Below are 55397 nucleotides of genomic sequence, written 5' to 3' on the forward strand. Positions count from 1 at the left end.
ACCGGGGGCGGTGGTGTCATACAGGCCGTCGAGCGGCGACCGAACCAGACCGTCACCCCGGCTCCCGCCGAGTCCCTTCACCAAGCACCGTAGTGGTGCCTGCGAGAAAGAGGGTGCCCTAGTGACCCCCACCGGCGTCACCCCGCAACGGACGCTGTCGATCGTGCCGATCGACACCCCGAGCCTGGGTGACCGCAGCTACCTGGTGCACGACGGATCGGTGGCGTTCGTGGTGGACCCGCAGCGCGACATCGACCGGGTGCTGGAGGTGCTGGACCGCGAGGGCCTGTCGCTGACGCACGTGTTCGAGACCCACGTCCACAACGACTACGTCACCGGCGGGCTCGCGCTGGCCAGGGAGACCGGCGCGGCGTACCTGCTCAACGGCAGCGACGAGGTCGCCTTCGAACGGGAGCCGCTCCACGACGGGCAGTCGCTCGGGATCGGGGACCGGATCCGGGTGGAGGTCGTGGCCACGCCGGGGCACACCTTCAACCACCTCTCCTACGCGCTGCACGACCGGCACTCGGGACAGGGGCTGGCGGTCTTCTCCGGAGGGTCGCTGCTCTACGGCTCGACCGGGCGGCCGGACCTGCTGGGCGAGGAGCACACCGACCGGCTGGCCCGGTTGCAGCACGGCTCGGCGCGGCGGCTGCGCGAGCTGCTGCCGGACGACGCGCTGCTCTACCCGACCCACGGGTTCGGCTCGTTCTGCTCGGCCACGCAGTCCGACGCCGCGGAGTCCACCATCGGCATGGAGCGTTCCACCAACCCTGTGCTGCTGCACGACGAGGACACCTACGTCCGGCAGCTGCTGGAAGGGCTGGGCGACTGGCCGGCGTACTACGTCCACATGGCGTCGCTGAACAGCGCCGGTCCTGAGCGGCCCGATCTGACGTTCCCGCGCGAGGCGACGCCGGAGGAGATCCGGCGCCGCGTCGACGCCGGCGAGTGGGTGGTCGACCTGCGGAACAGGACGGCCTTCGCGGCCGGCCACGTGCCGGGCAGCTTCAACTTCGGGCTGGACGGCTCGTTCGCGACCAACCTGGGCTGGTTGTTCGACTGGGGAACCCCGATCACCCTGCTGGGCGAGCTGCCCGAGCACGTCTCACAGGCGCAGCGCGAGCTGGCACGGATCGGCATCGACCGTCCGGCGGCCGCGGCCACCGGAGGCCCCGGGCAGTGGAGCGACCGGGAGCCGGCCACCTTCGGCCAGGCCGACTTCCGCCGCCTCGCCGAGGTGCTGCGGGAGCGGCCGGTCGTGGTCCTGGACGTACGGCGGACCGACGAGTTCGAGGCCGGGCACATCGAGGGCGCGGTGAACGCGCCGCTGCACGAGCTGCGGTCATCGGAGCTGCCCGGCGGGGAGCTGTGGATCCACTGCCAGAGCGGCTACCGCGCCTCGGTGGCGGCGTCGCTGCTGGCCGCGGCGGGCCGGGACGTGGTGGCGGTCGACGACCACTTCGGTGAGGCGGCGGGCGCCGGCCTCACGGTGACGAGCGGAGGGGCATGACCCTCGCCGTCGTGCTGGCGCTCTCGTTACTGGTCGGCGTCGCGCTCGGCGCTCTGGGGGGTGGTGGCTCGATCCTGACGGTGCCGATCCTGGTCTACGCCGCGGGGCTGGAGCCGAAGCAGGCGATCGCCACCTCCCTGCTGGTCGTGGCCGCGACCTCGGTCGCCGGGGCGGTCACCCACGCCCGTGCGGGCCGGATCCGGTGGCGCACGGGGTTGCTCTTCGGCGCCGGCGGGATGGCCGGCGCCTTCGGCGGCGGCATACTCGGCGGCTACGTGCCCGGGCGGCTCCTGCTGATCGGCTTCGCGCTGATGATGGTCGCCACCTCCGTCGCGATGCTCCGCGCCCGGCGCACGGACCCGGCACACGCCCGCGGCGACGTGGCCGTGGTCCGCGCCCTGATCGACGGCGTGGTGGTCGGCCTGGTGACCGGACTGGTCGGCGCCGGGGGAGGGTTCCTCGTCGTCCCCGCCCTCGCGCTGCTCGGCGGGCTGCCGATGGCCGCCGCGGTCGGCACCTCGCTGATCGTGATCGCGATGAAGTCCTTCGCCGGCCTCGCCGGCTACCTGACCAGCGTCTCCATCGCCTGGGACCTCGCCATCGGCGTCACCGCGGCCGCCATCCTCGGCAGCGTGCTCGGCGGCTGGCTCGCCGGACGGATCCCCGAAGCCCGGCTGCGGAGCGTCTTCGGCTGGTTCGTGCTGGTGATGGGGGCCTTTGTGCTGCTGGAGCAGGCGGCGCCGCCCGGCGGGCTGCTCCCTGGCATGGTGATACTGGCCGCGGTGGGACTCGTGGCCGGTGCGTGGCGCGTGTGGACGGTGCGTGCCCGCAGCACGTCGGTGTCATAGGTGGAGTTGCGATGGCTGTGATCTATCTCGTCAGGCACGGGCAGGCGTCGTTCGGCGCGGCGGACTACGACGCCCTGAGCGAGCTCGGCCGTCACCAGGCCCGGCTCGTCGGTCAGGAGCTCTTGGGCCGGGCGCGCGAGCCGCTGCTCGTTTCCGGGACGCTGCGGCGGCAGAAGGACACCGCCGCGCTGCTCGGCCTGCCGGCCGCCGTCCCCGTCGAGGACCCGCGCTGGAACGAGTACGACCACCTCGGGCTCGTCCGCCGGTACCTGGACGATGGCACCTCGCGGACCACCGGCGACAGCCGCCAGTTCCAGACCCACCTCGACCAGGCACTCAAGCAGTGGATCGAGCAAGGCCACCCGGGAGGATGGGACACCTTCGCCGGCTCCGCGGTCGAGGCGCTGCACGCCATCCCCGATCGTCTCGCGCCTGGTCAGGACGCTGTCGTGGTGACCTCCGCCGGCGTCATCGCCGCCACGGCAGGCTCGCTCCTGGAGGTCCCGGCCACCGGCGTCGTCGCACTCAACCGCGTCATGGTGAACGCGTCCATCACAGCCGTGCTGGCGGGCTCCTCAGGGCTGAGCCTGCTGTCGTACAACGAGCACGCGCACCTGGGGGCATCGCGGACCTACCGCTGAGCCGTCCCGCCTCCCGCACCTCCGCCACGTGCGCCGGACGCTCATCCAACCACCGCAGCAGCATGTCACCCGACCCGTCGCCCTCGTGGCCAAGGACGCTCTCGTACAGGGAACGCCAGTGATGACCCGAGTGGACATCGTCGTTCATGTCCACAGATTCGCGTACAGCGGCTTTTCCGGCATTGGATTTTTGACCTTGAGCTGAGCTGTTGTACAGGACGGTCGGTGGACCTTCAGCGCCTGTTCAGTCCGGGCAGCACCGGTGCCCCGTGCCGGTGCTCGCCCCCCTTCGACGGCGAACATTCAGGCGGGCACCCGGATCGTGCCGCGGCTGGTCTCCAGCGGGATGTCGGCCCCGGTGGCTACTCTCCAGCGCATGGCGGTCCCCGAGGTCATCCCCATCCTCTACGTCCCCGACCACCACACCGGCACGGTCGGTCATTGGGAGGGCGGCCACGGTCTCGTCATCGAGACCTTCGAAGGCGTGGAGAACTTGCTTGTTCGTGATCGAACGGTGACGAATTCCGGATCTTGACCTCACCTTCGCTTCTCTGGCTTGATCGTGACGTCCTCATTCGTCCTCGGCTCTTAGCTTGGAGTGAAGTACACGTGCGCTCCGCACTCGCGAAATGGTTGGACATCGTCCGGCCCATCCACCGATTAGTCGCCATCCTCGGCACCATGATCATGACGGTCGCCCTCGTTGTCGTGGCGCCTGCGGCTTCGGCCGCCGACTCGATAACAGACCTCGGTGTGTCCGTCGACCTCTCTTCGCACAGTGATGTGGCAGCGGGCGGAGGAAAGGTCTTCGTGTCCGCCGGGGATCGCATCGTGGTCACGGACGCCGATGGTGTGCTGGTCGGTGCCATCACCGATCTCGTGGATGTGGCAGGCCTCGCTGCGGCACCGGATGGCATGCATGTGTACGCGGCATTGCATGACTCTCATGAAGTCATCGAGATCGACAGCGCCACCCTCGCAATCATCCGGCGAATCGACTTTGCGGCGTACCCCTGCCCTACCCGCCTGGTGATGTCTGACGGGTTGCTGTGGGCAGCTTATGGGTGCGAACGGGACACCGGCGGTCTAGCCCGGCTCGATGTGTCGGCCTCGGCCTCGCAACCGATCCCGGTCGTGACCAGACAGCCTGCCGCGCCTCTCTTCGATGTCGCGGGGAACACGTTGGTGCTCGCTGAACCTCGAGAGGTTCTGACGGACATCCTGGTGTACGACGTGAGCGCCAGTTCTTTCGCACTCCGCGGTGAGATCGACCATGAGTCCCACGGTCGGCACGACCTGCGAGACCTCGTCGTCACACCAGACGGTTCGGCGGCCGTGCTGGCGTTCTCAAGTGGATACGAGACCTGGGACACGACGAGCCTTACCAAGATCCAAGAGTACGGTCGCAGTTCATCGGCACTGGAGCAGGCGGTAGGCGTAGCGGTCAGCTCGGATGGCGCCCACATCGCGGGCGGGTGGTGGTCGGACGATCGAGGCATCGAGCTCTACGACGCGGCCACCGGGGCGACCACGTACGCGAAGATGGTCCCCAGCGGGTGGCCGACTCCCAAGGTCCTCGGCGGAAGTCTCACCATCGTCGGTGACGACGTCTTCGCCGTACTGTGGACCTCCGGCACCGCCAACACGATTCGCCTGTGGCGGCTGGAAGACGTCACCCTGCTGCCCTCGACCATGACGCTGACGGGTCCGGAAGAGGCGACGGCGCTGGAGCCGTTGTCCCTGGCCGGTCGGGTCACCATGCCCGAAGGCGTGACCGCGGGGAGGCAACAGCTCGAAGTGACCCGCCGGCTGCCGGATGGGACCAGCGAGACACTCCGCAGCGCGCGAACAGCAGCAGACGGTACGTTCACCATCACCGACACCCCGCCAGTCGCCGGGACTGTCGGCTACGACGTGACCTGGGGCGGCTCAGCCGACGTTCGGGGCAGCACGGCATCAGTGTCCGTCCAGGTCGTCCATCAGTCCGCGTCGATTAGCCTGAAGGGTCCTGTGGACTGGGTCATCGGGAAGCGACTCCCCATCGCGGGCAAGTTGAAGTTCGGTGACAAGGCGCCCACCACACGACCGTCGCTGACGGTGATACGTGCGAGTCCGGACGGGGTGAGCACGGAACTCGGTACGGTTCGTGTCTCCAAGGGCGGGTCGTTCCGATTCCGCGATCGCCCCGATCAAGAGGGCATCTACATTTACAACTTCATCTGGTCGGGTGACGACGCCACCAGTTCGGCGCTGAACGCCCAGTTCGTCACCGTACGGAGCGGGGACAGCTAGCCACGCAGAAGAGCGCCGCATCCTCAGAGGCTGCGGCGCTCAGCACTGCCGCAGGAAGCGGCCCATGGCTCATCGGGCCGGGGATGCCGTTGTCCATCTCAGCCACGTTGGCGCTCGGTCGCGATGCCGGGTCCTGGAACGCGGGGCACTTGAGCTCAGTCTCCACCACCCGCTCTGACGCCCCGATCTCCCGGAGTCGATCGAGATAGGAGACGACCTGCGGCGGTGAGTTGCGCGATCTGCTTGCGGCCGGCCTCAAGCAGATCGATCTTTTCGCGCAGGTGGCTGTCGAACCGAGCAGGAGCCAGTGCGGCCAGGTCGTGACCGGGGCGTCGCCACGCGACCAGAACGTCAGGGCGAAGGTGGTGAGCCCGGCGCCCCGCCGACGCGAAGCCCTGGTGCGTCCAGTCGAACATCTTGCCGAGCCATGAACCTGTCGCCCAGGCGATCGTCAACGCGGCGGCGAGGACGAGGAACACGCCGACCGTCCCGCGGCCGTCGTTGGCAGGCGTGTCGCTCATGTCCGGTGCCGCTCCTCGCCGGCGGTCTCCACGCTGACCGGCCTGCAAGGAATGCAGGTCGGGGTGGCCGCCGTTCGATCACTGTACGGGCAGGAAAAGGCCATCCAGCCGGTCAGTGGTGGCCTTGGCGGCCGAGGGTGTCCACGGGGGTGGCGCCGGGGCGGGTCCACTGTGGTGCGGGGCGGCTGGTGGGGCCCCAGGTGGCGTTGCCGTCCGCGTCCGAGCGCCAGTACCAGCAGGCGTGGCGTCCCTCGGGCCAGCCCTCCGGCTTGTCCTCCCACGCCTCGCCGCGGCCGTAAGGCGTCATGTCGAGCAGGCCGAAGGACCCGTCGGCGGATTCGATGCCACGACCCGTCGTGGTGTAGGTGAGGAACACGCGGTCGCCGTCGCGCAGGTAGCAGGTGATGTGCCCCATTTCTCCACCCACCGGCTCGTCCACGTCGCGCACCGAGTACCAGGGCTGGGTGTAGCCCATGAAGTCGACGAAGGGGGCCACCTCGTCCCAGACGCCCGTGGTCAGGATGGCGAACGAGACGCCGCGGGCGTTGAGGTAGACGGCGTCCTTCAGGTGCCAGGCCGTGACGGTGCAGCCTTCGCACTGCCCCTGGTGCGGCGCGCCGTCGTGCCACATGTGCTTGTAGACCACGAGCTCGTCGCGGCCCTGGAACAGGTCCAGGAACGGGACCGGGCCGTCGGCTCCGACGACCTCGACCGTACCGTCGAACTCCACCATCGGCAGCCGGCGGCGGGCGGCGGCGATGGCGTCGCCCTCGTGGGTGTGGGCCTTCTCGCGGACCAGGAGCTTGTCACGGGCGGCCTGCCAGGTGGCGAGGTCGACGACGGGCGGGCGGCCGGGCAGTGTCATGGTGTCCTCCGTGGTCCTCGTGACGGGCGGCGTCGTACGACGCCATGGCGGTCATGAGAACAGACCCGCGACCCGGCCGGAACTCGTCGCGGCCGGGGCTTGGAAAGGTTTTATGAGTGGGTGGCGCGGATCTCCGTCACCGTGAACGCGTCGACGATGTGCCGGTTCTGCACCAGGAAGCCCACGACGCCCGCCACCGCCTCCGCGGCCAAGGTGGCTCTCACCTGCGCGGTCAGGAGGTAGACGAGGGGGGTCGACGGCTGGGTGAGGGTGAGGGCGCGGTCGTGGCGGTGCACGTCCTGCAGTGCCCTGATCGGGATCGGCCGCTCGGTGGTGAACCAGGCCGCGACCTCCCACAGCGGCAGGGCCGGGTCGGCGTCGGCCGAGGCGTGGTAGCAGGTGACGCAGCCGTGCCCGGCGTGCCGGTCGTGCGGGCAGGTCCACTGGGCGACGTCGGCCCGGCTCTGGTCACGAGTGCTCAGGATCGCCGCTTCTGTGACGCGGCGGCGCGCCGGCCTCGGCCGGTCCTCCCACGGAGAGAAAGCGTCGCTGCCGATGATGGCATCCCTTCGGTCAGATGCGTCGAAACCTGGTCAAACTACCCGGTCGGCACCCGCCCAAGCAGCGGGACACGATCTCGGACTGGGGAAGATACGTTCTGACCTATGGAACCACCCTCTGCCGGGGATGTTCGAGACCTGTTACGGCGCGCGCGGCGACTGCTGGGCGACGCGCGAGACCTGGTGGTCGAGCACGAACGAGCGGTCGCCGAGGTCCGCGATGCTCTCGGACCGCTCCGCGACCGGCAGGCCGAGGCGGAACTCGACGCCATGCCGGTGTCCCGGCTGAAGGACGTCACCAGCGGCCGGCTGCGGATCGGGGCGCTGGAGGAAGCCGGCTACACCACCGTACGGAGCGTTCTGCGAGCGATGCCGTACGAGCTGCAGAAGCTGCCGGGAGTCGGGCCGCAGACCCGCAAGCAGGCGCAGAAGGCGGCCGAGGGCATCGCGCTCGCCACGAGGCGGTCCCGCACCGTCCACATCGACGTCGACGACCGGGACGCCGAGACCACCCGGCTGCTCCTGGCGCTGCACCGGCTGGTCGCCGTCGGTCCCGAGCTGCCCCGAGCCCGTCGTACGGCCGAGGCGGTCGGGGGAAGGCTGAGAGAGCTGATTCCCCAGGCTCGCCCCATCGGCAACTGGCTGCGCAGGCTGCTGTCGGGAAGCCGCCGCCGCGCCCGCGCCGAGCGGGCCGTGGAGCGGATCGCCGCGCTGCTGGCCGACGAGACCGAGACCAGGCTGCTCATCGCCCAGGCGACCACGGACCTGCTGCGCCCGCCGCCGGACGGGGCCCTGGCGTGGATCGACTTCGAGATCCACGCGGCCGACTACTACAACCTGCTGGCGGAGCTCTCCGCCCTGGCGCCGTCGGACCGGGCCGCCGCCGAGGGCTTCCTGCCCGGCGATCTGGCCGAGCGGGTCAGGGAGCAGGAGCTCGACGACACCCTGCGGCGGGTCTCGCTCCGCGGCTATCAGGCGTTCGGCGCCCGGTTCGCGCTCGCCCAGCGCCGGGTGATCCTCGGTGACGACATGGGGCTGGGCAAGACGATCCAGGCGATCGCCGTCATGGCGCACCTGCACGCGCGGGGCACGACGCATTCCCTGGTGGTCTGCCCGGCGAGCGTGCTGGTCAACTGGCTGCGCGAGATCGAGACCCGCAGTTCGCTCAAGGCCTATCGGCTCCATGGCGACGATCGCCGCCTGGCTCACGCCGCGTGGCTCGAACGCGGCGGGGTCGCGGTCACGACGTACGCCGGGCTGCACACCTTGGAGATCGAGCCGCGGGTGGGGGTGCTCGTCGTCGACGAGGCGCACTACGTGAAGAATCGGCAGGCCCGCCGTTCCAAGGCCGTGGCCGGGTGGTGCGACCGGGTGGGCAGGGTCCTGTTCATGACCGGCACGCCGATGGAGAACCGGATCGAGGAGTTCCGCTCCCTCGTGGACTACCTCCAGCCGGGGTTGTTCGGCACGGTCGAGGCGAATGACAGCGCGCAGGCGTTCCGCCGCGCCGTCGCGCCCGTCTACCTGCGCCGCAACCAGCAGGACGTGGTCACGGAGCTGCCCGATCTGGTGCACATGGACGAGTGGGAGGAGTTCAGCGCGGCCGACGCCGAGGCTTACCGGGACGCGGTGGCGTCGGGCAGGTTCATGACGATGCGCCGCGCGGCCTACGCGGTGCCGGAGAAGTCCGCCAAGCTGGAACGGCTGCGCGAACTGGTCGACGAGGCGGCCGAGGCGGAGCTCAAGGTCGTGGTGTTCTCCTACTTCCGCGACGTGCTCGCCGCCGTCGGCCAGGCCCTCGGCTCCCCGGTCCACGGGCCGCTCAGCGGCGAGCTGGCGCCGGAACGCCGTCAGGGGGTGATCGACGCCTTCACCGCGGCCCGGGGCCACGCGGTGCTGCTCGCGCAGATCCAGACGGGCGGGGTGGGGCTCAACCTCCAGGCGGCATCCGTCGTGATCATTTGCGAGCCCCAGGTCAAACCGACCATGGAGAGCCAGGCCGTGGCCCGCGCGTACCGCATGGGCCAGGTGCGGCGCGTGCAGGTGCACCGCCTTCTCACGCCCGACAGCATGGACGAGCGGCTGCTGGAGATCATGAACGCCAAGGCCACGCTGTTCGACGCCTACGCCAGGCGCAGCCATCTCGCCGAGTCGACGCCGGACGCCATCGACATCTCGGAGGAGACGCTGGCCGAGCAGATCGTCAGGGAGGAACGGCGACGCCTGGCCGCAGGGTGACACCGGTCCTATTCGGCGGTCTTCTTCTTGGCGTAGTGGCGCGCGGCTCGGGCCCGGTTGCCGCAGCCGGCCGAGCACCATTCGCGCCGGGGGGTGTCGCGGAGGAAGTAGAGCACGCAGCCGGGGCCGTGGCAGGCGTGCACCTCGTGGCGGGCCGGCCCGGCGAAGAGGACGACGGCCTCCTCGGCCAGGGCGGCGAGAGCCGCCGTGACCGGGCGGCCGGTGCTGCGGACCGTCGTGTGCGGCTCGGGGGCGGTGCGCAGCTCCCGCCATCGCGGGGCCAGGCCGGCATGACGGTTGAGGGTCGTGACGGTGTCCGGATCGGGGTCGTGGTCCGCCACGGCGGCGGCCGCCAGGGCCCGGATGACGTCCCGGAGCTCCCTGGCGAGGTGGAGGTCGCCTTCGCCCACGTCCTGGAGGTCGGCGTCCGTGACGGGGACGGTGAGGCGCGGGCGCAGGTCGCGCAGCCACGCGGTCAGGTGCTCGACGGTCAGCAGGCCGTCCTGGAGGCGGCCGCGGACCGCGTAGGCGGTGTTGGCGAGTTCGAGCGGAGGTGGCTCGCCGAGAAGGGGAGCACCGCCGCCGGGGAGCTGTGCCACGTCCACTTTCTAATGCTTCCTTCCGCTTGACACCGTAAGAAACCTCCGCAACCATTCTAATGGATGATGATTGATACGGCCGTTAGATCGGTCGCCTGCAAGGGAGGTCCAGCATGAACGCTCCGGTCCTGAAGACCGGGCACGTCGGCCTGAACGTGACTGATCTCACCCGTTCCATCGCCTTCTACCGCCAGGTCTTCGGCTTCGACGTCCTCGGCGAGCAGGCCGAGGGGGATCGCAGGTTCGCGTTCCTCGGCCGGGACGGCGGGCTGATGGTGACGCTGTGGCAGCAGAGCGACGGCGGCTTCGCCGCCGACCGGCCCGGGCTGCACCATCTGGCGTTCCAGGTGCCCGACATCGAGGCGGTGCGCCGTGCCGAGGCCACTTTGCGCGACCTCGGCGTGCCGCTCGTGTACGACGGCGTGGTGCCGCACGGGGAGGGCGCCTCCTCTGGCGGCGTGTTCTTCACCGACCCGGACGGCATCCGCCTGGAGATCTACGCGCCGACCGGCGCCGACACCGCGCCCGCGCCGACGCAGGGCGCGCCGACCTGCGGTTTCTTCTGATACCGCGCGGAAGGAACTGACCATGCTCCACCAAGGCGAACACACGGTGCAGCGCCGCGCCGGTCTGACCCGCGACAGATGGGGGTCGGCCCGCGTCGGCGCGACCGTCCCGCCGGTGGCCGCGGACTTCGCCGGCCGGCAGCGGCTGGTGGTGATCGCGGCCGCCGACGACGCCGGCGCGGCCTGGACCGGCGTGATCACCGGTCCGCCCGGGTTCATCGCCGCGCCCGACGACCGCACGCTCGTCGTCGGGCGGCTCCCCGCTGCCGGGGATCCGCTCGCGGGCCTGTTCGACGCCGAGCGGGACATCGGCATGCTCATGATCGAGCCCGGCAGCCGCAAACGGATGCGCGTCAACGGGCGAGCCGGCAGAGATGGCGACCGGCTGCTGGTGCGTACAGCACAGGTGTATTCCAACTGCCCCAAATACATCCAGACTCGTACGTACGCCAACGAGACGGTACGGGGGGACGCGGTCGCCGGTGGCGAGCTGACCGCCGGGCAGCAGCGGTGGATCGCCACAGCCGACACGTTCTTCGTCGGCACCTACGCGCCCGGTCAGGGCGCGGACGCGTCGCATCGGGGCGGCAACCCCGGCTTCGTCACCGTGACCGGAGACCGGCGGCTGACCTGGCCCGACTACACGGGCAACGCCATGTACATGACGTTGGGCAACCTCGAACTCGAACCCCGCTGCGGGCTCCTGTTCCTCGACTGGGAGAACGGGGCCACGCTGCACCTGACCGGCCGCGCCCGCGTCGACTGGGACCCTGACAGGGCCGCGACGGTCCCCGGCGCCAAGCGGCTCGTCGACTTCTCCGTCGAGCGGGTGGTCCAGATTTCCGGCGGTATGGGGCAGCGCTGGGCTTTCGGCGAATACTCCCGCTTCAACCCGGAAGGAATGGAAGAGGCGTCGTCCGCCACCGCACATTGATCACCAAGGAGTACGCATGACCCCGCCACCCGTCCCGCCTTTCACGGCCGAGACCGCCCGGGCCAAGGTCCAGGCGGCCGAGAACGCCTGGAACACCCGCGACCCGCGCCGCGTGGCCCTCGCCTACACTCCCGACTCGGTCTGGCGCAACCGAGACGAGTTCATCACCGGCCGGGACGAGATCATCGCCTTCCTGACCCGTAAGTGGGAGAAGGAGCTCGACTACGTGCTCCGCAAGGAGCTCTGGGCCTTCACCGACGATCGGATCGCTGTCCGGTTCCAGTACGAATGGCATGACGCCGACGGACAGTGGTGGCGCAGCTACGGCAACGAGCTCTGGGAGTTCGACGCGGAAGGGCTGATGCGGCGGCGGGAGGCCAGCATCAACGACGTGGCCATCACCGAGGAGCAACGGCGCATCTCCGGCTCGCGCCCGGCCGACGAGCTGGGCCGGTCCATCCCGCTCAGGTGACACGCCCGCTTCAGGAGTTCTTGTCGTCCTCGGGGATGTGCGCGTTCTGCTCGCGGACGTACTCCAGCAGGTCACGCTCGTCGATGACCTCATCGGCGGGCGGGGCGGTGACCACGACGCGGGACCCCCAGCCGGTGTAGCGCGTGTCGGTCCGCTTGACCGGCGGCTTCTTCCCCGCTCCTGCGGTGTCGGTGGTGGTCAGGCGCTTGAGGAGGCCGTCACGGCCGGTCCAGAGGCGCCAGGCGATCTTCCCCTTGTTCGTCCCGCTGATCGGCCGCCCGGAGGTCCAGCTGATGGCGGCGCCCTTGGAGACCTTGCGCAGGTCCTTGTAGCTCATGGCGCCCCAGTACAGGAATCCGCCGGAGACGGGCTTGCACGCCGAGCGCTTCAGCACGGCCTTCAGCGTGGACGGGTCGTACACGCTGATCGGCTGTAGGCTCACGTCCCGATCCATGTCCCGGCCCATGCTCCCCCGGTGCTTCGCGGGATACCGGATCCACTCCTTGCCCTCCGGGGTCGGCCCGGGATACTGGCCGGCGTCGACGTACACGTCCGCACCGACGCGGATCACGCGGTGGAGCTCCGGCTTCTTCTTCGTCTTCGCCGAGGGCAGGTCCCACCAGGTGTAGTCCGCGGCCGCCGGGCCCGACGGGGCGAGCCGGAGGCGGCCCTTGATCCGGGTCCCGTTCCCGGAGACCGTCGACTTCCCGCCGTAGAAGTAGCGGCTGGTCTCGGAGATCCGGACGCCCTGCTTGTTCACGAGCTGCCGCTTGAGAGCGCGCGCCGGATCCGGCGCGCCTGTCCGGGCGGCGGCGGGACTTGTGGCGAACGGTGCCGACGCGATCAGTACGGCGGTCGCCAAGGCGGTCCATCGTCTCACCGGCATATGTCCTCGCTACGGCAATGCTTCCAAGGCGATCGTAACGGGGCCGTCATCGTCACGGCAGTGCCTGCTACTCAGGGCGGATTGGGTACGCGTACTCAGGCGGGCGGCCGGTCCGTGCCGGACGCTTGGTGGCATGAGCAAACCAGTCCAGCCCACCATGACCGCCGCTTACTACGCGCAATGTGTCATCTCCTTCGCGGTCGCACTCGGCAGCGTGGGGATCGGCATCGTCTTCCTGCCGGTCAACCCCTGGGTCCGCGCGTTCCTCGCGGTCGCCGTGCTCTACACGGTGACGTCGGCGTTCGGCCTGGCCAAGTGCGTGCGCGATCGGCAGGAGGCGGCGAACACGGCCAGCCGGGTCGACCAGGCGCGCCTGGACAAGCTGCTCTCCGAGCACGACCCGTTCAAGGTCGACAATCTCTGAGCCGGTCTACGCCCCGTCGAGTCCGCGTTCGATCGCGTATCGGACGAGTTCGACGCGGTTGTGGAGCTGGAGCTTGTTCAAGGTGTTCTGCACGTGGTTCTGCACGGTCCGGTGGCTGAGGACGAGCCGTTCGGCTATCTGCCTGTACGACAGGCCCTTGGCGACCAGGCGGAGCACCTCCGTCTCGCGGTCGGTGAGGCGGGGGCCGTCGTCGGAAGGTAGCTGGGTGGCGAGGCGGCGATACTCGCCGAGCACCAGGCCGGCCAGGCCCGGGGTGAAGACCGGCTCCCCTTCGGCCGTGCGCTTGACGGCGTCGAGGAACTCCTCCCGGCTCGCCGACTTGACCAGGTAGCCGGAGGCGCCGGCCTTGACGGCTTCGAGCACGTCCTCGTGCTCGCCGCTCGCCGACAGCATCAGGACGCGGGGCGGATGCTCGGACGCCGCCAGCCCTCTGGCCACCTCCGCGCCGGGCAGGTCGGGCAGCCTCAGGTCGAGGACGACCACCTCGGGGCGTACGGCGCCGGCGACGCGGAGCGCCTGGCGGCCCTCGCCCGTGGTCGCCACCACCTGATATCCGGCGTGCTCCAGGTCGCGGGCGACCGCGTCCCGCCACATCGGATGGTCGTCCACCACCATCACCCGCAGTGCGCTGGTCATGCCGTAACTGTAGACCCGGGTTCACGTGCGGACGGGGATGACGAATTCGACCTCGGTCCCCTGGCCGGGCACGGACGTGAAGCCGACGGTGCCGCCGACGCCGGCGATCCGGCCCTTGATGGACTGCGCGATGCCGAGCCTGCCCTCCGTCTCGGCCTCCTCCAGCCGTCCGGCGGGGATGCCGGGGCCCTCGTCGCGCACGGTGATGGTCACCGTGTCGCCGTCGTGCTCGGCGAAGACCCAGGCCCTGGCGTCCTCGCCGCAGTGCCGCCTGACGTTGTCGAGCGCCGCGCCGACGGCGGCGACCACCTCGTCGGCCTGACGGGCGGGGAGCGGCACGGGGGTGGCCGGCGCCGAGACGGTGACCGCCGGTGTGGTGAGCCGGCGTAAGCGGGCGCCCACGTCGATCAGGCCCGCGCTGTCCTGTGCCGCCGGGGCCGGGCCGCTGCGGATCAGCTCCCGTACCGCCGCTTCCTGCTCTCCGGCGAGCCGTCCCAGTTCGGCGGCCTCCCCGCCGATCTCCTGTCCACGGCGCTGCATCAGCGCCAGGACCTGAAGGACCGAGTCGTGGATCCCGCGGGCCAGCCGCTCGCGTTCCCGGTTGGCCGCCTCCAGCTCGGCGGCCCGCTGAAGACGCTCTTCCGCCTGCTTGGTCAGCCGCGCCACGTGCCCGACGACGGCCCCGGCGAGGATGAGCAGGACGGCTCCGTTGACCGGGACGGAGAGGTTGAACTCGTGCAGCCCGCGCAGCCACAGGTCGGCGAGCGACAGGACGACGGCCGCGACCGCGCCCGCCCGCCGCCCGCCGTAGACGGCCCAGGCGAGCACGGGCGCGCCGACCCAGGTCGCCGTGACCGGCATCAGACCCGCCTGCCCGGCCTGGGATCCCTGGACGTAGGGCGAGGCCAGCAGACAGCCGAGGGTGACGAGGACGTCCACCGTGAGGAGCCTGCGGCTTCTCACGGTCGAGTACGCGACGGTGGTGACCACCGTCCAGACCGCCATCACACCGAGGACGAGCCAGCCCGCGAGCGGACGCTGGTAGCCGCCGGCGGTAGCCAGCAGCAGCGCGGCGTAGACCAGGGAGGCGACGCGGTAGACCGCGATCGCCCGCCAGAACGACCCCTCGATCTCCATACGACCCCATCACGCTCGATCGGCGTCCGACTATATGGTGACTCGCCCCGGGTGCCGCCTAAGGAGCGGCCAGTTTGGCGGTTTCGTCAGGGGCTTCGACGGCCGCCGACAGGTCGGTGCGGAGTGCGTAGCGGATGAAGGTCGCCATCACCACCAGGGCGAGCACCGTGGCGAGGACGAACGCCGCGCGCACCCCCCACAGCTCCGCTATCACTCCGGCCAGGGCCGCGCCCGGGGGAAGGACGCCCCAGCTGAGGACGCGTGAGGCCGCGTACACCCGGCCCAGCAGCTCGGGCGGGGAGAGGTTCTGGCGGATGGTGGCCACGAGGATGCGCCAGATGCTCGACCCGGCGCCCGCCACCACCGCGCCGGCGGCGACCGCCCAGGCGGGGGCGTCCACGGCGACGGGCAGGACCAGGAGCACGGTGCCGGCGGCGTCGGCGATGAGCAGGGTGGTCACGCCGAAGCGGCGGCGCAGCGGCTCCACCACGGCCGACGCGACCAGGCCGCCGACCGCCATGGCGGTGAGCAGGAGCCCGTACTGGGTGGTGGTGAGGCCGAGCGGGCCGGGTGCGACCGCGTGCACGACGAGCAGGGCGGTGGCGGCGGCCCAGACGACGTTCATCACGGCGGTGTAGAGGGTGAGGGTGCGCACGACCGGCTGGCGCCACAGGTAGCGCAGGCCCGCGACCAGGCCGTCACGGGGCCGGTCGGGGTGGGGCGTGCCGGCGCCGGCCGGTACGGGGGAGAGCGTCATGACGAGGATGCCCGCGACCGCCAGGACGTAGAGGACGGCGCTGGCGCCGGTGGCCAGGGCGAGGGTGGTCGCGGCCAAAAGGCCGGCGAGGGGCGGGCCGGCGAGCTGGTTCGTGACGTTGATGGTGGCTTCGACACGGGCGTTGGCGCGACCGCGCGCGGTGGGGGGCACGACTCGCGGGATGGTCGAGGTCAGCGCCGTGTCGACGAGGGTTTCCGCGACGCCGAGCAGGACGGCCGCGGCGATGATCAGCGGGAGTGAGAGGACTCCCGCGAGGTGGGCGGCGGTCAGGCCGGCCAGGAGGGCGGCACGGGCCAGATTGACCCCGGTGAGGAGGGCGCGCCGGTCGACGCGGTCGACGATCCAGCCCGCGTGCAGCCCGAACAGCGGCCAGGCCAGGGTGAGCGCGGTCGTCACGGCCGCCACCCCGCCGGGCGAGGCGCCGACGGCGAGGGCCAGCAGGGGCAGCGCGAACAGGGCCATGCCGTCACCGAGGTTCGCGGCGCCGGTGCCGAACCACAGGCCGTTGAACGACCGGCCGAGCGACGCGGGAAGGATGCGCATAGATCTCACCTACTAAATTAGATTGAACGGTAAGACTGCGCGGTCTCACCTGTCAATCGGGATTGATTGGTGAGATACTGGAGGCATGACCGCAGTGGAACTGGTCGGGAACGCGCTCTGTCTGGACTTCGCCAACACCGTCAACGCCCGCCCCGTCGCCGAGCGGGACTGGCTGGCGACGCCCGAGGAGGCCCTGACCTGGGCAGGCGCCGTCGGCCTGGCCGTCGAGGACCCGGCCGGGCTGGCGGAGGCTCTGCCCGAGGCGCGGGAGCTGCGGGAGGCCGTCTTCCGGGTGTTCTGGGCGCTCGCCCACGGCGGGCAGCCGCCCCGGGAGGACCTCGCCGCGCTGATGGCCGCCTACGCCGAGGGATCCGGCCACGCCCGGCTCGACGAGGACGGCGACACCTACCGGCTGCGGTGGGAGGCCCCCCGTACGGTGCGCGTGCTGCTGTGGGAGGTCGCCGAATCGGCGGTCGAGCTGCTCACCCACGGGCCGTTGGACCGGCTCGGCGCCTGCCCGTCATGCGTGTGGCTGTTCCTGGACACGAGCAGAAACCGGCGCCGCCGCTGGTGCAGCATGACGACGTGCGGCAGCCGCGACAAGTCCCGCCGCTACTACGCCACCCACTCGACGTAGCGGCCCGCGGCGTGGGAGCGGATTCTCGTGGCGGCGGTGACGAGCAGGGCGACCGCCGCGACCGCGAAGACGAGGTTCCCGATGAGGTCGGCCATCGGATCGGTGGGGACGGCCGGAGGCTGCGGGAACCCGTGCCAGGCGTAGGTGAGCACACCGCCCGCCGCCAGCCCGAACCGCTGCCACACACCCCACCCCGGCTGCCCGGACCAGCGCACGACCAGCACGCAGACGGTGGCGTACAGAGCCAGGTGGATGGCCGTGACCAGCCAGGCGCCGAGCGCGTCCACGTTCATCACCGGCAGCCAGAACGCGGCGCCGGCCGCCAGCGAGAACGCGAGCACCGCCCAGCCCCCGGGCCCCCGTCCGGACCGGATGGTGCCCGGCGCGGCGGGGGTGCGGCGGCGCAGGGCGAGGAACACCAGCAGGCCCGCCAGCAGGGCCACGCCCGCGAGCCGCCCGAACCCGGGATCGTACGAGTCCGTCGCGAACACCGCCGAGGCCGCCGCCCCCAGGACGAGCAGCACCCCCGCCACCACCAGGCCCGGCCGGCGCAGCCACGGCTCCGAGGCCCGGGCGGGCACCAGCGACTCCATGACGGCGATCGGCACGCAGATGCTGCCCACCACGTGGACGCCCAGCACGAACACCGTCCACCAGGCGCTCACCTCCACGCCGGGGATCCAGGCGTACGACCGCAGGTCCATCCCCGCGAAGCCGGGGTTGAACAGGGATCGGGTGACCAGCCCTTCCTCGATCAGGCCGTACGCGACGGCGAGCAGCACGATGCCCGGCCAGCCCACGCCCCGGCGCCTGGCCAGCTCGCGGACGAGCAGCGCGCCGCCCCCGTACAGCGGGGCCAGGGTGATCAGCGCGACCAGCATGGTGACGGGCAGGTTGCCCAGCAGGAACTCGCCGATGAGCGGCGACAGGAAGAAGAGCCCGAGCGCGGGCGCGACGCGTTTCCTCATGTCATCAGCGTCGCGAGAGCGGCGGGCGGCCGGTAGTGACGTTCGTCAGAGCCAGCCCTTGGCCTCCGCGGCGCGTGCCGCCTCGGCCCGGTTGCGGGCGCCGAGCTTGCCGATGGCCGACGACAGGTAGTTGCGTACGGTGCCGTCCGACAGGTAGAGACGGCGGGCGATGTCGGCGATCGTGCCGCCTTCGGTGGCGGCGCGCAGCACGTCGCGTTCCCGGCCGGTGAGGGGGTTGGCGCCTTCGGAGAGGCTGGCGGCGGCCAGCTTCCTGTCGAACACCCGCTCACCTGCGTGCACCCGGCGGATCGCGTCGGCCAGCTCCCCGGCCCTGGCGTCCTTGACCACGTAACCGGCGACGCCGGCGTCCATGGCGCGCCGCAGGTAACCGGGCCGGCCGAACGTCGTCAGGATGATCACCCGTACGCCGGTGAGCCCGGCCGCGACGGTGAGGCCGTCGCCGCCGGGCATCTCGATGTCGAGCAGGACGACGTCGGGCCGCGTCGCGGCGACCGCGGCCGCCACCTCGTCCCCGCGGCCCACCTGGCCGGCGACCTCGATGCCGGGCTCCAGGCCGAGCAACGCCGCCAGCGCCTCCCGTACGAGATGCTGGTCGTCGGCGAGCAGGATGCGGATCACGGGCTTCCTTTCGCCGGCGGCCGGGCCCGGTGAACGGCGTCTTCCCGGGGCGGGCGGGCCGGCAGAGGGACACGGGCGTGCAGGCGGAAGCCGCCGTGCTCGGCCGGTCCGCCGTGCAGGGTGCCGCCCGCGAGCTCGACCCGTTCGGCGAGCCCGCGCAGCCCGGTGCCGCCGTCGCCGGGGGCGGAGCCGCGGCCGTCGTCGGTGACCTCGACGTACGCCTCGCCGCCGGCGGTCCCCAGCCCGATGCGGCACCGGCGGGCGCGGCTGTGCCGGACCACGTTCGTCGCGCCCTCCCGCACCACCCACGCCAGCACCGGCTCCACCTCCGCGGGGACCGGCTCGGCGGACACCTCCACGGGCACGCCGGCGGCGGCGAGCGCCCGCCGCGCCCCGTCGAGTTCGTCCGGCAGCGACAGCTCCCGGTAGCCGGCGATCGCGTCGCGCACGTCCGACAGCGCCTGACGGGACAGGTCCTCGACGTCCCCGATCTCCGCAGCCGCCCGTGGAGGGTCCGCCGTGAGGAGTTTGCCCGCGAGCTGGCTCTTCAAGGTCATCACCGCCAGGCTGTGGCCGAGGATGTCGTGCATGTCGCGGGCGAAGCGCAGCCGCTCGTTGTCCACGGCCAGCCGCTCCACCTCGGCGTTCGCCCGGGACAGGGCACGGTTCGCGGCGGTCAGCGCGAGGAAGGCGCGCATCGCCCCGGCGAACACCGCCGCCTGAAGCGGGATCCACCAGCTGTCCGAGAGCGGCGCGCCCAGCAGCGGCAGCGCCAGCGCGACGCCTCCGACGGTCAGCGCGGCCCCGGCCGGCATGACCCGCGCGGGCAGGGCCGCCGACAGCGCCGTGACCAGGAAGAAGGAGGCGGCGAACACCCACAGCTCGCCCAGCGCCGGCGCCAGTCCGGCCGCGGCCGCGTACAGGAGGACGAGCGCGTACGGGGTCGCGTTCCCGTGCGGACGGTCCAGGGCCGTCCACACGACCCGGAGGTAGAGCGCGGCGAAGCAGACCAGCCCCGCTGCCACGAGCGCCACTTCGGCGGCGGACGGCGAGCGGGACAGGAAGCCGGGGAGCGGCCATACCAGGACGGCGAGGTAGACGGAGGTCCAGAGCCGGCCCTTCATGCCGATCACCCTAACCGGGGGACTCCCGGCGCGGACCTGACGAATGTCATGGGCTGGGCGACTTGACCTCAACCCCGGTCGAAGTTCCACACTTGATCGCATGGACAAGGTAATCGACAGCCCGACGGGCTGGGTGGCCGAGCACATCCGCCGCTACGTGGAGACGGACGGGGAGAGCGGGCACCTGTTCCAGGGGCTGCCCACGCTGCTGCTCACGACCCGGGGCAGGAAGTCGGGGCGGCTGCGCCGCACGGCGCTGATCTACGGGCAGGACGGCGACCGCTACCTGCTCGTCGCCTCCAACGGCGGCTCCGCGCAGCACCCCGCCTGGTATCTCAACCTGACCGCTGATCCGGACGTCACCGTGCAGGTGCGGGCCGACAGGTTCGCCGCCCGCGCCCGCACCGCCACCGAGCAGGAGAAGAAGGAGCTGTGGCCGGGCATGGCCACCGTGTTCCCGACGTACGACACGTACCAGTCCAGAACGGACCGGGACATCCCGCTGGTGATCCTGGAGCCGTCAGGCGGGGACGAGGCCCTGGACCTCGGCGAGAAGCTCGAAGGAGCGTAGCCAGGCCTCCCGGTCGGGGGCCGCCGACACCGTGATGAGCTCGTCGGCCCCGACATGCTCGGCGAACCGGCCCAGATACTCCTTGACCTCGCCGGGCGTGCCGACGGCCGAGTACTTGGTCATCTGGAGGATCTGCTGCCCGGCGGGCGACTCCAGGATCATGTCCGCCTCTTCGGCGGTGAACTCGCGCTCGCGGCCCAGCAGGAGGCTCACCCGGTTGCGCTTGGCGGCCAGGAACTGCTCCTCCGCCTTCTCCCTGGTGTCGGCGGTGATCACGTTCACGCCGGCGATCACGTACGGCTCGGCGAGCTGCGCGGACGGCTTGAACTCGCGCCGGTAGAGCGCGACCGCCTCCTCCAGCGCGGCGGGCGCGAAGTGCGAGGCGAACGCGTACGGCAGCCCGAGCATGGCCGCGAGCTGCGCGCCGAACAGCGAGGACCCGAGGATGTACAGCGGCACGTCGGTGCCCTTGCCCGGTGTCGCGTCCACGCCCGGGATGCGGGAGTCGCCGGTCAGGTAGCCCTGCAGCTCCAGCACGTCCTGCGGGAAGCTGTCCGCCGAGGAGGGCGTGCGGCGCAGCGCCCGCATGGTCTTCTGGTCGCTGCCGGGCGCCCGCCCGAGCCCCAGGTCGATCCGGCCGGGGTGCAGCGTGGCGAGCGTGCCGTACTGCTCGGCGATGGTCAGCGGGGAGTGGTTGGGCAGCATGACGCCGCCGGCGCCGAGACGGATGGTGCTCGTCCGCGCGGCCACGTGCGCGATCAGCACGCTGGTGGCCGAGGACGCGATCGAGGGCATGTTGTGGTGCTCGGCATACCAGATGCGCCGGTATCCCCACTGCTCGGCGCGCCGCGCCAGCTCCACGCTGGCGGCGAAACTGTCGGCGGCGGTCTCTCCCTTGCCGATGTACGCGAGATCGAGAATGGAGAGAGGCAGGGGCATGGGACGTACCTTTCCTTGAGCGGGTACCAAAAGGTAACCGGTGCCCGGGTCCCATTATTTCCGGCACACCTCCTCCTGGCCTGGCCGTCTTCTCCCTGGACGCCGGGTAGCATCCGCCATGTGAACCGTCGCATCGTCGCCCTTATGGTCATCATCGGGATGGTCGGGATGAGTGGGCTCGCCGTGGTCGTCTCGGCCGTGCAGTCGGGCGGTGGGTGGTAAGTACCTGACGGGTCCAGCGTTTCGTGACACGATGTCGGTGACTTCGAGGAGTGTCCGATGTGTGACGATCCGCTGCTTCCCGAGACCGTCGCCCGCGCGCTGACCGATTACCGGGACCTCCGCGATCAGCACGGCGTGTGCTGGGGCGAGGAGCCGCTGTCGTACGTGGTCCAGGCGTGGGCCACCGTCTTCCTCGACCGGAGCCACGACTACTGGGCCACCGGGATGCGGCAGCTCGCCGAGCGCCTGCCCGGGGCGTCCGAGGACGAGATCGACGACCGGATGGGCGAGGTGGACGTCGACCGGGTGGTCCGCGACGCGCTCGGCGGCGACGTGCTCACCTCACTGCCCGCGCTGCGGCTCCGGCCCGGCGCGGTCACGCTGGAGGCCCGCGCGCGGGTGGTGCTCGGCGACGAGCCAGGCCGTACGTGGTTGCTGCTGGACTCGAGCCGGGACGAGCCGGTCACGGTGCTCGTGGACGGCGACGCGTACGAGATCCCGCCACGCGGAGCGAAGATCGTCGGCGTGCGGCGGGAGGTCGTCGCCGACGGGGCGCCGGTCGATCTGGCGCCGCTGACCAGGCGGGCGGAGGCGGCGGCGGTGCGGTTGCGCGCCGGGTTCCCGTGCCGGTGGAGCGTGACGTCGGCCGGCGGGCAGGGCTGGTATCCCGAGGGCACCCCGCCCAAGGTCGACGGGCACGGCAGAGCGTACTTCCACGGCGACGACCTGGTGGTGGCCGTGCCCGCCGAGCCGATCACGGTGACGGTCACCAGGGGCATGGAGTACGCCGAGTCCGAGGTCGCGCTGACCCCGGCCGCGGGCGGGGAGACGCTGGTCGAGCTGACCCCCGAGCGGTTGTACGACGCGGCGGCGCACGGCTGGTACGGCGGCGACATGCACGTCCACCTCAACTGGATGGGCGAGGAACCGGCCGCACCCGAGCTGGCCGCGGCCGCCCAGCACGGCGAGGACCTGCACGTGCTCAACCTGGTGGCCGGGAACGTGGCGAGCGCGCGGGTCTACGACCGGGAGGCGCTCGAACACTGGCTGGGCCGCGATCTGCCGTGGTCCGACGGGCGCCACCTGGCCAGGATCGGCGTGGAGTACCGCAACGACCTGGTCGGCCACGTCGGCGCCTTCGGGCTGCGCGGGCTGCCTGAACGCTTCCACACGGGCTTCTCCGGCGACGCCGACTGGCCCCCGAACGCGGTCGCCTGCGAGGAACTGCACGAGATGGGCGCGGTGCTCGGCTACGGGCACCCGTTCCACCTGCCGGTCTCCGACACCGACCCGCCGGAGGCGGCGGTGGCGCGCGGGCGCAACTGCTCGGCCAGGGAGATCGTCGCCGACGCGGCGCTCGGCCTGATCGACACGCTGGACGTGCTCAACCACTCGTCGATCACCGCCACGGCCGCGGTCTACCGGCGCCTGATCGGGGCCGGCAACCGGCTGACGGTGACCGCCGGCACCGACGCGGTACTGTCGTTCTGCCACCGCGGCACCTCGTCGGGCCCGCCCGGGTGGGAGCGGGTGTACGCGCGGGTGGACGGCCCGCTCACCGCCGAGTCGTTCGCCGAGGCGATCCTCATGGGCCGCACGTTCGCCACCACCGGCCCGTGGCTCGACCTCACCGTGAACGGCCACGGCCCCGGCGACACGCTGGACCTGGCGCCCGGGGAGCGCGTCGAGATCACCGTCACCTCGGTCGGGCCCGAGGTCGAGACCCTGGAGATCCGCACCGCCGACGGGGTGGTGGCCCAGGGGCCGCCCGGCCGCCTCACGGCCACGCTGACCCCGGGCGAGCCCACGTACGTGGTCGCGGTCGCCACCGGAGGGCCGCACCCGCGAAGCTTCCACGGAAGCGGCGCGTACGCGCACACGAGCCCGGTCTACCTGAACGTGGCGGGCACGCGTGTGGCGCGGCCCGAGGACGTGCGGTGGTGCCTGGACTGGCTGGACCGGCTGGAGGAGGTGCTGCGGGAGTCGGGCGTCTTCGCGACCAAGGACCAGTACGACGACCACGTGGCGCTCTACGACCGCGCGCGGCAGGTCTACCGGGCCAGGCTCGGTTAGGCCAGGCAGAGGTCCGCGCCGGCGGGGGCGGTGTCGTCGTCGAGACCCTCCAGGAGGACGGCGGCCAGGCTGCGGCGCTGGGCGGCCGTGAGGGTCATCGGCAGCACGATCGGCATCAGCTCGATGGCGCCGCCGGGCAGGTGACGGACATGGCAGGGGACGAGGGAGGAGGTGTGGAACACTCCCTCACTATGGCAGCCGCCACCGACAAGATCAGGTTGTTTTCCATGCCGGCGCCGACAGCAAGGTCCTCGCAAGGCAGCGCGCTGCGCGCGACCCCGACTCGGGCTGCGCTCTGCGGGGGAGCCAAGCTCCCCCACACCCCCTTGCCAGGGGCTCCCGCCCCCGGACCCCGTGTGTGAGGCGGTTTCCGTCAAGCAGGGAGCGGACGGTTCGCCTCCGGACCTGGTGTGAGGCGGTTTCCGTCAAACAGGAAAGGGGACGGCGCGATGGGGCTCCCGCCCCCGGACCCCGTGTGTGAGGCGGTCTCCGTTCAGAAGGGTGAGGATGGGGTCATGATCAATGAGAGCGGCATGCTTGACGTAGGCGACGGCAACCACGTGTATTGGGAGGTCCACGGCGCGCCCGGTGGGAAACCCGCCGTGGTGGTCCATGGCGGTCCGGGGTCGGGGGCGAGTCCCGGCTGGCTGCGGTTCTTCGACCTGGAGAAGTACCGGGTCGTGCTGTTCGACCAGCGCGGCTGTGGAAGGAGCACGCCTGACGCGGCCGACCACGACACGGACCTGTCCGTGAACACCACCCACCATCTGATCGCCGACATGGAGCTGCTCCGCGAGCACCTGGGCATCGACCGGTGGATGCTGTTCGGCGGCTCGTGGGGGACGACGCTCGGCCTGGCCTACGCGATCCGCCACCCCGACAGGGTCACCGAGATCATCATGTCCGGCGTCGCCACCACCACCCGGTGGGAGGTGGAGTGGATCACCGAGGGCGTCGGCCACTACTTCCCCCGGGAATGGGAGCGGTTCCGCGACGGCGCCCCGGGTGGCGGGCGGCTCGTCGACGCCTACGCCCGGCTGCTCGCCGACCCCGACCCGGCCGTCCGGGAGAAGGCGGCCCGCGACTGGTGCGCCTGGGAGGACTCCCACGTACGGGTGCGCGCCGACCAGGAGCCCGACCCGCGCTACGCCGACCCCCGGTTCCGGATGCGGTTCGCGCGGCTGGTCACCCACTACTGGAGCCACCACGCCTGGCTGGAGGACGGCGAGATCCTGGCCGGGGTGGAGAAGCTGGGCGACGTGCCCGGCGTCCTGGTACACGGCCGGATCGACCTGAGCAGCCCGCTGCGGACGGCCTGGGAGCTGTCGAACGCCTGGCCGGGCTGCGAGCTGGTGATCGTGGAGGAAGCCGGGCACAGCGCCGGCCAACCGGGCATGAGCGACGCCCTCAAGGCGGCGACCAGGCGCTTCGCCCGCTGAACCCAGCCCGGAGCCCGGGCGAAACCCGGCCGGAGTCCGGGCGAAACCCGGCCGGAGTCCGGGCGAAAGCCGGCCCGGAGTCCGGGCGGAGAGCCTGGTGGGAGTCCGGGCGGTGGTCCGGGCGGAGAGCCTGGTGGGAGTCCGGGCGGTGGTCAGAGCGGGAGTCCTGCCGTTGGTCAGGGCGGCGGCCGGGGGGCTCGCCGTCGGCTACGCTGCACGGCGTGGCGCTCGCTGTTGACGTGGTGGTCCGATATCGCAAGGCCGTGACCTACGGCGTGCACGCCCTGCTCGCCGCCCTGGAGACCGCGGGGGTCGAGCACGGGCTGCGCCTCGGCACCACCGTCGAGGAGACGGCGGCGCACATCGCCGCCAGCCGGGCCGATCGGGTGCTCGTCCTGTGGTCGTTCTACTCGCCCGACGCCGACGCGATGGCCGCCGAGCTGGCCGCCGTGCGGGCGCTGGAAGACCGGGACGGCGTCCTGCACATCGCGGGCGGCGTGCACGCCACCGCCGAGCCGCAGCAGGTCATCGACGCCGGGTGGGACCTGGCCGGCGTCGGCGAGGGCGAGTCGACGATCGTGGCGCTCGTCGAGGCGTTGCGCGGCGGCGACCCGCTCACGGGCGTCCCCGGGCTCGCGCTCAGGGACGCCGACGGGGTCGCGCTGCGCACCCGCCCGGCGCCGCAGCTCCCGCTGGACGCGTTCCCGTCCTTCCCGGCCCGGCGCGGGCGGTTCGGGCCGATCGAGATCACCAGAGGGTGCCGTTACACCTGTCGCTTCTGCCAGACGCCCTTCATGTTCGGCGGCCAGTTCCGCCACCGGTCGGTGGCGAGCGTGCGCGAGCACGTGCGGGAGATGGCCGGACACGGGCTGCGCGACGTCCGGTTCATCACGCCGACCTCGCTCTCGTACGGGTCGCCGGGGCCGGGCCCCGACCTGGACGCCGTGGAGGAGCTGCTGGCCGGGGTCAAGGAGGAGCTGCCGCCGCACGGCCGGGTGTTCTTCGGCAGCTTCCCGTCCGAGGTGCGGCCCGAGCACGTGACGCCCGAGGCCATGCGGCTGCTCAAGCGCTACGTCGCCAACGACAACCTGATCATCGGCGCTCAGTCGGGCTCCGACCGCGTGCTCGCGGCCTCGGGGCGCGGCCACGACACCTCACCCGTACGCGACGCGGTGCGGATCGCGGTGGAGCACGGCTTCCGGCCGAACGTCGACTTCATCTTCGGCATGCCGGGCGAGCAGGAGGACGACCAGGAGGCCTCGCTCAAGCTGGCCGCCGATCTGGCCGACCTGGGGGCGCGCATCCACACCCACACCTTCATGCCGCTGCCGGGCACTCCGTGGCGCGACGCCGAGCCCGCGTTCATCCCCCTGGCCACGGTGCGTGAGCTCGACCGGCTGGCCCAGCGCGGCGACGCCTACGGCCACTGGCGCAAGCAGGCCGAGCACGCCGCGAGGCTGGCCGAGACCGCCAAGGCCTACCCGCGCCGGACCCGCCGGCGCCGGACGGGCTAGCGCTCGTCGTCGTCCTGGTCGTAGGCGGGCCCCTCGTCGTCGGGGAGCAGGTCGTCCAGGACGCGGTTCACCGCGTCGCCCAGCGGGCGGAACGCCTGGGTGAGCGCGTTGGCCAGCGGCCCGAAGATCTCGCTCACCTCGCGCAGCAGGTCGTCGCTCTTGTCCTCGGGCGGCGCCCAGCGCATGGCGTCGGCGCTCAGCGTCTCCCACTCGTCGACGACGCCGTCGATGGCGTCGAGCACGTGGTCTGGATCCCTCGGCATGACGTTCTCCAGGAGGGGAATCGGATTAACACCACGGTAACCCGTACCCGCCCGATCACGTCAGACCGGGATCGACACTCCGACGCCGCCGCGCGTGCGCGCGCCGAACCGCTCCTTGGCGGCGGCCAGGTCGAGCGGCAGAACGCGGGTCCTGGCGGCGAGCAGCTCGTCGTCGATCATGTCGGCCGGCACCAGCCAGGACACCTCGAACTCCAGCCCGTCGGGGTCGTGCGCGTAGAGCGCCTTGGTGGTGGCGTGGTCGGAGGCGCCGGGGCGCGCGCTGCGGATGAGCGAGCTGGCCGCGAAGGCGCAGAGCTCACAGAGCCGGCTCTCGCACGCGTTGGCCCGGCTGGAGGAGCGCGGCTGGGTCCGCCGCGACCGCTGCCCCGAGGACCGGCGCGGCAACATCGCCGTGCTCACCGACACGGGCTTCGCGGCGCTGGAGTCCGCCGCGCCCGGTCACGTCGAGGAGGTGCGCCGCGTCCTGTTCGACGTGCTCACGCCCGAGCAGGCCGGCAGCCTGCATGAGATCTGCGCCACGGTACGGGACACGCTGAAGCGATAGCCGGAAACTGTCGGCGCCCCGTCGTACCGTGTCCCGGGTAGTCGTATGAGGAGACGGGGATGCACGACGAAGAGGCGCTGTTCCGCACGGTTCACGGCATCGCGGGCCGGTTCGCCGGCCAGCCGGTGCCCGTGGTGATCGACGCGCTGTTGCGGCAGTTGCCCCAGGCCCCCGGCTTCACCGGCGCCGACATCCGGCGCATCGCCGAGGAGATCAGCGTGGGCCGCGACCCGTCAGGCCTCTGACCCCACTCCGGCGGGTTCCTGCTCGCGCAGGCCCCACGGCGACCCGTACTCCTCCAGCAGGTCCAGGAACGGGCGCGGCGGGAACGCCTCGGGGCCGAGCACGCCCTCGCCCCGCCACGTGCCGCCGGCGACCAGTTCCAGCGCGGCGACCGGGTTGACGGCGGTCTGCCAGACCACGGCCTGCGAGCCGTACTCACGCATCGACCACTGGTTGTCGACCACGTGGTAGAGGTACACCTCGCGCGGCCGGCCGTCCTTGACGCCCTTCACCCAGGTGCCGGCGCAGGTCTTGCCGTGCATGCGCTCGCCCAGCTCGGCCGGGTCGGGCAGCACGGCGGCCACCACGTCGCGCGGCGAGACCCGGGCGGGGCCGCGGTCGGTGCGCACGGTGACCGGCCGGGTGCCGTCCAGGCCCAGCTCGTGCAGGGTCTTGAGCCTGGAGATGAAGTCCTCGCCGAGCCCGTACTTGAAGGTGACCCGCCCGGCGTCCACCCAGCGGGGCACCAGCAGCACCTCCTCGTGCTCGACGTTCACGCACTCGATCGGGCCGATGCCCTCGGGGAAGTCGAACACCTCCGGCTCGCTGAACGGCTCGGTGGTGAACCACCCCCGGTCGCGCTCGTAGACGAGCGGCGGGTTGAGACACTCCTCGATCGTGGTCCAGATGGAGAACGACGGGGCGAACTCGTAGCCGTCGACGGTGAGGTTGCCGCCGTCGCGTACGCCGATCTCCTCGATCTCGTCGAACAGCTCGTCGGCGGCGTAGCGGGCGAACACGTCGGACAGCCCCGGCTCGACGCCCATGCCGACGAGCGCCAGCCGGCCGGCCCGCCGCCAGTCGCCGTCGCGGGCGAACTGCTCGTCGCCGAGCTTCACCCCGACCTGCTCGTACGGGTGTTCGGGGTGCGGCCTGGACATGGACATCGCCATGTCGAGATAGTGCGCCCCGCCCGCGAGCGCCGCCTCGAACAGCGGCATCACGAAGCGGGGGTCGGTGGCGTTGAGCAGGACGTCGCACCGGTGGCCGAGAAGCAGGCCGACGACCGCCGAGGTGTCGGAGGCGTCGACCTCCGCCGCGGTGAAGCGGGTCTCGCCGGGGCCGAGCGCGGCGACGGCCGCCTGAGCCCGGGAAATGTCGTAGTCGGCGACCACCATATGGTCGAAGAACTCGCGGCGGGTGGCGATGCGGGTGATGGCGGTGCCCACACCGCCGGCGCCCACAAGAAGAATACGCATGATCTCTCCTGGTTGCGGGGGTGCCCTTCAAGCAAAGACGAGTACGCTCATCAACGTCAATGGTGTTGGCATAAGGAGAGGTATGCCGAAGCGCGTAGTGCCCGAGGCGGCACGACGGCGGCGCCGGCCCACCCGGCAGGGCCGGGTGCTCAGCCACGAGCTGATCATCGCCACCGCCCTGCGCATGCTCAAGGAGCACGGCGCGGCGGGCCTGACGGCCAGGCGGCTGGGGCTGGCGCTGGGCGCCGACGCCAGCACGATCTACCGCTACTTCCGCGGCATGGACGACCTGACCCTGGCCATCGCCGACGCGCTGTTCGCCGCGGCGCTGGAGAGCTGGCGCGCCACCGGCGACTGGCGGGCCGACCTGCGGGCGCTGGGGCTGAGCATCTACCGGGCCTACCTGTCGCACCCGCAGGCGGCCGTGCTCACCGCGAGCCGGGTGGCGGGCCGCCCGCACGAGGTGGCGGTGGACGAGACGATCCTCTGCATCCTGCGCACCGAGGGCTTCCCCGACCCCGACGCCGTGCGGGTCTATCACGCCTTCATCGACCAGAGCCTGGCCTTCGCCGTGCTCGACGCCGCCTCGCTGGCGCTGCCCGAGGCGGCACGGCAGGCCGACCAGGAGGTCTGGCGCGAGACCTACGCCCGCCTCCCGGCCGAGACCCACCCCCACATCGCCGCCACGGCGCCCCTCCTGGTGGCCAGGATGAACGACAGCGGCTACCCGGCGGCCCTGGACATGCTCCTCGACAGCGCGGCCCGGCAACTCAGGGATCGGTCAGGGTGAGGTAAGGGACGACGCCGGATGTCGCGGCGCCGTCCTCCCGGAAGACTCTCTGCCATGACCGGAGTCACCGAGGAACTGCCCGCCACCGAGGCCGATGCCGACGTGGAGGGGCCCCGGCCGCGCGGGGGCGTGGCGGGGCGGCCGGCGGGCGGACTCCCCGCCGGTTCCCGGGCCTACCCGCTCGTCGCGCTCGCCGCGATCGTGTGCGGCGTGGCCGGGATCGGGTTCGCGCAACTCGACTCCGATCTGAACCCGCTGCACGTGACCGTGAGCGAGTACGCCGTGGCCGACCGCGGGGGCGTCACGGAGGTCGCGATGGCGGTGGTGGCCCTGGGCTCGCTGGCGCTGCTGGCGGGGTTGCGGTCTGTGGGGGCTCCGGTGAGGGGGATGCCGGAGAGGCTGCTCCTGGTGTGGTCGGGCGCGCTGCTGGTGGCCGCGGCCGTCCCGACCGCACCGTTCGGCGCCGACCCGACATTCGCCGCGCAGGTTCACCGGTACGTGTCGATCGCGGCGTTCGTCAGCCTGCCGGCGGCGGGGGCGCTGCTGGTGCCCAGGCTGGCCCGCGACCCCGTGTGGCGGCCGGTGGCCAGGGTCGTCGAGTGGCTGGCCCTGGCGGGCGGGCTCGGGGTGCTGGCGATCACGTACGTGGCGCTGCCCGGGGAGCGGGTCATGATCGGGTTGGTGGAGCGGGCGCTGCTGGGCGCGGAGGTGGCGTTGCTGGCCGTGCTGGCAGCATGGTTGGTGCGCGTGGTCTGGGTCAGTACCACAGTCAAAATCACGACATATCACAGATTTATCGCTAGTTGATCTTATCTCGGCCTCGATGAGTGCTATTCTCTCCCGCGATCTTCTAACCGGGAGCAGGTGTCATGGCATCGGGCAGATCCATCCGATTCAAGATCTCGACGCTGCTCGTCATCCCGCTGGTCTCCCTGGTCGCGCTCTGGGGATTCGCCGCGAGCACGACGTCGAGGGAGGCGCTGAACCTCCTCAAGGTCGAGACCTTCTGGACCGGGATCATCGATCACGCCGACTTCCTCGTGGTCAACCTCCAGGCCGAGCGCCTGGCCTCCGCCGAGCTGCTGTCCGGCGCCCCCGTCAACGCCAAGAAGCTGGCCGACGCCCGTGCCACGGTGGACCGGGTCAGGAAGAACCTGACCGACGGCGCGCTGTCCGAGGACACCCAGGCGGCGCTCGACGACGACATGAAGACGCAGCTCGCCGACGTCTTCAAGGCCGTCGACCGGCTGACGGAGATCAGGAGCAAGGTCGACAGCCGGACGCTGACCCCGCACGCCCTGATCACCGAGTACGCCACCATCCCGGACGCCATCGACCGCCTGTACGCGGCCTTCACCGTCAGCACCGACGTCGAGCTGTCCCGGCAGTCACAGGCCCTGATCATGGCCGCGCAGGTGCGCGAGCTCCTCAGCCGCGAGCACGCCCTGATCGTCGCGGGCAACGCCGTCCCCGGCGGCGACGGGTGGACGATGGCCGAGATCCACCTGCTGGCCGGCATCGACGGCGCGCGCACGTACCTCTTCCCCAAGGTCATGGCCAACCTGGACCCGGAGATGCGGGCCCCGCTGGAGAGGATGGCCGCCACCGGGAACTACGGCTCCATGGAGCGGCTGCTGCACTCGTACGTCTCCGGCCAGCCGGTGGACCTGCAGGTGTGGCGGGGCCAGGTCGAGCCGGTGCTGGAGGAGTACACCCAGGGCCTCTACACGGCCGGTGACATCCTGCTGGCCCGGATGGAGCCCGCCGGCATGGTCATCATCGTGCGCGCCGCCGTCGCGGGCGCGCTCGGGCTCATCGCGGTCGTCTTCTCCGTCGTCGTCTCCGTACGGGTCGGCCGGCGGCTCTCCCGCGAGCTGGCGGCGCTGCGCGGCTCCGCGCAGGAGCTGGCCGAGGTGCGCCTGCCCGGCGTGGTCGCCAAGCTGCGCCGCGGCGAGCCGGTGGACCAGGCCGCCGAGGTGCCGCCGATCGAGGTGGAGGCGGGCGCCACCAGCGAGGTGACCGACCTGGCGGCCTCGTTCGACAGCGTCCGGCACACCGCGGTCGACGCCGCGCTGGAGCAGGCCCGGCTGCGCGAGGGCGTGGCCGAGGCGCTGCGCAACCTGGCCAGGCGCAGCCAGTCGCTGGTCCAGCGCCAGCTCAAGCTGCTGGACGAGATGCAGCGGCAGACCGAGGAGCCGGAGGCGCTGGAGAGCCTGTTCAAGCTCGACCACCTGACGACCCGCATGCGCCGGCACGCCGAGGGCCTGGTGCTGCTGTCCGGCGGCGCGGCCGGTCGGCGCTGGCGCGGCGTCATCGGCGTCGAGGACATGCTGAACGGGGCCGCGGGCCAGGTCGAGGAGTACACCCGGGTGCGCGTCTACCCGATGCCGGAATGCGGCATCCCGGGTGAGGCGGTGGCCGACCTCATGCACCTGTTCGCCGAGCTGATCGAGAACGCGGCCACCTTCTCCGCGCCAGGCAGCGAGGTGTCGGTTCGCGGCGAACTGGTCGGCAAGGGCTTCGCGGTCGAGGTCGAGGACCGCGGGCTGGGCATGACGGACGAGGCGAGGGAGGCCGTCAACCGGCGGCTGGCCAGCCCGCCCGAGTTCGACCCTGCGCGGACCGAGCAGCTCGGCTTCGCGGTGGTCGGCATGCTGGCGGCCAGGCACGGGGTGAGCGTCACGCTCAAGCCCTCGCCGTACGGGGGGACCACGGCGATCGTGCTGGTGCCCGTGCAACTGGTCCAGCAGATGCCGTCGATCCGGACGCCGGAGCCGCCCGAGCTGGAGTCCGTCACGGTGTCGGTGGTAGGCAGGGAGAGCAGAGAGGGCAGGGAGAGCAGGGAGGGCGCGGAGACGCAGAGCGCTCCGCAGGACAACCGGCCTCCCGCGGGCCCGGGGCCGAGCGAGCTGCCGCGCCGGGTCCGTACCGCCAAGCGCAACGCCGAGTCGTCGGGGGGATCAGGGCTGCCCCGCCGGGTCCGCCAGGCCAACCTGCCGGAGCGGCTCAAGCAGCAGAGCGCGCCGGTCGCGGAGGAGCCGCGGGAGCCGGCGCAGGAGCGCTCGCCCGAGGAGACCAGGGCCCTGCTCTCGTCTCTCCAGTCGGGCTGGCAGCGCGGACGTCAGGACAGTGACCAGGACGGGGGGACGCCATCGTGAGTCGCGAGCGTGAGTGGGTCGACGAGGAGGCCGGGCCGGTCGTGCGCCCGTACGCGGTGACCCGCGGACGCACCAGGCCCGCGGCCAAGGCGCTGTCCACCGTGCTCGACATGCTGGCCACCGTGTCGCTCACCGGGCAGCCGGCTCCGGCGAACGCGGAGCTGGGCGCCCAGCACCGGCGGCTGCTGAACTGCGTGGTCCAGCACGCCAGGCCGGTCGCCGAGATCGCGGGGGAGCTCGACCTGCCGGTGGCGGTGGTCAGGGTGCTGATCGGCGACCTGATCGACTACGGCCTGGTCGTGGTGAAGGCGCCGCGGTCGAAGGCCGCGACGCCTACGGAGAGCCTCCTGCGTGAAGTGATCAACGGGCTGCGCGCGCTCTAACCTGTCGTGGTCAGCGTGCGCAGCGAGTGCTCGACAAGGGTGATCATGACTTCCTTGGCCGAGTTGCGCCGCCGCACGTCGCACAGCATCACGGGGACGTCCGGGTCCAGGTCGAGCGCGATGCGCACGTCCTCCACGCTGTGCTGCTCGGCGTCGTCGAAGCAGTTGACGGCCACCACGAACGGCGTGCCGCGCTGCTCGAAGTAGTCGACGGAGGGGAAGCAGTCGGTCAGCCGCCGGGTGTCGGCGATCACGACCGCGCCCAGCGCGCCGTAGGACAGCTCGTCCCACATGAACCAGAACCGCTCCTGGCCGGGGGTGCCGAACAGGTAGACGACCAGGCCCTCGCGGATCGTGATGCGGCCGAAGTCCATCGCCACGGTCGTGGTGGTCTTGGCCTCGACGCCGTCGAGGTCGTCGACGCCGACCCCGCGGTCGGACAGCACCTCTTCCGTACGCAGCGGCCTGATCTCACTGATCGACCCCACCAGGGTGGTCTTGCCCACGCCGAAGCCCCCGGCAATGAGGATCTTGAGCGCGACGGGGTCCTCAGAGAGCACGGAGTCCATTGATCACTTCCTTGAGAATGCCCTCACTCGGGCGCGATCCCGCCGCTGAGGGGGCCGACACCGAGATGAGGCCTTGGTCACGCAGGTCGCCCAGCAGGACCCGGACGACGCCGACAGGCAGATCGAGCTCGACGGCCACGTCGGCCACCGAGATCGGGTTGCGAGCCGCCCGGAGAATGAGCGACTGCTCGGGGGAGAGGCTGCCCGGAGCTTCCCCCACGGCGCGGACGGTCGCGACGAGGTCGAGATTGTCCCCCGACGACCTCGTACGACCTCGGATGAGGGCGTAGGGCCGCACGATCGGCCCCGCGTCCTCGTCCAACCACTGCGGGGTATCGCTCATGGCATGGCTCGCGGGTTGGTCGTGATGTGCTGGCCCACCCGCTTGACCAGCATCGCCATCTCGTAGGCGATGTGGCCCACGTCGACGTTGGCGTCGGCGAGCACCGCGAGGCACGTGCCCTGGCCCGCCGCCGTCACGAACAGGAACGCGGACTCCATCTCCACGATGGTCTGGCGGACGTCACCGCCGCCGAAATGGCGGCCGGTGCCCCGGGCCAGGCTCTGGAAACCGGCGGCCACGGCGGACAGATGCTCGGCGTCCTCGCGGGTCAGACCCTTGGAGTAACCGACGGCGAGGCCGTCGGTCGACAGGATGACCGCTTGCCTGACCGCGCCCACCCTGGTCGTCAGGTCGTCAAGGAGCCAGTTCAGCTCACCGGTGTTGGTCGTCGGCACACTCATGCCTCCCCCTCCTCATCAGCTTCTTCTCGGGCGCGCTGGGTTCCCCGCTGGAACGCGGAGAACAGGTCGCGTACCTCGTCGGGAGAGCGTTCGTTCTTCCGCTCGGGCTCCGGCTCGGGCGGCTGGCCGTCCTTGAGCCGGGATGACAATGTGGCCTGCCGGACCCGCCTTGGCAAGCCCGCGTGCGTGCCGCTGACCACCGCCAGGGCCTTCTTCCTGGTCCGGCCCGGCAGCGAGGGCAGCCCGTCGTTCTTGGCGGGGGGCAGTTCCTGCTGGTCGGTGACGAGCCTGTCCGGCACGAACACGATGGCGGTGGTGCCGCCGAACGGTGATCGCCTCAGCAGCACCTTGATGGCGTGCCGCTGGGCCAGCTTGGCGACCACGAACAGGCCGAGCCTGTCGCTGTCGGCCAGGTCGAACTCCGGAGGTTCCGTCAGGACGCGGTTGTAGGCGTCGTACTCCTCCGGCTGCAGCCCGAGCCCGCGGTCCTCCACCTCGACCGAGTAGCCGTTGCTGACCCGGTCGCCGCGGACGTGGACCGTGGTGTCGGGCGGTGAGTAGATCGTGGCGTTCTCCACCAGCTCGGCGATCAGGTGGGTGAGGTCGGCCGCGGCCGAGCCGTCCACCGCGCTGCCGTGCATGCCGGCCACGTCGACCCGGGTGTAGTCCTCCACCTCGGCGATGGCCGCCCGGACGACGTCGATCACCGGCACCGGCTTGCGCCAGGCCCGTCCGGGGGCGGAGCCCGAGAGGATGATCAGGCTCTCCGCGTGCCGCCGCATGCGGGTGGTCAGGTGGTCGAGCCGGAAGAGCTCTTCCAGCTGGTCCGGGTCGTGGGTGCGCCGCTGCATGCCGTCGAGCACCGAAAGCTGGCGGTGCAGCAGGCCCTGCTTGCGCCGGGCCAGGTTGAGGAAGACCTGGCCGAGCCCGCGGCGCAGCGCGGCCTGGCCGACGGCGGCGCGCACCGCGGTGGCCTGCACCGCGCCGAACGCGCCGGCCACGTCGCTGATCTCGGCCGAGCCGCTGACCTGGATCGGTCTGGCCGCCTGGGCGACGTCGACCTCCTCGCCCCTGCTGAGCCGCCTGACCAGGTCGGGCAGGCGCTGCTCGGACAGCTCGACGGCGGCCGAGCGCAGCCCGGCCAGCTCGGCGCCGAGCCGGCGGCCGAAACGCACCGAGATGATGATCGAGGCCAGCACGGCGACCAGGCCGACGCCGCCGGCGACGCCGATCTGGACCCTGGTGGCGGTGACCGCGCCGGCGGCCCTGCCGCCCAGCTCCTCGGCCGCCAGGCCGTTGATCCTCTCCAGCTCGGTGATCACCTTGCCGGTGTTGTCGTTCCAGCTCCCGCCGTCGGGCGGCGGCGCGCCGGACCTGATGACCCGGGCCTCCATGGTGGCGAAGGTCAGGAACGTCTGGCTCTTGAAGAGCTCCTCGTACGGCTGGCGCAGCTCGACGTCGAGACCCGCGAGGCCGCGCGCGTGCAGGAACTTCCTGGAGGAGGCGTACTCGGTGAAGGCGGCCGCCTCGGGCTCGATCAGCCGGCCGTCGAGCTGGGCGGCCCGGACGAGGGCGTGCTCCCTGAGCAGGAACTCGTGCGCGTTGCTCATCGTCTGCAGCGCGGTGACCTGCTGGTAGATGGTCAGCTCGGGGGCGGGGGCGAGGTGGTCGTAGAACCGGAACATGGCGTCGAGCAGCCGGTTGTACTCGTTGAGTCCGAGCATCCTGGTGCTGAAGCCGCCGTCGATGCCCGAGCGGATGGCGTGCAGCCGCGACAGCTCGGCCTGCACGGTGTTGAGCGGCGCGCGCATGTCGTCGGCGAGGTCGTCCTCGGCCCGCATGACGGCTTCGCGGAAGGCGTCGACCGCGGTGTCGGTGCGGGCGCGCTGCTCGCCGAGCTCGGCGCTGGGCTCACCGTCCGTGAGCTTGAGAAGTGAGCGCTCCCGCTCGGCCTGGAGCTCGACGCCCAGCTCAGTGGAGGTGACGCCGACCGTCTGGTGGAGGGAGTCGCCGCGCAGCAACGACCATCCGTCGCTCACAGTGAGGTTGAGCACGAAGCCCCAGAGCGCGCTCAAGGACAGGAGGGGTAACAGCAGCAATATAAAGATCTTGAACCGAATTGACCGGTTTTGCGAGCCCATGTCCCAACCTCGGAGTCGAGGGCATTTCCACAACCTCTGTGTAAATACACCTCCGGAAGATCGCACAGGAGACTAGCACCGATTAAGCACCCGCCGCAGTGGGAGGAAGAGGGATGTTTTCTGCGATTACCGAAGCGGACCCCAGGAAGGTACCGAGTAGGACACGAGGGTATTACCTCTCCGTCTCACCCTGAGAGCTCCCCGACGGCCCGATGGGCGGCGGTGACGGCGGCGTCCGCCCTGGCAGAGGGAGCCGCGTCCGATCCGGCCAGCCCGATCCGGCCGAACCGCCTGCGCGCCGCCTCGGCCGGCGACGACCCGTCGGGATGGAACCCGTGCCACGGACGGCAGTATTCGGGCGAGTAGCCATGACCCCACCGGTAGACCGCCACCGCCTCGACGTCCCTGCCCGGATCGAACCCGCCGGCGCCGAGCAGCCGCGCGAGCTGGTCGCGCGCCCCGAACTCCAGCATCGCGTACGGGGTGCGCAGCAGCGCCTGCCGCCCGGCGGCCGCCCCCTCGGCGGGACCCAGCTCCGAACGGGAGGGCGCGGCCACCAGCCGCGCCGTGACGCCGTCGCCGGAGTCGTGGGTCAGCTCGCTCATGCACCAGTACGCGCCGGTCCAGCGGGTGCGTGAGACGCCCAGCCGCCGCCAGGCGTCCGCGCTGCGCAGCCGCACCACGGCCTCCACCAGCGGCGTCTTCACCGCCGCGCGCAGCGCCGTGCGCTGCGCGCCCGGCAGGTCGGGGACGAGGTACGGGACGACGGAGTGCCAACAGGCGAGGATCACCGCCCCGGCGCCGACGGACCTGACCTCGTGGCCGTCGAAGTAGCCGACGGTGGCGGTGGTCGCGGTCTCGGGCGGCCCGTCGTTGCGCACGGACACGACGGGACTCGACAGCCGGAACCTGGCCCTGCCGCCCATCGCGTCCAGCATCGCCCGGACGAGCCCGTGCACCCCGCCGGGCAGGTGCGCAACCCGGCCGGTCACTCCCCACTCCTTGGCGATCGTGGGCGCGCTGAACCGCGACGGCTTGCCCTCGTCCAGCCCGAGCCCGCCGAACCCCGGGTAGCCGAGCCCCCAGGCGTCCACCGCGCCCAGGACACGCGTGTCGTACCCCCAGGAGGCGCTGGGCAGGGTCCGGTGGAACCGCTCGGCGTCCGGGTGCACCCGCAGCGAGTCCAGCAGGTAGCGGGAGTAGGTGAGGTCGGCCAGGCGCTCCTGCTTGGCCTCCGGCCCGAGCCCGGGGAACGGGTCGGGCGGGTCGGTGTGCAGGCGGATCAGGTCCTGCCTGGCGGCGTCGGCGACGGGCAGGCGGCCGATCCACCCGGCGGCGCTCGCGCCGGTGGACACCAGCGTCTCGACGGGGAACGTCTCGCGGTCGCACATCACGCTGTCGTCGGCGCCGCACTCCTGGCACGGTGCGGCCACGACGCCCAGCCGGTCGAGCAGCTCGCGGAACTCCGGCGTCCAGGTCACGGGCGCCGCCACCGAACCCGAGCCGGGACGCTGGGCGTGGCCGCCGATCGTGTCGTGGTTGTCCAGGATCAGCACGCGCGCCCCGGGATGGCGGCGCAGCCACTCGTGGGCGGCGCTCACCCCGCTCAGCCCGGCCCCCACCACCACCAGGTCGTAGGCCTCCCCCGTCGGCACGGGCGGGTCCGCCTGCTGCCAGAACCGGCCGTCGCGCAGCGCGTGGAGCACGCCGAGCGCCTGGGAGGTGTTGCCGCGGAACGCCGCCGCCGCCGGGGCAGACGAGGCGGCATAGGCCGTTCCGGCTCCTCCCGAGGCGCCCAGGGCCGCGGCGCCCGCCGTCACGGCCACCCCGTCGAAGAAGTCGCGGCGCGAGATGGCGCGCCCCATGCCCAGTTCGCGTCCCGCCGCCGAACGGCCGATGTCCCCCATGGGGCCGATCATCGGGACTCGCCGGAAAAGGCCAATGGCGCCGCGCTGCGGGTGGCTGAGTCTTTGCGCTACTTGTGACGGTGAATGCCGTTGGGTAAATGCCGTCCGATTCGCTGATCGCGGGCCGTAGTCGCTGCTAGAAGGTGGGTTGGGCGGTCTTGTCGAATGCGTTGAATCCGGTGGATAGCGCCGTTGCCGGTTCGCGCGGCGCGCGTTTCCCTTAACGTCTACCCGATGCCGTTGAAGTGAAATGGAGAACTCATGCTTAAGGCATTTTCCGCCGCATTTCTAAGCATGACGGTCATAGCGGGCTGCTCTTCGGAGAAGGCCGCGGCGCCCGCCGCGTCCACCCCGCCGCCCGCGTCCGCCCCGAAGCCCGCCGAGGCGGCCAAGCTCCGCGCCGCGCTGCTGCCGGCGCCCAAGGGCATGCAGGTCGCGTACGGCCCGGAGGTCGGGACCTACAGCACGCTCCGGTCCACCAGACAGGGCCTGGAGTCGGTCCGCCAGGCCAAGCTGGACCACCCCGAGTGCGCGGGCGCGGCCCTGCTCGACGTCGCCCAGCCGGAGGTCGCCAAGGCTCCGGCCGCCGTCGTCGGGTTCGCCTCGCCGAAGGGGTCGATCACCCAGGCCGTGGTCTCGCTGCCCGCCGGGGTGTTCCCCGGCCCGCTGCCCAGCGAGTGCGACGCGTACCACGCCCACGTGCGCGGCATCGACGTGGTCTACCGCACCCGCGACCTGAAGATGCCGAAGCAGGGCGACGAGTCGCGCGCCTACCTCACCACCGCGTCGGGCGGCGACCGGCAGGCCCAGATCGGCACGGTCACGATCAGGCGCGGCACCCTCGTCATGAGCCTCATGGTCGTCGGCCGCGAGGTGAAACGAGCCGGCCTGATGGAGCTCGGCAAGCTCGCCGACCAGAACCTCTCGCGGGCCGCCGTCTGAGCCGCGGAGAGCCAGCCGCCGCCTACGCGCGCGCGGAGGCCGCCGTCCGCCGGCAGATCTGCTCGGTCGCCTCCTCCAGGGTCCGCGCGGCGGCGGCGCCCTCCCGCTCGACGCCGTGGCGGCGCACCAGCCAGTCGGCGGTGTTGTACGTCAGCCGCACGGCGTCCCCGTCCTGCCACACGAGGATCTTGGACGGCAGGTCGATGGCCGCGGTGCGGCGTTCGACGATCAGGTCGGTGCCGACGGTGGGCTCGCCGAAGAGCACCAGCGTGGTCGGGGGCAGCTCCCTGCCGGCCCGCACCGCGTTCTCCGTGTGGTCCACCCGCGCGAACACGTGGTAGCCGGCCGCGGTCACCGCCGCGCACACGTCGTCGACCGTCTTGTCGAACGCCTCGTGACCGCTGATCGTCACCAGGCCGCAATCGTCCCTCATCGCGCCACCATAGGCACGGCTCCCCGCCGGGTGCACGGCACGGCGCCCGCAACACGCCGTCAGATCAGCACGTGGTCATCAGGACGGCCGACGAAGGAGAACTGGGCGTTCCTGGTCAGCTTGATGTGGTCGGCCTGCCAGGTGTGCATCGCCGAGTCGGCGCTGCGCCAGTAGACGAAGTTGAACCGGTCCGCCGAGTAGATCTTGACCCCGTCCTCCTTGAGGCGGCGGACCAGGTGGGTGTCCTCGCCCCGGGTCAGGTCGGGGAAGCGGTAGGTGCGGAACATGTCCGCCTTGCCGAGGAACGTCCCGCCCTGCACCAGGAACGAGTAGCGGTGCTCCAGGCCCGGCAGGCGCAGCATGGTGGTGTTGGAGCCCTCGAAGAACGAGTAGTGGGCGCCCTTGCCGACCAGCTCCGCCTCGGTGTAGTCGAAGGCGCGCTGCAGGTCCGACAGGTAGTGCTCGCCGTAGAGGTTGTCGTCGTCCATTTTGGCGATCAGCTCGCCCTCGGCGGCGTCGATGCCCAGGTTCATGCAGGCGCCCAGCGACAGCCCCGGGTCGGCCGGGAGCACGGTCACGTCCGTGATGCCCGCCATGCGAGCCTTGTCGGCCACCACGACCGGGTCGATGTCCAGGCCGTGCAGCACCATGATCAACTGCACCGGCCGGTGGATCTGCTTGGCCACCGACGAGATCGCGTGCTCGATCTGGGCGGCGCGGTTGGTCGGCAGCACCACCGAGATCGACCGTGACCGCGGCGTCGCCGGGCGGCCGAGCAGCTGGAGTATCTGGTCCACGCGGTGGGTGAACAGGTGCTTGTCGAACACCTCGCGCATCGCCAGATGCCCCTGCCGGGCGCGCAGCTCGGGGCTGTTGATCAGGTGCAGCACCTGGTTGTACGACTCGATCGGCTCGCGGGCGATCGGGATCAGGTCACCGAACGTCTCCTCGACGGCCCGCGACCAGCCCGACACCACCGGGGTGGCGCAGGCCGACAGCTCGAACACGCGGCGGGCGCACATGGTCGGCGAGTCGAGCACCGAGTTGACGTTCAGGAAGACCTTGTACATCCGGTACGCGGCGAGCATCTGGTCGTAGGGCAGCTCGCCCACGATGTGCGGGCGGTACTTCTCCGGCCAGGCGTACTTCTCGTCCACCTCGCCGTTGCGGGCGAAGATGTGCAGGCCCAGCTCGCGCACCGGGTCGAGCACGGTCTCCATCTGCTCGCGGCGCTCGGGGTGCTTGTCGCGGAAGTACATGCCGGCGAAGACCACGTCGTGCAGCCGGCCCTCCCGCTGCTGGACCGGGTTGTGCACGCGCGGCTGGGCGGCGAACTGGAGCACGTCCACCCGGTCGTGGCCCAGAATTTCGCGATATTTCGGCAACATGTCACCGTCGCAGGTGAACACGTAGTCGAACAGCTTGGCCGTGTCGATGAAGAAGTCGAAGTTCGGCGGGTCCTCCTTGTTCCAGAAGACCGTCGGGATGCCCGCCGCCCTGCACCAGGAGACCAGGTCGCGCAGCGGCTCCTTGGGCGCGTTGGTGCCGGTCATCTGGTAGCGCCAGCGGCCCTGGTTGCCGTGCCAGGCCGACTCGCAGAACAGCAGGTCGGGCCGCTTCTCCGCGAAGATCTCCGGCCAGTCCTTGAGCCCGAACTCGATCTGGTCCCACTCGTAGCGGAAGGCCATCCTGGAGAAGTCGTCCAGGATGACCGCCACCTTCAGGTCGGGACGGTTCACCGGCCCCGCCGGCCACTTGACCGCCGGCACCTTGACCTCGGGCGCCCTGTGGTTCGCGAGCTCGATGGCCTCGTTGACCGGCATCGGCGCCTTCGGCGCGCGGTCCCTGGACCTGACGGCCTCCAGCATCTTGCCGGGGCTCCTGGACCCGATGGCCTCGCCCAGCTTGAAGGTCCGCTTGGCCTGGGTGGCCTCCAGCTTCCAGGCGGCGTAGGCGGCCTTGGCCTCCGCGATCTCCAGCCGGCGGCGCAGCTCCCTGATCTCCGCCTCGTGGCGCTCGACGACCTTGCGCTCCTCGGGCAGCCAGTTCACCGGTCCGAGGCGCTGGAACGTGGGCTCTTCAGGGGTTTCGGCCATGGGGCATCGCCTAACGCTGGTGCGGGGTATGTCATAGTACGGCGAGATCCGTACGAAAAGTGGGGTTACTCGGAACGCGCCCCCTGGGCGGCGGGGGAGAGGTTGTCCCCCTTCAGCCACGCGGAGATCACCCGGGCGATGCGCGGCCCGGCGGCGCCGTCCCACAGCGGGGGAAGCTCGCCGGAGGGCGTGACCGCCCCGTCGGCCAGCGCCTTCTCCGCCGCCGCGGGCAGCAGGGCGGGCGTGACCAGCCGGTTCGTGCCGTGGGTGATCGTGACCGGGCGCTCGGTGTTGGGCCGCACGGTCAGGCAGGGCACGCCCAGCATGGTGGTCTCCTCCTGCACGCCCCCGGAGTCGGTGACGACCAGCGCGGCGCCCCGGACGAGTGAGAGAAAGTCCACATAGCCCAGCGGGTCGACCACGCGCACCGAGGGGCCGTCGACCAGCCCGGCCTCGGCCAGGCGGGTGCGGCCACGCGGGTGGATCGGCACCACGAGCGGGATCTGGCGGGCCACGTCGAGCACCGCCGAGACCAGCTCGCGCGCCGCCTCCGGGGTGTCCACGTTGGCCGGGCGGTGCAGCGTCGCGACCGCGTACCGCTCAGGCAGGCCCAGCCGGGCCACCACCGGGGCCGGGTCGAGCGACGGCAGCGCGGAGAACAGGCTGTCGATCATCGGGTTGCCCACCAGGTGCACCTTGGAGGCGGGCACGCCCTCGGCCGCCAGGTGGGAGAGCGCGTCGGGCGAGGTGGCGAAGAGCAGGTCGGACAGCGAGTCGGTGACGACCCGGTTGACCTCCTCCGGCATGGACCGGTCGAACGAGCGCAGCCCGGCCTCCACGTGCGCGGTCTTGATGCCGAGCTTGGCGCAGACGAGGATCGCGGCCAGCGTCGAGTTCACGTCGCCGTAGACGACCACCAGGTCCGGGTCGTGCTCCTGGAAGGTGTCCTCCAGGCCGACGAGCAGGGCCGCCGTCTGCCTGGCGTGGCTGCCGGAGCCCACCCCCAGGTTCGCCACCGGGTCGGGCAGGCCGAGGTCCGCGAAGAACACGTCCGACATCAGCGCGTCGTAGTGCTGGCCGGTGTGGATGATGCCCTGCCGCACGCCGAGTTCGCCGAGCGCGCGCACCACCGGGGCCGCCTTCACGAAGTTGGGCCGGGCTCCCAGAACGTGCAGCACCAGGACGTTGTCCCCCATGACCTCGCCTTTCATAGCGGAAGGGAAAAAACGCTGCCTATGGTACGGTCACCGCGTGGCATCCGACGCCAGTCCTCAAGACTCCTCGAAAAGTTCCGCTGGGGTGTCCGCGAAGTCCGCCCGTGCCGGCGTCGGTGGGCTTCTGAAGGGCTTCATCCAGCATCCGATCATCGTCTCCCGCGTGGTCGTGACCAAGGTCAGGGCAGACCCGGTCCGGGCCGCCCAGGCGGCCGCCGACGCGATGCCGCCGCGCCTGCGGCCCGTCATCGGCAAGGTGGCCTGGCCCGCCGCGCGCCGCGCCCGCCGCGTCGTCCGCAAGCTGGGCATGCGCATGATCAGGGCGCCGTGGGACGAAGCCAAGGAACACTGGGACTCCGGTCGCGTCAGCATGGCCGCCGAGGTGCTCGAACCCTTCACCAAATACCCGTTCGTCAAGCGCAGGGCCGCCTACTACCGCGGCGAGCTGGAGGCGATCAGCCCCGACCCGATCCCGCCGGGCCCCAAGGTGGCCATCCTGGAGCGGGTCGCCGGGCGCGTGGTCCACCTGATCACGAACTCGCTCCCGTACACCCAGGCCGGCTACACGGTCAGGACCCACCGCATCGTCACCTCCCAGAAGGCCGCGGGGCTCGACCCGCACGTGGTCACCAGCTGGGGCTTCCCCATGCTCCAGGGCCACGCGGACGCGGCGCCGTACGAGGAGCTGGACGGCGTCCCCTACTACCGGATGCTGCCCGACGGGCGCGGCGAGGTGCCGTTCGAGATGCGCGGCCGCATGATCAAGGGCGCCGACGCGGTCACCAAGCTCGTCACCCAGCTCCGCCCGCAGGTGCTGCACGCCGCCACCGACCACCGCAACGGCTCGGTCGCGCACGCCGTGCGCGACCGCACGGGCACCCCGTTCGTGTACGAGGTACGCGGGTTCCTGGAGGAGACCTGGGCCTCGCGCGACCCGAAACGGGTGGGCAGCCAGCGCCACGTGCTCCAGCGCGAACGCGAGGCGTTCCTGATGCGGGAGGCCGACGCGGTCGTCACGCTGGCCGAGACCATGGCCAACGAGATCGTCGAGCGCGGCGTCCCCCGCGAGAGGATCCACCTGGCGCCCAACGCGGTCGACGACTCGCTGCTCACCGCCCAGTACGACGGGGCCTCGTTCCGTCGCGAGATGGGCATCGAGGATCGCGAGATCGTGGTCGGCTCGGTCTCGAGCATCGTGGCGTACGAGGGCTTCGCCACCCTGCTGCGGGCCGCGGCGCTCCTGCGTGACCAGGGCAACCCGGTGCGGGTGCTCATCGTCGGCGACGGCGCCGAGCGCGAGAACCTGCTGGAGCTCGTGACCGAGCTGGGGCTGTCCGACGCGATCCTGCCCGGCCGGGTGGGGCCGGAGGAGGCCCTGCAGGCGCAGGACGCCATCGACATCTTCGTCTGCCCGCGCGAGGACCTGCGGGTGACCAGGCTCGTCACGCCGCTCAAGCCGGTCGAGGCGATGGCGCTGGGCAAGCCGGTCGTGCTGAGCGACCTGCCGGCGCTGTCGGAGCTGGTCGGCAGCGACGGCGCGGGCATGCTCGTGCCCGCCGGCGACCCGGGCGAGTTCGCCAAGGCGCTGGGCGCGCTCGCCGACGATCCCGCCAAGCGGGCCGAGATGGGCGAGGCGGGCCGTGCGGAAGTGGCCGCGAAGCGCACGTGGAGCCGCGTTGCCGAGACTTATCAAGCCCTGTACAGGAGCCTTGCGGAAAGATGACCTTCTCTTGGGCTGTCTGTTCTGATCGGTTCCGTCGCATTAGGCGTGAGCTAGGTGGACTTGAGATAACCTTTGCGACCATGAAGTGTTGTATCCGGCTCTCTAAGGCACAGCTGTGACAGAAATCGACTTGGCTGTCATCGGCCTCGGCTACGTCGGCATGCCCCTCGCCAAAGAGGCGGTGGCCGCCGGGCTGAAGGTCGTCGGCCTCGACGTCGACCCCCGCAAGGTCGACGCTCTGAAGGCCGGGCAGTCCTACATCGATGACCTGACCGACGCCGATCTCGACCACATGCTGGCCAACGGGTTCACCGCCACGCTGGACGAGACGGTCCTGGCCGAGTGCAGCACGATCGTCATCTGCGTGCCCACGCCGCTGGACGAGGACCACAGGCCCGACCTGTCCGCGGTCGAGGGCGCCAGCAAGACCGTGGCCCGCAACATGGGCAAGGACACGCTCGTCGTGCTCGAGTCGACGACCTGGCCGGGCACCACCGACGAGCTGGTCCGCCCGCTCCTCGAGTCCTCGGGGCTGACCGCCGGCGTCGACTTCCACCTGGCCTTCTCGCCGGAGCGCATCGACCCCGGCAACCCCAAGTACGGCCTGCGCAACACCCCCAAGGTCGTCGGCGGCTACACGCCCGCCTGCCGCGACCGGGCCACCGCCTTCTATGGACGCTTCGTCGAGCAGGTCGTGCCGGTCAGCAGCACCCGCGAGGCGGAGATGGCCAAGCTGCTGGAGAACACCTACCGGCACGTCAACATCGCTCTCGTCAACGAGATGGCGATCTTCTGCGACGAGCTCGGCGTGGACCTCTGGGAGGCCATCGAGGCGGCCGCCACCAAGCCGTTCGGGTTCCACAAGTTCCTGCCCGGCCCCGGCGTCGGCGGCCACTGCATACCGGTCGATCCCTCGTACCTCTCCTACACGGTCCGCAAGCTCGGCTACCCGTTCAGGTTCGTCGAACTGGCCCAGGAGATCAACGAGCGGATGCCGTCCTACGTGGTGGCCCGTGTGCAACGTCTGCTCAACAGACACAAAAAGGCGGTGAACGGCGCCAGAGTCGTTATGCTCGGCGTCACCTACAAGCCGGACATCGCCGACGAACGCGAGACCCCGGCCCTGCCCGTGGCGCGTGCGCTGCTGGAGCTGGGCGCCGATCTCACGTTCGCCGACCCGCACGTCAAGGAGTGGTCAGTGGACGGCACGCCCGTGCGGCGTGAGGAAGATCTGGCCGAGGCCGTCGCCGATGCCGACGTGACGGTGCTGCTGCAACAGCACGCCGCGTTCGACCTGGGGATGGTCGAGGCGAAGGCCAGGCTCGTGCTCGACACCCGCGGTGTGCTCACCGAGGGTGAACGCGTCGAGCGGCTGTAGCGACCGGAGGCAACGCGCGTGCACGTGCTCGTCATGACGGTGGTGCATAACCCCGAGGACGCGAGGATCCTGCACCGGCAGATCCGCGCCCTGGTGGATGCCGGTCATGAGGTCACGTACGCCGCCTCCTACACCGCCCACGGAGTCGTCCCCCGTCCCTGGGTGACCGGCGTCGACCTGCCCAGAGCGGTGCAGCGTAAGCGGATCTCCGCCATGTGGGCCGCGCGCAGGCTGTTCAAGCGCATGCGCGACAAGGTCGACCTGGCCCTCATCCACGACCCCGAGCTGCTGTTCGCCGTCTGGGGGATGCGCAACCGGCCGCCCGTCGTGTGGGACGTGCACGAGGACACCCCGGCCACCCTCTCGCTCAAGCCGTGGCTGCCGTCTCTGCTGCGCCCGCCCGTACGGTTCCTCGCCCGGATGCTGGAGAGCATCGCCGAGCGCAACCTGCACCTGCTGCTGGCCGAGACCGCGTACGCGGGCCGGTTCAAGCACGCCCACCTGATCGTGCCCAACGAGACCTGGGTGCCCGACTCGGTCACCCCGCCGGGCGACGACCGGATCGTCTACCTGGGCTGGCTGTCCAGGGCCCGCGGCGTGTTCGAGGCGATCGAGGTGGCCCGGCTGCTCCAGCCGTACCGGGTGGCCGTCGAGCTGATCGGCTACGCCGACCCGCAGAGCCGCCTGGTGCTCAACAAGGCCGTGCACGACGGCGTGCTGGAGTGGCGCGACTTCATGCCGAACGACGAGGCGCTCAAGCGGCTCGACGGCGCGCTGGCCGGTCTGTCGCTGCTGCACGACGAGCCGAACTACCGCCACTCCATGCCCACCAAGATCATCGAGTACATGGCCCACGGCATCCCCGTCATCACCACCCCCTCACCCCGCGCCGTCGAGCTGGTCGACCGCTACGAGAGCGGCGTCGTGGTGCCGTGGGAGGACCCGAAGGCGGTGGCCCAGGCCGTACTGACCCTCAGGGACGACGTGCGCGAGCGCCGTGCCCAGGGCGCGCGCGGCTACGCCGCCGCCCGCGCCAACCACCACTGGCCCAACTCGGCCAAGCGATTCGTCGCCCAGCTCGAAGCTTGGGCCGGGGTGAAGCGGCGGTAGGGTTCCCAACGTGCGCTGGCTCTTCGTCCTCCTGGGGGCAGCGATCCTGGCCGCGATCGCGGCGGTGGTCGTCGTCCTGCCCGTCGGCGACGACGAACCCCTCCAGTCCGCCACCCCGCAGGCCGAGGCCTCGCCGACGCGCGTCCAGCCGACGCCGATGGTCAGCGAGTTCACCGACCCCTGTGGAACGTTCGAGACCCGGGAGAAGGCGCCCTACGCCGTCACCGGCTACTGGATCACCCCCACGTCCAACCCGTGCACCTGGCGCAGCCAGCTCCAGGAGATCCACCGCGTCGGCGGCGACACGGTCATCAGGATCGGCTACGGCCTGCAGTTCCGCACCGTCGACCGCAAGGGACGCGTCAAGACCCGCGACGGCGAGGTCGACTCCCTCTACAAGGCGTGCGAGGAGGACGGCGTCACCTGCTACGAGTCCGCCGAGCGGGACCTCAAGGAGGCGCACCCCGACAACCGCATCGGGCGCGTGTACGTCTACCGCACCGACGAGTCGTTCGGTGACGGCCTGTTCCGGTGTCAGCCCATGGAACGCTCGATCGACGGCGGCAAGCGCACCTACTTCCGCCTCATCGCCCCGCCGGACGGCTCCGACGACCCGACCTGCGACTTCTCCAAGGGCTCCACGTACGATCTGATCCTCATCGCCGGCTCGCCGGAAGACAGCCTGACCAAGCTGCTCGACCTCGGCGACCAGTTCGGCGTGCAGGTCTTCCCCGCGCTGCCGCTGGCGCCGCGCGACCCCGCCAGCCCGATCAGGGCCAACCGCAAGCACATCGGCACCCTCACCACGGTCACCCGCCGCATCCTCCAGGACTACGGCGCGCGCTTCGCCGAGCGGCAGTCGCTCGGCGGCGTCTATCAGCCGTTCGAGGTGCAGATGGCCGACACGCTGGCCGACAACCCCACCCTTGAGGTGTACGCCGACCAGCACCGCATCGTCCGCCAGGAGCTTCCGGGCAAGCCCATCCTGATCAGCCCCTACCTGGACGCCCGCAAGCGCGTCGCCTTCGGCCAGACCCCCGCGCAGGTCGCCGAGGGCTTCAAGGCGCTGGCCCGGACCGGCGTCGGCATCATCGCCCCGCAGGACAGCCGCGGCACCGGCAAGGTCGGCCTCTACTGGCCCGACGAGCGCGGCGACGAGGTGGACGAGCGGCTGCGCCCCGTCGTCGGCGAGACCACCTACAAGACCGCCTACCACGGCTCCACCCGCGACTACTACCGCGAGATGGCGGCGGCCCGCGAGGAGATGATCGAGGGCGGCCACGACGTGCAGCTCTGGGCCAACGTCGAAGCCTTCGAGCCGTCGGGCGACGAGCCCTGCGCGGCCCACGGCACCCGCGGCAAGACCGACAAGAAACGGCTCGACCAGGCCGTGGCCATGGCGGGCCGCTACGTCCAGAAGATCGTCTCGTACATGTGGAGCGACTTCATGACCTGCGGGTCGCCGTCGGTGGAGTCGGAGATCATGCGCGACTGGCAGCGGCCGATCGCGGTCGACGCCATCCGCCGCGCCCGCGCACCCGAGGACGGGGTGGAGGTGCGCGGCTACAACCTGAAGGACGGCACCGTCACCGTCGAGTGGTCGGGCGGCACGGCCGACCTGGTCGTCTCCGAGGTGGGCTGGCTGGACGAGGACCCTCTGGACGAGCTGCCCGAGCACATGCAGACGGCCTGGGTGCCCTTCGACTGGAGCCGGGTGCCGTCCGGGGAGTGGGTCCGCATCAAGGTCAAGATCCCTTCCGGGCAGTCGACCAGCGAGCCTCTGCACGTCCGCATCGACACCTGACGGTCACCAGGTCGTGCGGCAGCGTGTAACGTGCCTGCATGGTCCCGCGCATTCCGGTCAGCGTCGACCTGGTCGTGCTCACGGTCCGTAACCACGCGCTCAGCGCGCTCACCTGGCGTCGCGACAACCCGCCCTTCCTGCGCCGCTGGTCGCTCTCCGGCGGGTTCATCCAGCTCGACGAGGACCTTCCGGCGGCCGCCCAGCGCATCCTGTCGGAGCGCGCCGGCCTCCCCGGCGCCCCCGTCCACCTGGAGCAGCTCCAGACCTACGGCTACCCCGACCGCGACCCCCGCCAGCGCGTGCTCAGCGTCGCCTACCTCGGCATCGCCCCCGACCTGCCGGCCTCGGAGAAGGCCCACATGAGCTGGCAGCCCGTCGAATCCCTCGCCGTCATGGCCTTCGACCACCGCCGCATCATGCTCGACGGGGTCGAGCGGGCCAGGGCCAAGCTCGAATACACCTCGCTGGGGGCCGCCTTCTGCCCGCCGGAGTTCACGGTGGCCGACCTGCGGAGGGTGTACGAGATCGTCTGGGGCCGCACGCTCGACCCGCGCAACTTCCACCGCAAGGTCACCAAGGCGGAGGGCTTCCTCGTGGAGACGGGCGCCACCACGACCCGCGACGGCGGCCGCCCCGCCAAGCTCTACCGCCGCGGCCCCGCCGAGCTCCTGCACCCCCCGATGCTCCGCTCGCTCAAGGAATGACCAGGGCCGGTGATGCCCTGGCGAGGGCTGGCCTATCGTATGGACATGCCTCGTTTCCGCCCGATCCTCGACACCATGCCGGCCTACAAGCCGGGCAAGGCCGTCATGACGCCCGACGGCCGGTCCTACAAGCTGTCGTCCAACGAGTCGCCCTACGAGCCGTTGCCGTCCGTCGTGGAGGCCATCGCCGAGGGGGCGCGGCTGATCCACCGCTATCCCGATCCGGGGGCGGTCAAGCTGACCGAGGCGATCGCGGAGCGGTTCGGGGTGCCGGCGGAGCACATCGCGCTGGGCGCGGGGTCCGTGACGGTGGCGCAGCAGCTGTTCGAGAGCGTCGGCGACCCGGGCGCCGAGGTGGTCTACGCGTGGCGGTCGTTCGAGGCCTATCCGCTCCTCGCCGACCTGGCCGGGGTGACGTCCGTACGGGTGCCGCTGGCCGGGGAGGACCACGACCTGGACGCCATGGCCGAGGCGATCAACGACCGGACGCGCATGGTGTTCGTGTGCAACCCCAACAACCCGACCGGCACCTCGATCCGCGAGCGTGAGCTGGTGGCGTTCCTGGACCGGGTGCCGGAGCACGTGCTGGTGGTGCTCGACGAGGCCTATCGTGAGTACGTCCGCGACGAGTCGGTACCCGACGGCCTCACTCTCTACCGCGACCGGCCGAACGTCTGCGTGCTGCGCACGTTCTCCAAGGCGTACGGGCTCGCGGGGCTGCGCGTCGGCTACGTGGTCGGGCAGGAGCCGGTCGCGGCCGCCGTGCGCAAGACGATCATCCCGTTCGCGGTCAACCAGCTCGCCCAGGTGGCGGCCATCGCGTCGCTGGCGGCGGAGGACGAGCTGCTGGAGCGGGTGGAGCGGGTGGTCAAGGAGCGCACCCGGGTCCGCGAGGCGCTCATCGCCCAGGGCTGGGAGGTGCCGCCGACGGAGGCCAACTTCGTCTGGCTGCGGCTGGGCGAGCGCACCATGGACTTCGCCGCGGCCTGCGCCGCCGAGGGCGTCGCGGTGCGGCCGTTCGCGGGGGAGGGCGCCCGGGTCTCCATCGGCGACCCGGAGGCCAACGACGCCTTCCTGACCGCCGCTGCCGCCTTCATGAAGGCGTAGACACCGCCGCGGCCGGCTCGGGGGCCTTCTTGGGGCGTCGCCGCTCCGTCGACACGACCAGGGCGACGCCCACCAGGATCACCAGCCCGCCCAGCAGGATCTGCACGGTCACCTGCTCCTGCAACACCAGCACGCCGAGGATCACCGCCACGATCGGGTTCACGTACGCGTACGTCGACACCAGCGAGATCGGCGCGTTGCCCAGCAGCCACGTGTAGGCGGTGAACCCGACCAGCGAGCCGATCACGATCAGATACGCGAGCGCGGCCCAGGAGCGGCCGGAGACGAGCGCGGGGTCGAGCCGCTCGCCCGCCACGGCGCCGACGGCGACCATGCCGAGGCCTCCGGCGACCATCTCGACGGTGCTGGCCGCGAACGTGTTGGCGGGCATCGCGATCCGTCCCGACAGGAACGAGCCGACGGACCAGGACGCGGAGGCGAGCAGGATGACCGCGATCCCGGTGGCGCTGCCGCTCGCCCCGCCGCCGCTGAGCGACACGGCCGCCACCCCGGCGAACCCGACCAGCACCCCGGCCAGCGTGAGCACCATCGGCCTGTCGCGTACCGCGATCCTGAACACGACCAGCCAGAGCGGCACGGACGCCACGAGCAGCGCGGCGAGGCCGCTGGAGATGTGCTGCTCGGCGACGGCCACCATGCCGTTGCCGCCCGTCAGCAGCAGGAGCCCGACCAGCGCCGCGCTGCCGAACTGGCGGCGCGTCATCCGGAAGACGGCGCGGCCCTTCCTGATCGCCAGGAACGCGCCCAGCAGCAGCGCCGCGGAGAGGAAGCGGATGGCGCCGCTGAACATGGGCGGCATCGTCTCGATGACGATGGCGATGCCGAGGTAGGTGGAACCCCAGACCACGTAGACGATGCCCAGCGCCGTCCACACGGCGAGCGAGACCCGCCGGTCAGGTGTGTCAGCTGTCATGACTCATGACGATAGTCCTCGCCGCCGACAGAGCGCATGCGGGTATCAGACGTTGAGATGTGGGAACCCCCGGGCTTCGGCCCGGACGGGTGATGGTCGGCGGGGCGCCCCCAGAACGGTTGGCGCCCCCGTCCGAATCCCATCGATCGGGGGCGACGAAATTCATACCCGTCTCTCCACGCCCCAACCGCGAATCAACGGGAAGTCAACAGTCCCAAGAGGACGGCCCGCCGCCGGAGGGGGGAAGGAAGGGCGGCGGGCCTGTTCAGGGGGTCAGCGGGGGCCCAGCTTCTCCACGATCAGACGGTAGAGCTGGCGCGGCCGGCCCGGCTGCGGCGTGCGGTTGGGCGGCAACGGCCACGCGAGTCCCTCGTCAACCAGCGTGCGCAGCAGCCGCCGCGCCGTACGCGGCGTCACCCCCAGCATCTTGCCCGCGCCCTCCGCGTCCACCACGGTGTCGCCGCCCTCCAGCTTGGCGGCCAGCCGCGACAGCACCTCCACGCCCTTGGGCTTGAGCGCGGCCGCGCCGGTCGGCGGCATCCGCGGGGCCGGGATGAGCGCCCGGCCCTCCCGGTCGACCGCGAACCCCTGCGCCTGCTTGCCCGCCTGCGTGCGCGCCAGCGCGGCCCGTGCGTGCGACTCGGCGTCGTGGGTGGTGCGACCCATGCCCACACCCACCTCGACCGCCAGCCCCAGCTCGTCGCGGATCCTGGCGGCGAACGGCAGCACCCTGAACCCGTCGGTGGCCGTCGCGACCGAGCCTCTGGTGGCGGTCACCAGATAGCTGTGGTCGTCGATCGGCCAGACGGTGGCGTTGATCCGGTTGGCCTCCTGGACCAGCAGCCGGTGCAGCGACAGCCGCAGCTCGTCGCGCCAGTAGCGGGGCGCCGCCCGGCGCACCGGCTCGCGCAGCGTCGGCACCTCCACCAGCACGACCGTGAGCTGTGACTCCTCCAGCCGGTGGTGCGCGCCGAGCAGCGCCGCGGTGTGCAGCGCCGTGCGGATGGCCGCCGACGTCGGCCTGATCCTGATGACCGGCACCCCCGCCGCCTGCAGGCGTTCGGCCACGGCGGGAAGGCACGTCAGCGCCCCCGTGGTCGTGCCCTGGCGGGACAGCCGTTCGTGGAAGGCGGCGATCGTGCCGGTGGCGCCCGGCTCGTCGCGGCTGTGCACGTCCGCCGCCGGGATGCCGAGGTCGGTGTACGCCTCCTCGACATCGGCCCGGCTGACCACATCGACGCTCACCCGCTGCGGGTCCACCCGCGTGTCCAGTGCCGCCTTCGCCAGTGCCGCGATCAACGCCGCCCCGCCGACCTGCACGTACGTGGCGGGCATCGTCAGCACGCCGGAACGCCTGGCCAGGTCGTAGGGCACCGGGCTGGCGAACAGACAGGCGTCGACGCCGGGACCGAGCCGTGTCACCTTGTCGGGCGCTTCCTGCTCGTCGCGATAGGCGGCGGCCACCAGGCGGCAGGGAAGCGGCGCTGCGGCGTGACCCATCAACATGACCCGCTCCACCAGGTCATGAGGTCCGACCACGCCAATGGTGAGATCCGGTGTCATAGCGCCCGGGCGTGACACTCGGGAAGTTTCTTCCGCCCTCTCGACCAATGTTCGTCCCATCCTGCGATCCGTTGCAGTGCTCTCTTTTGGAACGATCGCTCGCGGGGGCCGTAATGTCACGCCCGACTTTTCCGGAAAGACGTTCTGGTTGACCGCCCGAGAAGATGTATCAGCAGCTCAACGGGGTTTTTCCAGCCGTTATCAACGCTCAGAAATCTCTCGTGTAATGTCCGCGCCGAGAGCTCGCATTCGGGGCGCGAGATGTGCGTGACCGCGATCGATGAGGTATCCGGAGTCGATGACGGTCTCGCCATTGGCGGCCAGTCCGGCGAGCACCAGCGCTATACCCGAACGCAGATCGTGAGCGGTTACGCCGGCTCCGGTGAGCGGGGTCGCGCCGCGCACGATCGCCCGGCTGCCGTCGACCTCCACGTTGGCGCCCATCTTGTTGAGCTCGCCCGCCAGCGCGAAGCGGCCGTCGAAGATGCGCTCGTGGATGTAGCTGGTGCCGCCGGCCAGCGCGGCCACCGTCATCATCGGCGACTGGAGGTCGGTGGCGAAGCCGGGATAGGTGTCGGTGATGATGTTGATCGGCCGCAGCGGCCCGTCGCACCGCACCTGCAGCACCGCGCCCTGCCGGGCGAAGTCGACGCCCATCTGCTCCAGCTTGTAGCGCACCACCCCCAGGTCGAGGCCGGTGCCGACGAGGCTCACCTCGCCCTGCGTGATGGCCGCGGCCATGGCGAACACGCCCGCGTCGAGCCGGTCGGGCATCACCGTGTGCTCGACGGCGTGCAGCTCCTCGACGCCCTCGACGGTGATGAAGCCGGTGCCGCCGCCGCTGATCCGCGCGCCCATCTTGGTGAGCATGTCGATCACGTCGAGGACCTCCGGCTCCAGCGCCGCGTTCTCGATGACCGTGGTGCCCTTGGCCAGGGCGGCGGCCATGATGAGGTTCTCGGTGCCGGTGTGGGAGGGGGTGTCGAGGTAGAGCGTGGCGCCGGTCAGCCCGGACGCCTTGACGTGGATCACCGTCTCGCCCTCGTCGACCACCGCGCCCAGGCGCTTGTAGCCCAGGTAGTGGAAGTCGAGGTTGCGGCTGCCGAGGTTGCAGCCGCCGACGCCTTCCACGATCGCCTCGCCCAGCCGGTGGAGCAGGGCGGGGGTGAAGAGCACCGAGCCGCGGAACCGGCGGGCGATCTCGGCGGGCAGCACCGGGCTGGTCAGCCGGGAGGCGTCGATGACGAGCGTGCGCTCGGACTCGTGCAGCTCGACGTACGCGCCCACGGCCTCGGCCAGCTCGACGGCGCGGCGCACGTCCTCGATGATCGGTACGTTGCGCAGGACGGTGCGGCCTTCGGCCGTGAGCAGAGCCGCACCGATCATCGGCAGCACGGCGTTCTTGGCGCCCTGGATGAAAGCGGTTCCACGCAGGGGGTTGCCACCGCGCACGCGGTAACGGACCATTCGGGCGGCTCCTTGAGAGTTCAGCGTGAGGCTAGGCCCGGCCAACAGTAGCCGGTAACACCACTTGACCCGGCCGAATCATCCTGTAAAGGCAACCCCGGTGATGCGCTCATACGCTTCTCGGTATCGATCGCGGGTGCGCTCGACCACGACATCGGGCAGCCGCGGTGGTGGAGTTCCGGAATCTTTGTCCCATCCCGATTCCGGCGAAGTAAGCCAATCGCGGACATATTGCTTGTCATAGGACGGTTGCGACCGGCCCGGCTCCCACTGGTCGGCCGGCCAGAACCGCGACGAATCGGGCGTCAGCACCTCGTCGCC

56 protein-coding genes (1 of these 56 running past the window's edge) are annotated in these 55397 nt (G+C 71.2%); 28 read left to right on the forward strand and 28 right to left on the reverse strand.

Going from position 1 to position 55397, the window contains the following annotated elements:
• Positions 1–121 precede the first annotated feature (121 nt).
• From KME79_RS18205 to KME79_RS18225, 5 genes are all read left to right on the forward strand, one after another.
• Complete coding sequence (locus tag KME79_RS18205) at positions 122–1513, forward strand: MBL fold metallo-hydrolase (RefSeq protein WP_308248965.1); 1392 nt, start codon at positions 122–124, stop codon at positions 1511–1513.
• Positions 1510–2361, forward strand: a complete 852-nt coding sequence (locus KME79_RS18210; protein WP_219545450.1) for a sulfite exporter TauE/SafE family protein — start codon at positions 1510–1512, stop codon at positions 2359–2361. The genes KME79_RS18205 and KME79_RS18210 overlap by 4 nt, the downstream gene beginning before the upstream one ends.
• A gap of 11 nt (positions 2362–2372) precedes the next feature.
• Complete coding sequence (locus KME79_RS18215) at positions 2373–3002, forward strand: histidine phosphatase family protein (RefSeq protein ID WP_219545451.1); 630 nt, start codon at positions 2373–2375, stop codon at positions 3000–3002.
• Positions 3003–3378: 376 nt separating this feature from the next.
• Positions 3379–3537: a hypothetical protein gene (locus KME79_RS18220; RefSeq protein WP_219545452.1), complete on the forward strand. Its 159-nt coding sequence runs from the start codon at positions 3379–3381 to the stop codon at positions 3535–3537.
• A 146-nt stretch (positions 3538–3683) separates the two neighbouring features.
• Positions 3684–5294, forward strand: coding sequence for a hypothetical protein (locus tag KME79_RS18225; protein WP_219545453.1), 1611 nt, complete (start codon positions 3684–3686; stop codon positions 5292–5294).
• A 155-nt stretch (positions 5295–5449) separates the two neighbouring features.
• Here the strand turns inward: KME79_RS18225 and KME79_RS18230 are convergent, their stop codons facing one another.
• The 3 genes from KME79_RS18230 to KME79_RS18240 all read right to left on the reverse strand — a co-directional run bounded on the left by KME79_RS18230 (position 5450) and on the right by KME79_RS18240 (position 6976).
• Positions 5450–5815, reverse strand: coding sequence for a hypothetical protein (locus KME79_RS18230; protein ID WP_219545454.1), 366 nt, complete (start codon positions 5813–5815; stop codon positions 5450–5452).
• A 112-nt stretch (positions 5816–5927) separates the two neighbouring features.
• Complete coding sequence (locus KME79_RS18235; protein ID WP_219545455.1) at positions 5928–6680, reverse strand: DUF899 family protein; 753 nt, start codon at positions 6678–6680, stop codon at positions 5928–5930.
• Between the two features lie 110 nt (positions 6681–6790).
• Positions 6791–6976 (reverse strand): hypothetical protein, encoded by a 186-nt coding sequence (locus KME79_RS18240; RefSeq protein WP_148036179.1) that lies wholly within the window; start codon positions 6974–6976, stop codon positions 6791–6793.
• Between the two features lie 369 nt (positions 6977–7345).
• Here KME79_RS18240 and KME79_RS18245 point away from each other — a divergent pair, with 369 nt between their 5' ends.
• Positions 7346–9478 (forward strand): DEAD/DEAH box helicase, encoded by a 2133-nt coding sequence (locus KME79_RS18245; RefSeq protein ID WP_219545456.1) that lies wholly within the window; start codon positions 7346–7348, stop codon positions 9476–9478.
• Positions 9479–9486: 8 nt separating this feature from the next.
• Here KME79_RS18245 and KME79_RS46990 read toward each other — a convergent pair whose 3' ends face one another.
• Complete coding sequence (locus KME79_RS46990) at positions 9487–10077, reverse strand: CGNR zinc finger domain-containing protein (RefSeq protein WP_219545457.1); 591 nt, start codon at positions 10075–10077, stop codon at positions 9487–9489.
• A 113-nt stretch (positions 10078–10190) separates the two neighbouring features.
• Here KME79_RS46990 and KME79_RS18255 point away from each other — a divergent pair, with 113 nt between their 5' ends.
• From KME79_RS18255 to KME79_RS18265, 3 genes are read left to right on the forward strand one after another with little or no spacing between them, the layout of a single operon-like run.
• Complete coding sequence (locus KME79_RS18255) at positions 10191–10643, forward strand: VOC family protein (RefSeq protein WP_148036182.1); 453 nt, start codon at positions 10191–10193, stop codon at positions 10641–10643.
• Between the two features lie 22 nt (positions 10644–10665).
• Complete coding sequence (locus KME79_RS18260; protein WP_219545458.1) at positions 10666–11577, forward strand: pyridoxamine 5'-phosphate oxidase family protein; 912 nt, start codon at positions 10666–10668, stop codon at positions 11575–11577.
• Positions 11578–11593: 16 nt separating this feature from the next.
• On the forward strand, positions 11594–12049 hold the full coding sequence (locus tag KME79_RS18265) for a nuclear transport factor 2 family protein (RefSeq protein WP_219545459.1): 456 nt from the start codon (positions 11594–11596) through the stop codon (positions 12047–12049).
• 10 nt (positions 12050–12059) lie between these two features.
• Here the strand turns inward: KME79_RS18265 and KME79_RS18270 are convergent, their stop codons facing one another.
• Positions 12060–12935: a hypothetical protein gene (locus tag KME79_RS18270; RefSeq protein ID WP_219545460.1), complete on the reverse strand. Its 876-nt coding sequence runs from the start codon at positions 12933–12935 to the stop codon at positions 12060–12062.
• 133 nt (positions 12936–13068) lie between these two features.
• On the opposite strand from KME79_RS18270, the gene KME79_RS18275 reads away from it, so the two are divergent.
• Positions 13069–13359, forward strand: a complete 291-nt coding sequence (locus tag KME79_RS18275) for a YiaA/YiaB family inner membrane protein (RefSeq protein WP_219545461.1) — start codon at positions 13069–13071, stop codon at positions 13357–13359.
• Positions 13360–13365: 6 nt separating this feature from the next.
• Here KME79_RS18275 and KME79_RS18280 read toward each other — a convergent pair whose 3' ends face one another.
• The 3 genes from KME79_RS18280 to KME79_RS18290 are packed head-to-tail and all read right to left on the reverse strand — an operon-like array spanning position 13366 to position 16474.
• Complete coding sequence (locus KME79_RS18280; protein WP_219545462.1) at positions 13366–14016, reverse strand: response regulator; 651 nt, start codon at positions 14014–14016, stop codon at positions 13366–13368.
• A 21-nt stretch (positions 14017–14037) separates the two neighbouring features.
• Entirely contained in the window at positions 14038–15153 is a 1116-nt protein-coding gene (gene macS, locus KME79_RS18285) for a MacS family sensor histidine kinase (RefSeq protein ID WP_219545463.1), read from the reverse strand.
• Positions 15154–15211: 58 nt separating this feature from the next.
• A complete protein-coding gene (locus KME79_RS18290) occupies positions 15212–16474 on the reverse strand; it encodes an MFS transporter (protein ID WP_219545464.1) in 1263 nt (420 codons plus the stop codon).
• Positions 16475–16559: 85 nt separating this feature from the next.
• On the opposite strand from KME79_RS18290, the gene KME79_RS44905 reads away from it, so the two are divergent.
• Positions 16560–17111: a CGNR zinc finger domain-containing protein gene (locus KME79_RS44905; RefSeq protein ID WP_246640043.1), complete on the forward strand. Its 552-nt coding sequence runs from the start codon at positions 16560–16562 to the stop codon at positions 17109–17111.
• Here the strand turns inward: KME79_RS44905 and KME79_RS18300 are convergent.
• From KME79_RS18300 to KME79_RS18310, 3 genes are read right to left on the reverse strand one after another with little or no spacing between them, the layout of a single operon-like run.
• The gene (locus KME79_RS18300) at positions 17090–18079 is read right to left on the reverse strand and encodes an AF_0692 family protein (RefSeq protein WP_219545465.1); all 990 of its coding nucleotides are present in this window, start codon (positions 18077–18079) and stop codon (positions 17090–17092) included. The genes KME79_RS44905 and KME79_RS18300 overlap by 22 nt on opposite strands.
• Positions 18080–18124: 45 nt before the next feature.
• The gene (locus KME79_RS18305; RefSeq protein ID WP_219545466.1) at positions 18125–18718 is read right to left on the reverse strand and encodes a response regulator transcription factor; all 594 of its coding nucleotides are present in this window, start codon (positions 18716–18718) and stop codon (positions 18125–18127) included.
• Positions 18715–19842: a sensor histidine kinase gene (locus KME79_RS18310; protein ID WP_219545467.1), complete on the reverse strand. Its 1128-nt coding sequence runs from the start codon at positions 19840–19842 to the stop codon at positions 18715–18717. Before KME79_RS18310 ends, KME79_RS18305 begins: the two co-directional genes overlap by 4 nt.
• Positions 19843–19942: 100 nt before the next feature.
• On the opposite strand from KME79_RS18310, the gene KME79_RS18315 reads away from it, so the two are divergent.
• Entirely contained in the window at positions 19943–20413 is a 471-nt protein-coding gene (locus KME79_RS18315) for a nitroreductase family deazaflavin-dependent oxidoreductase (protein ID WP_219545468.1), read from the forward strand.
• Here KME79_RS18315 and KME79_RS18320 read toward each other — a convergent pair.
• Positions 20363–21352 (reverse strand): LLM class flavin-dependent oxidoreductase, encoded by a 990-nt coding sequence (locus tag KME79_RS18320; protein WP_148036195.1) that lies wholly within the window; start codon positions 21350–21352, stop codon positions 20363–20365. The genes KME79_RS18315 and KME79_RS18320 overlap by 51 nt on opposite strands.
• Before the next feature lie 279 nt (positions 21353–21631).
• Between KME79_RS18320 and KME79_RS18325 the strand changes: the two genes are divergently transcribed.
• Positions 21632–23647 carry a CehA/McbA family metallohydrolase gene (locus KME79_RS18325; protein ID WP_219545469.1) on the forward strand — a complete coding sequence of 672 codons (2016 nt, stop codon included), beginning with the start codon at positions 21632–21634 and terminating at the stop codon, positions 23645–23647.
• Here KME79_RS18325 and KME79_RS18330 read toward each other — a convergent pair.
• Positions 23644–23829 (reverse strand): hypothetical protein, encoded by a 186-nt coding sequence (locus KME79_RS18330; protein ID WP_219545470.1) that lies wholly within the window; start codon positions 23827–23829, stop codon positions 23644–23646. The two genes, KME79_RS18325 and KME79_RS18330, sit on opposite strands and share 4 nt — an antisense overlap.
• Before the next feature lie 333 nt (positions 23830–24162).
• On the opposite strand from KME79_RS18330, the gene pip reads away from it, so the two are divergent.
• On the forward strand, positions 24163–25086 hold the full coding sequence (pip, locus tag KME79_RS18335) for a prolyl aminopeptidase (protein ID WP_219545471.1): 924 nt from the start codon (positions 24163–24165) through the stop codon (positions 25084–25086).
• Positions 25087–25307: 221 nt separating this feature from the next.
• Complete coding sequence (locus KME79_RS18340) at positions 25308–26600, forward strand: TIGR04013 family B12-binding domain/radical SAM domain-containing protein (protein ID WP_308248966.1); 1293 nt, start codon at positions 25308–25310, stop codon at positions 26598–26600.
• On the opposite strand, the gene KME79_RS18345 is transcribed toward KME79_RS18340, so the two are convergent.
• Complete coding sequence (locus tag KME79_RS18345) at positions 26597–26863, reverse strand: hypothetical protein (protein ID WP_148036198.1); 267 nt, start codon at positions 26861–26863, stop codon at positions 26597–26599. The two genes, KME79_RS18340 and KME79_RS18345, sit on opposite strands and share 4 nt — an antisense overlap.
• A 60-nt stretch (positions 26864–26923) precedes the next feature.
• Positions 26924–27271 (reverse strand): VOC family protein, encoded by a 348-nt coding sequence (locus KME79_RS44910; protein WP_246640085.1) that lies wholly within the window; start codon positions 27269–27271, stop codon positions 26924–26926.
• Between KME79_RS44910 and KME79_RS18355 the strand changes: the two genes are divergently transcribed.
• Both KME79_RS18355 and KME79_RS18360 read left to right on the forward strand, forming a co-directional pair.
• Entirely contained in the window at positions 27159–27428 is a 270-nt protein-coding gene (locus KME79_RS18355) for a MarR family winged helix-turn-helix transcriptional regulator (RefSeq protein ID WP_246640061.1), read from the forward strand. The two genes, KME79_RS44910 and KME79_RS18355, sit on opposite strands and share 113 nt — an antisense overlap.
• Before the next feature lie 59 nt (positions 27429–27487).
• On the forward strand, positions 27488–27673 hold the full coding sequence (locus KME79_RS18360; RefSeq protein WP_148036200.1) for a hypothetical protein: 186 nt from the start codon (positions 27488–27490) through the stop codon (positions 27671–27673).
• Here KME79_RS18360 and KME79_RS18365 read toward each other — a convergent pair.
• Positions 27662–28909: a saccharopine dehydrogenase family protein gene (locus tag KME79_RS18365; protein WP_219545473.1), complete on the reverse strand. Its 1248-nt coding sequence runs from the start codon at positions 28907–28909 to the stop codon at positions 27662–27664. The genes KME79_RS18360 and KME79_RS18365 overlap by 12 nt on opposite strands.
• Before the next feature lie 82 nt (positions 28910–28991).
• Between KME79_RS18365 and KME79_RS18370 the strand changes: the two genes are divergently transcribed.
• The 4 genes from KME79_RS18370 (at position 28992) to KME79_RS18385 (ending at position 33240) form a co-directional block, all read left to right on the forward strand.
• The gene (locus tag KME79_RS18370; protein WP_219545474.1) at positions 28992–29699 is read left to right on the forward strand and encodes a TetR/AcrR family transcriptional regulator; all 708 of its coding nucleotides are present in this window, start codon (positions 28992–28994) and stop codon (positions 29697–29699) included.
• Positions 29700–29753: 54 nt separating this feature from the next.
• The gene (locus KME79_RS18375) at positions 29754–30506 is read left to right on the forward strand and encodes a DUF998 domain-containing protein (RefSeq protein WP_219545475.1); all 753 of its coding nucleotides are present in this window, start codon (positions 29754–29756) and stop codon (positions 30504–30506) included.
• Positions 30507–30568: 62 nt separating this feature from the next.
• Positions 30569–32857, forward strand: a complete 2289-nt coding sequence (locus tag KME79_RS18380) for a sensor histidine kinase (protein ID WP_219545476.1) — start codon at positions 30569–30571, stop codon at positions 32855–32857.
• Entirely contained in the window at positions 32854–33240 is a 387-nt protein-coding gene (locus tag KME79_RS18385) for a DUF742 domain-containing protein (RefSeq protein ID WP_148036205.1), read from the forward strand. Before KME79_RS18380 ends, KME79_RS18385 begins: the two co-directional genes overlap by 4 nt.
• Here the strand turns inward: KME79_RS18385 and KME79_RS18390 are convergent.
• The 5 genes from KME79_RS18390 to KME79_RS18410 form a co-directional block, all read right to left on the reverse strand.
• Entirely contained in the window at positions 33237–33809 is a 573-nt protein-coding gene (locus tag KME79_RS18390) for a GTP-binding protein (RefSeq protein ID WP_148036206.1), read from the reverse strand. The genes KME79_RS18385 and KME79_RS18390 overlap by 4 nt on opposite strands.
• Entirely contained in the window at positions 33790–34152 is a 363-nt protein-coding gene (locus tag KME79_RS18395) for a DUF742 domain-containing protein (protein WP_148036207.1), read from the reverse strand. Before KME79_RS18395 ends, KME79_RS18390 begins: the two co-directional genes overlap by 20 nt.
• A complete protein-coding gene (locus tag KME79_RS18400) occupies positions 34149–34553 on the reverse strand; it encodes a roadblock/LC7 domain-containing protein (protein ID WP_148036208.1) in 405 nt (134 codons plus the stop codon). The genes KME79_RS18395 and KME79_RS18400 overlap by 4 nt, the downstream gene beginning before the upstream one ends.
• Positions 34550–36652 (reverse strand): sensor histidine kinase, encoded by a 2103-nt coding sequence (locus KME79_RS18405; RefSeq protein ID WP_219545477.1) that lies wholly within the window; start codon positions 36650–36652, stop codon positions 34550–34552. Before KME79_RS18405 ends, KME79_RS18400 begins: the two co-directional genes overlap by 4 nt.
• Positions 36653–36879: 227 nt before the next feature.
• The gene (locus KME79_RS18410; RefSeq protein WP_246640045.1) at positions 36880–38601 is read right to left on the reverse strand and encodes an NAD(P)-binding protein; all 1722 of its coding nucleotides are present in this window, start codon (positions 38599–38601) and stop codon (positions 36880–36882) included.
• Between the two features lie 294 nt (positions 38602–38895).
• Between KME79_RS18410 and KME79_RS18415 the strand changes: the two genes are divergently transcribed.
• Positions 38896–39543 (forward strand): hypothetical protein, encoded by a 648-nt coding sequence (locus KME79_RS18415; RefSeq protein WP_219545478.1) that lies wholly within the window; start codon positions 38896–38898, stop codon positions 39541–39543.
• Between the two features lie 22 nt (positions 39544–39565).
• On the opposite strand, the gene KME79_RS18420 is transcribed toward KME79_RS18415, so the two are convergent.
• The 3 genes from KME79_RS18420 to wecB form a co-directional block, all read right to left on the reverse strand.
• Positions 39566–39976: a DUF302 domain-containing protein gene (locus KME79_RS18420; protein ID WP_219545479.1), complete on the reverse strand. Its 411-nt coding sequence runs from the start codon at positions 39974–39976 to the stop codon at positions 39566–39568.
• A gap of 59 nt (positions 39977–40035) precedes the next feature.
• A complete protein-coding gene (locus tag KME79_RS18425) occupies positions 40036–42072 on the reverse strand; it encodes a glycosyltransferase family protein (RefSeq protein WP_148036212.1) in 2037 nt (678 codons plus the stop codon).
• A 65-nt stretch (positions 42073–42137) separates the two neighbouring features.
• Entirely contained in the window at positions 42138–43268 is a 1131-nt protein-coding gene (gene wecB, locus KME79_RS18430; protein WP_219545480.1) for a non-hydrolyzing UDP-N-acetylglucosamine 2-epimerase, read from the reverse strand.
• A 103-nt stretch (positions 43269–43371) separates the two neighbouring features.
• On the opposite strand from wecB, the gene KME79_RS18435 reads away from it, so the two are divergent.
• The 6 genes from KME79_RS18435 (at position 43372) to hisC (ending at position 51112) form a co-directional block, all read left to right on the forward strand.
• Entirely contained in the window at positions 43372–45009 is a 1638-nt protein-coding gene (locus tag KME79_RS18435; protein ID WP_308248967.1) for a glycosyltransferase family 4 protein, read from the forward strand.
• A 130-nt stretch (positions 45010–45139) separates the two neighbouring features.
• A complete protein-coding gene (locus KME79_RS18440) occupies positions 45140–46387 on the forward strand; it encodes a nucleotide sugar dehydrogenase (RefSeq protein ID WP_281429411.1) in 1248 nt (415 codons plus the stop codon).
• Between the two features lie 18 nt (positions 46388–46405).
• Positions 46406–47497 (forward strand): glycosyltransferase, encoded by a 1092-nt coding sequence (locus tag KME79_RS18445; RefSeq protein WP_148036216.1) that lies wholly within the window; start codon positions 46406–46408, stop codon positions 47495–47497.
• A gap of 10 nt (positions 47498–47507) precedes the next feature.
• The gene (locus tag KME79_RS18450) at positions 47508–49301 is read left to right on the forward strand and encodes a DUF4434 domain-containing protein (RefSeq protein WP_219545482.1); all 1794 of its coding nucleotides are present in this window, start codon (positions 47508–47510) and stop codon (positions 49299–49301) included.
• 38 nt (positions 49302–49339) lie between these two features.
• On the forward strand, positions 49340–50005 hold the full coding sequence (locus KME79_RS18455; RefSeq protein ID WP_148036218.1) for an NUDIX hydrolase: 666 nt from the start codon (positions 49340–49342) through the stop codon (positions 50003–50005).
• Positions 50006–50050: 45 nt separating this feature from the next.
• Positions 50051–51112 (forward strand): histidinol-phosphate transaminase, encoded by a 1062-nt coding sequence (hisC, locus tag KME79_RS18460; RefSeq protein ID WP_219545483.1) that lies wholly within the window; start codon positions 50051–50053, stop codon positions 51110–51112.
• Here the strand turns inward: hisC and KME79_RS18465 are convergent.
• The 4 genes from KME79_RS18465 to KME79_RS18480 form a co-directional block, all read right to left on the reverse strand.
• A complete protein-coding gene (locus KME79_RS18465) occupies positions 51099–52046 on the reverse strand; it encodes an EamA family transporter (RefSeq protein ID WP_219545484.1) in 948 nt (315 codons plus the stop codon). The two genes, hisC and KME79_RS18465, sit on opposite strands and share 14 nt — an antisense overlap.
• Positions 52047–52319: 273 nt before the next feature.
• Positions 52320–53609 (reverse strand): GTP cyclohydrolase IIa, encoded by a 1290-nt coding sequence (locus KME79_RS18470; protein WP_219545485.1) that lies wholly within the window; start codon positions 53607–53609, stop codon positions 52320–52322.
• Between the two features lie 201 nt (positions 53610–53810).
• Positions 53811–55076: a UDP-N-acetylglucosamine 1-carboxyvinyltransferase gene (murA, locus tag KME79_RS18475; RefSeq protein ID WP_148036222.1), complete on the reverse strand. Its 1266-nt coding sequence runs from the start codon at positions 55074–55076 to the stop codon at positions 53811–53813.
• A gap of 78 nt (positions 55077–55154) precedes the next feature.
• Positions 55155–55397, reverse strand: the final stretch of a protein-coding gene (locus KME79_RS18480) for a phosphoribosylaminoimidazolesuccinocarboxamide synthase (RefSeq protein ID WP_219545486.1). 594 nt of this gene lie beyond the right edge of the window; only the last 243 of its 837 coding nucleotides appear in the window; the start codon falls outside the window, past its right edge; the stop codon is at positions 55155–55157.

It is taken from the genome of Nonomuraea harbinensis (assembly GCF_019396385.1).
Classification (GTDB): domain Bacteria; phylum Actinomycetota; class Actinomycetes; order Streptosporangiales; family Streptosporangiaceae; genus Nonomuraea; species Nonomuraea ferruginea.

Bases quoted from the DNA above. Each gene is read 5' to 3' on its own strand.
- KME79_RS18215 (WP_219545451.1), top strand. From the start codon at position 2,373: ATGGCTGTGATCTATCTCGTCAGGCACGGGCAGGCGTCGTTCGGCGCG.
- KME79_RS18415 (WP_219545478.1), top strand. From the start codon at position 38,896: ATGACGGTCATAGCGGGCTGCTCTTCGGAGAAGGCCGCGGCGCCCGCC.
- KME79_RS18270 (WP_219545460.1), bottom strand. From the start codon at position 12,935: ATGCCGGTGAGACGATGGACCGCCTTGGCGACCGCCGTACTGATCGCG.
- KME79_RS18210 (WP_219545450.1), top strand. From the start codon at position 1,510: ATGACCCTCGCCGTCGTGCTGGCGCTCTCGTTACTGGTCGGCGTCGCG.
- KME79_RS18410 (WP_246640045.1), bottom strand. From the start codon at position 38,601: ATGGGGGACATCGGCCGTTCGGCGGCGGGACGCGAACTGGGCATGGGG.
- KME79_RS18425 (WP_148036212.1), bottom strand. From the start codon at position 42,072: ATGGCCGAAACCCCTGAAGAGCCCACGTTCCAGCGCCTCGGACCGGTG.
- KME79_RS18260 (WP_219545458.1), top strand. From the start codon at position 10,666: ATGCTCCACCAAGGCGAACACACGGTGCAGCGCCGCGCCGGTCTGACC.
- KME79_RS18365 (WP_219545473.1), bottom strand. From the start codon at position 28,909: ATGCGTATTCTTCTTGTGGGCGCCGGCGGTGTGGGCACCGCCATCACC.
- murA (WP_148036222.1), bottom strand. From the start codon at position 55,076: ATGGTCCGTTACCGCGTGCGCGGTGGCAACCCCCTGCGTGGAACCGCT.
- KME79_RS18310 (WP_219545467.1), bottom strand. From the start codon at position 19,842: ATGAAGGGCCGGCTCTGGACCTCCGTCTACCTCGCCGTCCTGGTATGG.
- KME79_RS18325 (WP_219545469.1), top strand. From the start codon at position 21,632: ATGTGTGACGATCCGCTGCTTCCCGAGACCGTCGCCCGCGCGCTGACC.
- KME79_RS18290 (WP_219545464.1), bottom strand. From the start codon at position 16,474: ATGCGCATCCTTCCCGCGTCGCTCGGCCGGTCGTTCAACGGCCTGTGG.
- KME79_RS18230 (WP_219545454.1), bottom strand. From the start codon at position 5,815: ATGAGCGACACGCCTGCCAACGACGGCCGCGGGACGGTCGGCGTGTTC.
- KME79_RS18380 (WP_219545476.1), top strand. From the start codon at position 30,569: ATGGCATCGGGCAGATCCATCCGATTCAAGATCTCGACGCTGCTCGTC.
- KME79_RS18375 (WP_219545475.1), top strand. From the start codon at position 29,754: ATGACCGGAGTCACCGAGGAACTGCCCGCCACCGAGGCCGATGCCGAC.
- KME79_RS18455 (WP_148036218.1), top strand. From the start codon at position 49,340: ATGGTCCCGCGCATTCCGGTCAGCGTCGACCTGGTCGTGCTCACGGTC.
- wecB (WP_219545480.1), bottom strand. From the start codon at position 43,268: ATGGGGGACAACGTCCTGGTGCTGCACGTTCTGGGAGCCCGGCCCAAC.
- KME79_RS18315 (WP_219545468.1), top strand. From the start codon at position 19,943: ATGGACAAGGTAATCGACAGCCCGACGGGCTGGGTGGCCGAGCACATC.
- KME79_RS18275 (WP_219545461.1), top strand. From the start codon at position 13,069: ATGAGCAAACCAGTCCAGCCCACCATGACCGCCGCTTACTACGCGCAA.
- pip (WP_219545471.1), top strand. From the start codon at position 24,163: ATGATCAATGAGAGCGGCATGCTTGACGTAGGCGACGGCAACCACGTG.
- KME79_RS18420 (WP_219545479.1), bottom strand. From the start codon at position 39,976: ATGAGGGACGATTGCGGCCTGGTGACGATCAGCGGTCACGAGGCGTTC.
- KME79_RS18395 (WP_148036207.1), bottom strand. From the start codon at position 34,152: ATGAGCGATACCCCGCAGTGGTTGGACGAGGACGCGGGGCCGATCGTG.
- KME79_RS18300 (WP_219545465.1), bottom strand. From the start codon at position 18,079: ATGAGGAAACGCGTCGCGCCCGCGCTCGGGCTCTTCTTCCTGTCGCCG.
- KME79_RS18320 (WP_148036195.1), bottom strand. From the start codon at position 21,352: ATGCCCCTGCCTCTCTCCATTCTCGATCTCGCGTACATCGGCAAGGGA.
- KME79_RS18280 (WP_219545462.1), bottom strand. From the start codon at position 14,016: ATGACCAGCGCACTGCGGGTGATGGTGGTGGACGACCATCCGATGTGG.
- KME79_RS18370 (WP_219545474.1), top strand. From the start codon at position 28,992: ATGCCGAAGCGCGTAGTGCCCGAGGCGGCACGACGGCGGCGCCGGCCC.
- KME79_RS44910 (WP_246640085.1), bottom strand. From the start codon at position 27,271: ATGTTGCCGCGCCGGTCCTCGGGGCAGCGGTCGCGGCGGACCCAGCCG.
- KME79_RS18245 (WP_219545456.1), top strand. From the start codon at position 7,346: ATGGAACCACCCTCTGCCGGGGATGTTCGAGACCTGTTACGGCGCGCG.
- KME79_RS18465 (WP_219545484.1), bottom strand. From the start codon at position 52,046: ATGACAGCTGACACACCTGACCGGCGGGTCTCGCTCGCCGTGTGGACG.
- KME79_RS44905 (WP_246640043.1), top strand. From the start codon at position 16,560: ATGACCGCAGTGGAACTGGTCGGGAACGCGCTCTGTCTGGACTTCGCC.
- KME79_RS18225 (WP_219545453.1), top strand. From the start codon at position 3,684: ATGATCATGACGGTCGCCCTCGTTGTCGTGGCGCCTGCGGCTTCGGCC.
- KME79_RS18345 (WP_148036198.1), bottom strand. From the start codon at position 26,863: ATGCCGAGGGATCCAGACCACGTGCTCGACGCCATCGACGGCGTCGTC.
- KME79_RS18235 (WP_219545455.1), bottom strand. From the start codon at position 6,680: ATGACACTGCCCGGCCGCCCGCCCGTCGTCGACCTCGCCACCTGGCAG.
- KME79_RS18400 (WP_148036208.1), bottom strand. From the start codon at position 34,553: ATGAGTGTGCCGACGACCAACACCGGTGAGCTGAACTGGCTCCTTGAC.
- KME79_RS18255 (WP_148036182.1), top strand. From the start codon at position 10,191: ATGAACGCTCCGGTCCTGAAGACCGGGCACGTCGGCCTGAACGTGACT.
- KME79_RS18265 (WP_219545459.1), top strand. From the start codon at position 11,594: ATGACCCCGCCACCCGTCCCGCCTTTCACGGCCGAGACCGCCCGGGCC.
- hisC (WP_219545483.1), top strand. From the start codon at position 50,051: ATGCCTCGTTTCCGCCCGATCCTCGACACCATGCCGGCCTACAAGCCG.
- macS (WP_219545463.1), bottom strand. From the start codon at position 15,153: ATGGAGATCGAGGGGTCGTTCTGGCGGGCGATCGCGGTCTACCGCGTC.
- KME79_RS18470 (WP_219545485.1), bottom strand. From the start codon at position 53,609: ATGACACCGGATCTCACCATTGGCGTGGTCGGACCTCATGACCTGGTG.
- KME79_RS18360 (WP_148036200.1), top strand. From the start codon at position 27,488: ATGCACGACGAAGAGGCGCTGTTCCGCACGGTTCACGGCATCGCGGGC.
- KME79_RS18220 (WP_219545452.1), top strand. From the start codon at position 3,379: ATGGCGGTCCCCGAGGTCATCCCCATCCTCTACGTCCCCGACCACCAC.
- KME79_RS18390 (WP_148036206.1), bottom strand. From the start codon at position 33,809: ATGGACTCCGTGCTCTCTGAGGACCCCGTCGCGCTCAAGATCCTCATT.